54 protein-coding genes, 1 tRNA gene, 3 rRNA genes and 1 pseudogene (1 of these 59 running past the window's edge) are annotated in these 57,671 nt (G+C 46.0%); 37 read left to right on the top strand and 22 right to left on the bottom strand.

Annotated elements, in window-relative coordinates; genetic code table 11:
* The 5 genes from L5L97_RS21085 to L5L97_RS21065 form a co-directional block, all read left to right on the top strand.
* On the top strand, nucleotides 1-681 hold the 3' portion of the coding sequence (locus tag L5L97_RS21085) for an SDR family oxidoreductase (protein ID WP_263183872.1). Its footprint begins 51 nt before the window's first position; the window shows 681 of its 732 coding nt (coding positions 52-732); its start codon lies beyond the left edge, outside the window; it ends in the stop codon at nucleotides 679-681.
* A 481-nt stretch (nucleotides 682-1,162) separates the two neighbouring features.
* Nucleotides 1,163-1,492: a cytochrome c gene (locus tag L5L97_RS21080; protein WP_263142571.1), complete on the top strand. Its 330-nt coding sequence runs from the start codon at nucleotides 1,163-1,165 to the stop codon at nucleotides 1,490-1,492.
* Between the two features lie 191 nt (nucleotides 1,493-1,683).
* Nucleotides 1,684-3,408 (top strand): DUF3373 domain-containing protein, encoded by a 1,725-nt coding sequence (locus tag L5L97_RS21075; protein WP_263142573.1) that lies wholly within the window; start codon nucleotides 1,684-1,686, stop codon nucleotides 3,406-3,408.
* A 55-nt stretch (nucleotides 3,409-3,463) separates the two neighbouring features.
* On the top strand, nucleotides 3,464-4,852 hold the full coding sequence (locus L5L97_RS21070; RefSeq protein ID WP_263142575.1) for a tetrathionate reductase family octaheme c-type cytochrome: 1,389 nt from the start codon (nucleotides 3,464-3,466) through the stop codon (nucleotides 4,850-4,852).
* 314 nt (nucleotides 4,853-5,166) lie between these two features.
* A complete protein-coding gene (locus L5L97_RS21065) occupies nucleotides 5,167-6,327 on the top strand; it encodes a putative sulfate/molybdate transporter (protein WP_106649267.1) in 1,161 nt (386 codons plus the stop codon).
* A gap of 104 nt (nucleotides 6,328-6,431) precedes the next feature.
* Here L5L97_RS21065 and L5L97_RS21060 read toward each other — a convergent pair whose 3' ends face one another.
* Genes L5L97_RS21060 through L5L97_RS21050 form a run of 3 tightly spaced genes read right to left on the bottom strand, consistent with a single transcriptional unit; the run spans nucleotide 6,432 to nucleotide 9,195 of the window.
* A complete protein-coding gene (locus tag L5L97_RS21060) occupies nucleotides 6,432-7,424 on the bottom strand; it encodes a polysaccharide deacetylase family protein (protein WP_198573045.1) in 993 nt (330 codons plus the stop codon).
* Nucleotides 7,421-8,059: an ester cyclase gene (locus L5L97_RS21055; protein ID WP_263183871.1), complete on the bottom strand. Its 639-nt coding sequence runs from the start codon at nucleotides 8,057-8,059 to the stop codon at nucleotides 7,421-7,423. Before L5L97_RS21055 ends, L5L97_RS21060 begins: the two co-directional genes overlap by 4 nt.
* Nucleotides 8,059-9,195 carry an alkene reductase gene (locus L5L97_RS21050; protein WP_263183870.1) on the bottom strand — a complete coding sequence of 379 codons (1,137 nt, stop codon included), beginning with the start codon at nucleotides 9,193-9,195 and terminating at the stop codon, nucleotides 8,059-8,061. The genes L5L97_RS21055 and L5L97_RS21050 overlap by 1 nt, the downstream gene beginning before the upstream one ends.
* 111 nt (nucleotides 9,196-9,306) lie before the next feature.
* On the opposite strand from L5L97_RS21050, the gene L5L97_RS21045 reads away from it, so the two are divergent.
* The 3 genes from L5L97_RS21045 to L5L97_RS21035 all read left to right on the top strand — a co-directional run bounded on the left by L5L97_RS21045 (nucleotide 9,307) and on the right by L5L97_RS21035 (nucleotide 11,877).
* A complete protein-coding gene (locus tag L5L97_RS21045) occupies nucleotides 9,307-10,218 on the top strand; it encodes a LysR family transcriptional regulator (RefSeq protein ID WP_071938732.1) in 912 nt (303 codons plus the stop codon).
* 408 nt (nucleotides 10,219-10,626) lie between these two features.
* On the top strand, nucleotides 10,627-11,454 hold the full coding sequence (locus L5L97_RS21040) for a hypothetical protein (protein ID WP_131523469.1): 828 nt from the start codon (nucleotides 10,627-10,629) through the stop codon (nucleotides 11,452-11,454).
* A 96-nt stretch (nucleotides 11,455-11,550) separates the two neighbouring features.
* A complete protein-coding gene (locus L5L97_RS21035; protein WP_263183868.1) occupies nucleotides 11,551-11,877 on the top strand; it encodes a hypothetical protein in 327 nt (108 codons plus the stop codon).
* Nucleotides 11,878-11,941: 64 nt separating this feature from the next.
* On the opposite strand, the gene L5L97_RS21030 is transcribed toward L5L97_RS21035, so the two are convergent.
* Nucleotides 11,942-13,753 (bottom strand): PhnD/SsuA/transferrin family substrate-binding protein, encoded by a 1,812-nt coding sequence (locus L5L97_RS21030; RefSeq protein WP_173496434.1) that lies wholly within the window; start codon nucleotides 13,751-13,753, stop codon nucleotides 11,942-11,944.
* A gap of 212 nt (nucleotides 13,754-13,965) precedes the next feature.
* Here L5L97_RS21030 and L5L97_RS21025 point away from each other — a divergent pair, with 212 nt between their 5' ends.
* From L5L97_RS21025 to L5L97_RS20990, 8 genes are all read left to right on the top strand, one after another.
* Nucleotides 13,966-14,568: a response regulator transcription factor gene (locus tag L5L97_RS21025; RefSeq protein WP_131523470.1), complete on the top strand. Its 603-nt coding sequence runs from the start codon at nucleotides 13,966-13,968 to the stop codon at nucleotides 14,566-14,568.
* A 416-nt stretch (nucleotides 14,569-14,984) separates the two neighbouring features.
* Entirely contained in the window at nucleotides 14,985-15,260 is a 276-nt protein-coding gene (locus tag L5L97_RS21020) for a hypothetical protein (RefSeq protein ID WP_131523471.1), read from the top strand.
* A gap of 15 nt (nucleotides 15,261-15,275) precedes the next feature.
* Nucleotides 15,276-15,827 carry a dihydrofolate reductase family protein gene (locus L5L97_RS21015; protein ID WP_131523472.1) on the top strand — a complete coding sequence of 184 codons (552 nt, stop codon included), beginning with the start codon at nucleotides 15,276-15,278 and terminating at the stop codon, nucleotides 15,825-15,827.
* A 164-nt stretch (nucleotides 15,828-15,991) separates the two neighbouring features.
* Nucleotides 15,992-16,567 (top strand): type II secretion system protein, encoded by a 576-nt coding sequence (locus L5L97_RS21010; protein WP_131523473.1) that lies wholly within the window; start codon nucleotides 15,992-15,994, stop codon nucleotides 16,565-16,567.
* 144 nt (nucleotides 16,568-16,711) lie between these two features.
* Entirely contained in the window at nucleotides 16,712-17,236 is a 525-nt protein-coding gene (hslV, locus tag L5L97_RS21005; protein ID WP_006083300.1) for an ATP-dependent protease subunit HslV, read from the top strand.
* A 19-nt stretch (nucleotides 17,237-17,255) separates the two neighbouring features.
* Nucleotides 17,256-18,584 carry an HslU--HslV peptidase ATPase subunit gene (gene hslU / locus L5L97_RS21000; RefSeq protein ID WP_263183866.1) on the top strand — a complete coding sequence of 443 codons (1,329 nt, stop codon included), beginning with the start codon at nucleotides 17,256-17,258 and terminating at the stop codon, nucleotides 18,582-18,584.
* A 194-nt stretch (nucleotides 18,585-18,778) separates the two neighbouring features.
* Nucleotides 18,779-19,165: a gamma-butyrobetaine hydroxylase-like domain-containing protein gene (locus tag L5L97_RS20995; RefSeq protein ID WP_063883307.1), complete on the top strand. Its 387-nt coding sequence runs from the start codon at nucleotides 18,779-18,781 to the stop codon at nucleotides 19,163-19,165.
* Nucleotides 19,166-19,284: 119 nt separating this feature from the next.
* Nucleotides 19,285-19,869 (top strand): DMP19 family protein, encoded by a 585-nt coding sequence (locus tag L5L97_RS20990; protein ID WP_263176143.1) that lies wholly within the window; start codon nucleotides 19,285-19,287, stop codon nucleotides 19,867-19,869.
* Between the two features lie 34 nt (nucleotides 19,870-19,903).
* Here the strand turns inward: L5L97_RS20990 and L5L97_RS20985 are convergent, their stop codons facing one another.
* Together L5L97_RS20985 and L5L97_RS20980 are read right to left on the bottom strand one after the other, a co-directional pair.
* The gene (locus L5L97_RS20985) at nucleotides 19,904-20,380 is read right to left on the bottom strand and encodes a hypothetical protein (RefSeq protein ID WP_198573037.1); all 477 of its coding nucleotides are present in this window, start codon (nucleotides 20,378-20,380) and stop codon (nucleotides 19,904-19,906) included.
* 291 nt (nucleotides 20,381-20,671) lie between these two features.
* Nucleotides 20,672-21,176: pseudogene (locus L5L97_RS20980) on the bottom strand (transposase); the annotation flags it as partial.
* 209 nt (nucleotides 21,177-21,385) lie between these two features.
* On the opposite strand from L5L97_RS20980, the gene L5L97_RS20975 reads away from it, so the two are divergent.
* The 4 genes from L5L97_RS20975 to L5L97_RS20960 all read left to right on the top strand — a co-directional run bounded on the left by L5L97_RS20975 (nucleotide 21,386) and on the right by L5L97_RS20960 (nucleotide 27,745).
* Nucleotides 21,386-21,823 (top strand): hypothetical protein, encoded by a 438-nt coding sequence (locus tag L5L97_RS20975; protein ID WP_113940113.1) that lies wholly within the window; start codon nucleotides 21,386-21,388, stop codon nucleotides 21,821-21,823.
* A 708-nt stretch (nucleotides 21,824-22,531) separates the two neighbouring features.
* A complete protein-coding gene (locus L5L97_RS20970; RefSeq protein ID WP_263183864.1) occupies nucleotides 22,532-24,097 on the top strand; it encodes a cryptochrome/photolyase family protein in 1,566 nt (521 codons plus the stop codon).
* Nucleotides 24,098-24,182: 85 nt separating this feature from the next.
* Nucleotides 24,183-24,890, top strand: coding sequence for an SDR family oxidoreductase (locus tag L5L97_RS20965; RefSeq protein ID WP_263183863.1), 708 nt, complete (start codon nucleotides 24,183-24,185; stop codon nucleotides 24,888-24,890).
* Between the two features lie 521 nt (nucleotides 24,891-25,411).
* Entirely contained in the window at nucleotides 25,412-27,745 is a 2,334-nt protein-coding gene (locus L5L97_RS20960) for a M4 family metallopeptidase (RefSeq protein ID WP_263183861.1), read from the top strand.
* 189 nt (nucleotides 27,746-27,934) lie between these two features.
* Here L5L97_RS20960 and L5L97_RS20955 read toward each other — a convergent pair whose 3' ends face one another.
* The 3 genes from L5L97_RS20955 to L5L97_RS20945 are packed head-to-tail and all read right to left on the bottom strand — an operon-like array spanning nucleotide 27,935 to nucleotide 30,716.
* A complete protein-coding gene (locus tag L5L97_RS20955; RefSeq protein ID WP_131523481.1) occupies nucleotides 27,935-28,486 on the bottom strand; it encodes a response regulator transcription factor in 552 nt (183 codons plus the stop codon).
* Entirely contained in the window at nucleotides 28,483-29,793 is a 1,311-nt protein-coding gene (locus tag L5L97_RS20950; protein WP_263183858.1) for a sensor histidine kinase, read from the bottom strand. The genes L5L97_RS20955 and L5L97_RS20950 overlap by 4 nt, the downstream gene beginning before the upstream one ends.
* Before the next feature lie 8 nt (nucleotides 29,794-29,801).
* Complete coding sequence (locus tag L5L97_RS20945) at nucleotides 29,802-30,716, bottom strand: dTDP-4-dehydrorhamnose reductase family protein (RefSeq protein WP_263183856.1); 915 nt, start codon at nucleotides 30,714-30,716, stop codon at nucleotides 29,802-29,804.
* 178 nt (nucleotides 30,717-30,894) lie between these two features.
* Between L5L97_RS20945 and L5L97_RS20940 the strand changes: the two genes are divergently transcribed.
* Nucleotides 30,895-32,745, top strand: coding sequence for an alkaline phosphatase D family protein (locus L5L97_RS20940; protein ID WP_168825806.1), 1,851 nt, complete (start codon nucleotides 30,895-30,897; stop codon nucleotides 32,743-32,745).
* Nucleotides 32,746-32,749: 4 nt separating this feature from the next.
* On the opposite strand, the gene L5L97_RS20935 is transcribed toward L5L97_RS20940, so the two are convergent.
* The 4 genes from L5L97_RS20935 to L5L97_RS20920 all read right to left on the bottom strand — a co-directional run bounded on the left by L5L97_RS20935 (nucleotide 32,750) and on the right by L5L97_RS20920 (nucleotide 36,089).
* Nucleotides 32,750-33,142 (bottom strand): hypothetical protein, encoded by a 393-nt coding sequence (locus L5L97_RS20935; RefSeq protein WP_105251227.1) that lies wholly within the window; start codon nucleotides 33,140-33,142, stop codon nucleotides 32,750-32,752.
* Between the two features lie 147 nt (nucleotides 33,143-33,289).
* On the bottom strand, nucleotides 33,290-34,207 hold the full coding sequence (locus L5L97_RS20930; RefSeq protein WP_263183853.1) for a pseudouridine synthase: 918 nt from the start codon (nucleotides 34,205-34,207) through the stop codon (nucleotides 33,290-33,292).
* A 53-nt stretch (nucleotides 34,208-34,260) separates the two neighbouring features.
* Entirely contained in the window at nucleotides 34,261-34,836 is a 576-nt protein-coding gene (locus tag L5L97_RS20925; RefSeq protein WP_105251225.1) for an LON peptidase substrate-binding domain-containing protein, read from the bottom strand.
* Between the two features lie 197 nt (nucleotides 34,837-35,033).
* Nucleotides 35,034-36,089 (bottom strand): alpha/beta hydrolase, encoded by a 1,056-nt coding sequence (locus L5L97_RS20920; protein ID WP_219250706.1) that lies wholly within the window; start codon nucleotides 36,087-36,089, stop codon nucleotides 35,034-35,036.
* Between the two features lie 354 nt (nucleotides 36,090-36,443).
* Between L5L97_RS20920 and L5L97_RS20915 the strand changes: the two genes are divergently transcribed.
* The 4 genes from L5L97_RS20915 to L5L97_RS20900 all read left to right on the top strand — a co-directional run bounded on the left by L5L97_RS20915 (nucleotide 36,444) and on the right by L5L97_RS20900 (nucleotide 41,375).
* Nucleotides 36,444-38,837, top strand: coding sequence for a TonB-dependent receptor plug domain-containing protein (locus L5L97_RS20915; protein WP_263183849.1), 2,394 nt, complete (start codon nucleotides 36,444-36,446; stop codon nucleotides 38,835-38,837).
* A 177-nt stretch (nucleotides 38,838-39,014) separates the two neighbouring features.
* A complete protein-coding gene (locus tag L5L97_RS20910) occupies nucleotides 39,015-39,476 on the top strand; it encodes a YhcH/YjgK/YiaL family protein (RefSeq protein ID WP_263183846.1) in 462 nt (153 codons plus the stop codon).
* 143 nt (nucleotides 39,477-39,619) lie between these two features.
* Nucleotides 39,620-40,540 (top strand): manganese-dependent inorganic pyrophosphatase, encoded by a 921-nt coding sequence (locus L5L97_RS20905; RefSeq protein ID WP_263142598.1) that lies wholly within the window; start codon nucleotides 39,620-39,622, stop codon nucleotides 40,538-40,540.
* A 220-nt stretch (nucleotides 40,541-40,760) separates the two neighbouring features.
* Nucleotides 40,761-41,375 carry a DedA family protein gene (locus L5L97_RS20900; protein ID WP_173247299.1) on the top strand — a complete coding sequence of 205 codons (615 nt, stop codon included), beginning with the start codon at nucleotides 40,761-40,763 and terminating at the stop codon, nucleotides 41,373-41,375.
* Nucleotides 41,376-41,387: 12 nt separating this feature from the next.
* On the opposite strand, the gene L5L97_RS20895 is transcribed toward L5L97_RS20900, so the two are convergent.
* The 5 genes from L5L97_RS20895 to L5L97_RS20875 all read right to left on the bottom strand — a co-directional run bounded on the left by L5L97_RS20895 (nucleotide 41,388) and on the right by L5L97_RS20875 (nucleotide 45,597).
* Nucleotides 41,388-41,612, bottom strand: coding sequence for a DUF6500 family protein (locus tag L5L97_RS20895; RefSeq protein ID WP_173247302.1), 225 nt, complete (start codon nucleotides 41,610-41,612; stop codon nucleotides 41,388-41,390).
* Between the two features lie 96 nt (nucleotides 41,613-41,708).
* Complete coding sequence (locus L5L97_RS20890) at nucleotides 41,709-43,169, bottom strand: thioesterase (protein ID WP_173247305.1); 1,461 nt, start codon at nucleotides 43,167-43,169, stop codon at nucleotides 41,709-41,711.
* A gap of 141 nt (nucleotides 43,170-43,310) precedes the next feature.
* Nucleotides 43,311-44,351 (bottom strand): MJ1255/VC2487 family glycosyltransferase, encoded by a 1,041-nt coding sequence (locus tag L5L97_RS20885; protein WP_105251217.1) that lies wholly within the window; start codon nucleotides 44,349-44,351, stop codon nucleotides 43,311-43,313.
* Nucleotides 44,352-44,421: 70 nt separating this feature from the next.
* The gene (locus L5L97_RS20880; protein WP_263183843.1) at nucleotides 44,422-44,934 is read right to left on the bottom strand and encodes a phosphatase PAP2 family protein; all 513 of its coding nucleotides are present in this window, start codon (nucleotides 44,932-44,934) and stop codon (nucleotides 44,422-44,424) included.
* Between the two features lie 414 nt (nucleotides 44,935-45,348).
* The gene (locus L5L97_RS20875) at nucleotides 45,349-45,597 is read right to left on the bottom strand and encodes a YgjV family protein (protein WP_113940145.1); all 249 of its coding nucleotides are present in this window, start codon (nucleotides 45,595-45,597) and stop codon (nucleotides 45,349-45,351) included.
* Nucleotides 45,598-45,921: 324 nt separating this feature from the next.
* Here L5L97_RS20875 and rraA point away from each other — a divergent pair, with 324 nt between their 5' ends.
* The 12 genes from rraA to hemB all read left to right on the top strand — a co-directional run bounded on the left by rraA (nucleotide 45,922) and on the right by hemB (nucleotide 56,684).
* On the top strand, nucleotides 45,922-46,407 hold the full coding sequence (rraA, locus tag L5L97_RS20870; protein ID WP_105251214.1) for a ribonuclease E activity regulator RraA: 486 nt from the start codon (nucleotides 45,922-45,924) through the stop codon (nucleotides 46,405-46,407).
* Nucleotides 46,408-46,536: 129 nt separating this feature from the next.
* Nucleotides 46,537-47,607, top strand: a complete 1,071-nt coding sequence (locus L5L97_RS20865; RefSeq protein WP_263183840.1) for a formimidoylglutamase — start codon at nucleotides 46,537-46,539, stop codon at nucleotides 47,605-47,607.
* Nucleotides 47,608-47,846: 239 nt separating this feature from the next.
* A complete protein-coding gene (gene ubiE, locus L5L97_RS20860; RefSeq protein WP_006083326.1) occupies nucleotides 47,847-48,602 on the top strand; it encodes a bifunctional demethylmenaquinone methyltransferase/2-methoxy-6-polyprenyl-1,4-benzoquinol methylase UbiE in 756 nt (251 codons plus the stop codon).
* On the top strand, nucleotides 48,602-49,222 hold the full coding sequence (locus tag L5L97_RS20855) for an SCP2 domain-containing protein (RefSeq protein WP_263170154.1): 621 nt from the start codon (nucleotides 48,602-48,604) through the stop codon (nucleotides 49,220-49,222). Before ubiE ends, L5L97_RS20855 begins: the two co-directional genes overlap by 1 nt.
* Nucleotides 49,219-50,868: a ubiquinone biosynthesis regulatory protein kinase UbiB gene (ubiB, locus tag L5L97_RS20850; protein ID WP_131523492.1), complete on the top strand. Its 1,650-nt coding sequence runs from the start codon at nucleotides 49,219-49,221 to the stop codon at nucleotides 50,866-50,868. The genes L5L97_RS20855 and ubiB overlap by 4 nt, the downstream gene beginning before the upstream one ends.
* Nucleotides 50,869-50,927: 59 nt before the next feature.
* On the top strand, nucleotides 50,928-51,167 hold the full coding sequence (gene tatA / locus L5L97_RS20845) for a Sec-independent protein translocase subunit TatA (protein ID WP_006083329.1): 240 nt from the start codon (nucleotides 50,928-50,930) through the stop codon (nucleotides 51,165-51,167).
* Between the two features lie 6 nt (nucleotides 51,168-51,173).
* The gene (tatB, locus tag L5L97_RS20840; RefSeq protein ID WP_168825776.1) at nucleotides 51,174-51,662 is read left to right on the top strand and encodes a Sec-independent protein translocase protein TatB; all 489 of its coding nucleotides are present in this window, start codon (nucleotides 51,174-51,176) and stop codon (nucleotides 51,660-51,662) included.
* A 3-nt stretch (nucleotides 51,663-51,665) separates the two neighbouring features.
* Complete coding sequence (gene tatC, locus L5L97_RS20835; protein ID WP_113940134.1) at nucleotides 51,666-52,418, top strand: twin-arginine translocase subunit TatC; 753 nt, start codon at nucleotides 51,666-51,668, stop codon at nucleotides 52,416-52,418.
* Between the two features lie 45 nt (nucleotides 52,419-52,463).
* Nucleotides 52,464-52,985 carry a hypothetical protein gene (locus L5L97_RS20830; RefSeq protein ID WP_263183838.1) on the top strand — a complete coding sequence of 174 codons (522 nt, stop codon included), beginning with the start codon at nucleotides 52,464-52,466 and terminating at the stop codon, nucleotides 52,983-52,985.
* On the top strand, nucleotides 52,985-53,788 hold the full coding sequence (locus L5L97_RS20825; RefSeq protein WP_263183835.1) for a TatD family hydrolase: 804 nt from the start codon (nucleotides 52,985-52,987) through the stop codon (nucleotides 53,786-53,788). Before L5L97_RS20830 ends, L5L97_RS20825 begins: the two co-directional genes overlap by 1 nt.
* A complete protein-coding gene (locus tag L5L97_RS20820) occupies nucleotides 53,781-55,667 on the top strand; it encodes a diguanylate cyclase (RefSeq protein ID WP_263183834.1) in 1,887 nt (628 codons plus the stop codon). Before L5L97_RS20825 ends, L5L97_RS20820 begins: the two co-directional genes overlap by 8 nt.
* A 9-nt stretch (nucleotides 55,668-55,676) precedes the next feature.
* A complete protein-coding gene (hemB, locus tag L5L97_RS20815; RefSeq protein WP_105251204.1) occupies nucleotides 55,677-56,684 on the top strand; it encodes a porphobilinogen synthase in 1,008 nt (335 codons plus the stop codon).
* Nucleotides 56,685-56,925: 241 nt separating this feature from the next.
* Here the strand turns inward: hemB and rrf (L5L97_RS20810) are convergent.
* From rrf (L5L97_RS20810) to L5L97_RS20795, 4 genes are all read right to left on the bottom strand, one after another.
* A 5S ribosomal RNA gene (rrf, locus tag L5L97_RS20810) occupies nucleotides 56,926-57,041 on the bottom strand.
* A 37-nt stretch (nucleotides 57,042-57,078) separates the two neighbouring features.
* A tRNA-Thr gene (locus tag L5L97_RS20805) sits at nucleotides 57,079-57,154 on the bottom strand.
* A 38-nt stretch (nucleotides 57,155-57,192) separates the two neighbouring features.
* Nucleotides 57,193-57,308, bottom strand: a 5S ribosomal RNA gene (rrf, locus tag L5L97_RS20800).
* Nucleotides 57,309-57,498: 190 nt separating this feature from the next.
* Nucleotides 57,499-57,671: ribosomal RNA gene (locus L5L97_RS20795) — 23S ribosomal RNA — on the bottom strand; the annotation flags it as partial.

Raw genomic sequence — 57,671 nt, 5'->3', positions numbered from 1 at the left:
ATTGGCGCCGCTATGGCCAAAAGCTTTAGCGCTGCAGGCCACCCGCTGCTATTACTGGCACGCCGAGTTGAAGCAATGCAAGCGCTTGAATTACCAAACAGCCTTTCTATCAGCGTCGATGTCACCGACGGTGCAGCTATTAAAACAGCCATAACCCAAGCAGAAGCACAATTTGGCCCGGTCGGCTGTCTTATCAATAACGCGGGAATCATGCTACTAGGCCAAATCGATGTGCAAGATCCCAATGAATGGAGCCGCATGCTCAATATCAATGTGATGGGCGTGCTTAATGGTATTCATGCGGTATTAGCCGACATGAAAGCTCGCAAAACTGGCACTATCATTAATGTCAGCTCAGTGGCGGGGCGTAAAACCTTTCCAAACCACGCCGCTTACTGCGCTACTAAATTTGCCGTGCACGCCTTAACAGAAAACATTCGTGAAGAAGTCGCCATGGATGACGTACGCCTTATCACTATCGCCCCCGGCGCAGTAGAAACCGAGTTGTTGAGCCATACCACCAGCGATGACATTAAAGCGGGTTACCATGACTGGAAAGAAGAAATAGGCGGCGTTATCGCCCCTGAAAACGTCGCCGCTGCTGCACTGTTTGCATGGCAACAACCGCAAAATGTGTGCGTACGCGAAATCGTTCTAGCACCAACGCGCCAGCAACCTTAATCCGTTCTGAGTCTACTTTTATCTAAGTTATCTTGCTTCGAAAGACAACCAAACCTATCCCCAAAATCAATAATGCCAGAGTCAACTCTGGCATTATTTACTTCCCAATAAAGCCTGCCAAACAGCTGCTAAGTTTCAACATCACTACTTTAGTGAGTGCATATTTTACAAAGTGTTAGCTTAATCACAGTCCATTTTTTGTGCTTTAGGCGCAAAACCCGAAACTCAAAGTTATCAGAGCTAATTTAGCACGTAGACTAGTTGATTGTTTTTAAATAAGAAAAAAATAATCATACCGCTCTATAACATCATCAATTAGATTTTTATCAATGAACTTTTTATCAATTAGATTTTTTTAATGAAAGTGATATACCTCAAATTTACACACCGTAGGATTTGATAAATTAATTTACAAAGTGGAATCAATAAAAACACTTAACCAACAAATAAATGTAAATGATCACAAAAAGTAAGGAATGAGATGATGAAAACGTCAACTAAGATAGCAATTGCCATGGCAGTGATCGGCAGCTTAAGTATTAATGCGTATGCCGCAGAGGGAGGTAATCCAAAGAAAGGTAAACATTTGTACAAAAAAGAATGCAAAGTCTGCCATAGCCAAGGCGGTGAAGGTGGTGAACTCACGCCAATGGCCAAAACGATGAGCCAGTGGGATCGCTTCTTTGATAAAGATAAGCACAAATTCAAACCAGAGGTATTCAATAGCCTCTCGGAGCAAGACCTCAAGGATATACAGCAATTTTTGTATGACCACGCCGCCGACTCGGACCAACCCCAAACCTGCGGTTGATCTCTGCCAACGTTATGGCCTAAGACAATGGTAGAGAGCTCCCCTGCAAATGCTCACTAACACATTGAATTAAAAATTAAAAAACCAATTCGAGAAAAATGGGGAACACACCTCAGGGACTCCTATTGGGTAAATTTGGCGAAATGCACTTAGCGCAATAATGCCAACAGAACAACTCTGGGAGAAACCTTATGCGTACTCTTATCTCAATCCTCGTTGCCAATGCCTTGTTTATGTCAGGCCAATCTTTTGCTACACCTAATGATGTGCAACAGGAAAATCAAAAAATTACCGAGTTAAAACATAAACTTGCCGATATTACCGAGCAATTGGATGATCTCAATAATCGCGTCGACAAAACCGAGCGGCACACATCGTTAGACCGCCTTGAAATTACAGGTGATTTCCGCACTAAAGCTCATTCACTACATTACCGCGATGTTGTCTGGAACCCTGCCATCAAAGTCAATTTCAACGACTTTGGTGCCAAAGCCATGTCCGGCGCTTTCGGTATGCCCAACGATCTCAACTCCCCACTAGGGAAAATGATGCAAGCTAATCCAGACCTTGCTGCAGCCTTCCAAAATGGCATGTTACAAGGTGTTATGCCCTATGTGCTCGCGCCCAAAAGTGTACAGGATATAGATAACGATATTTTTTACACCACTCGCCTGCGGTTAAATCTGAAAGCTAAGGTATGGGATAACGTCAGTTTTGCTGGCCGCCTCAGTATGTATAAAAACTGGGGTGATTCTACCGGAGTTCAAGTATTTGATTCTTGGCGGTCTTTCACTATGGATGGTACCAGTAGCGGCAATACCAGTGGTGACTGGCTGCGGGTTGAACGCGCCTATTTCGATTGGAAAAACATTAATGGATCAGAGTTTTATCTTTCCATAGGTCGTCGCCCTTCCACCTATGGTCCACCCAGTCACTACCGCGAGAATGAAATGCGTGGCGGCACACCTTCAGGACATTTAGTCAACTTCAACTTCGATGGCGCCACGTTAGGCTACAACCTAGGCGAAATCACAGGTATCGAAGGCCAAGTCGTCCGTTTCTGTTACGGCCAAGGCTTTGAATCACAATGGGGAAATGGCGAAATGTTTGGTGATATTGTCACCAAGGATACTCACCTTGGTGGCTTTAATATCGATGCGATCAACGATGGCACCAACTTCCTCCAGTTCACCCTGTTTGGCGCCAAAGATGTTAATGACGGCTTTAAAGGCACCATGGCCTTCCCTACCCAGCTTGCAGGCATTTTCGCCCCCACCATGTATCAAGATATGCAAAAGTTCGACAACTTTAACTTTGTTACCCGAGTACAACCCAGCGGGGTTATCGGCGACATGTATCTAGGAGGAATTGGTTTTGCGCGCGAAGAAGCAAACGATATCAAATGGTTTGCATCATTCGGCTGGACTCGCGCCGAGCCTAACGGTAACGCAGGCATGTTTGGCGGCATGTTATCCGATGCCATATTTGAAGCCGAGCTAAACAGCACTGGTACTGAGATTATTATGGTGCCAAAAACCAGTGACGATACCGAAGCCAAAGACGGTTATGGTATTTATGTCGGCGTACAAATTCCTGCTCCCTACGGCAAATTGGGTCTGGAATATAACTATGGCTCCGAATATTGGACGCCTTTTACCCAGGCACAGGATGACCCTATTGGTAGTAAGTTAGCTACCCGAGGACATGTAGCAGAAGCCTATTACATCTTTGATATTAACCCCAAAATGTTTATCAAACTTGCTGGCCTTTATTACGACTACGAGTACACAGGCAGCGGTACACCTGTGGGTGCTCCACAAAAAATCGACGATGTGCTAGCTGGCTCTGCTTATTCCATGTTGCCAGTGGTTGATACCGCGTTTGATGTCAACGCCTCACTCACCATCAACTTCTAATCCGTCATTGATAACAACGATCAGCCCTCGGTTACATCGAGGGTGGGAGTACAAAATGAATAAGCTCATCCTCATTGCCTTAGCGGGCATGACATTAAATGCCTACGCCGCTAATCCCCATAAAGAGGCACTTAAAGGCCCGTTTACCACAGGCTCACAGGTGACCACACAATGTTTAGTCTGCCATGAAAATCAAGCGACTGACGTGATGAAAACCTCCCATTGGACTTGGGAGTTAGAACAAAAACTTCCCGATAGGACAGTCGTAAGAGGTAAGAAAAACAGCATTAATAACTTCTGCGTTGCCATTTCCAGCAATGAACCCCGCTGTACCAGTTGTCACGCGGGTTATGGTTGGAAAGACAGTAACTTTGACTTTAAAGATAAAACCAAAGTCGACTGCCTAGTTTGTCACGACACTACAGGAACTTATGTTAAAGATCCCGCTGGCGCAGGTGAACCTATGGCAAAGCTCGATCTGACTAAAATAGCTCAAAACGTTGGCGAACCTGTACGGGATAACTGCGGTAGTTGCCACTTCTATGGTGGCGGTGGTGACGCGGTAAAACATGGGGACTTAGACTCATCCATGTCTTATCCAGACAAAGCGACGGATGTGCATATGGATAGCGACGGTAATGACTTTCAATGTCAGAACTGCCACACCACTGAGAAACACATGATCTCAGGTAATGCTATGGGGGTTTCACCCGGTGGTGTCGACCATATTGGCTGTGAAAACTGCCACGAATCAGCGCCGCACGCGAACAAAAAACTCAATACTCATACAGCGGCAGTTGCCTGTCAAACCTGTCATATTCCGTATTTTGCTAAAAACGAACCGACAAAAATGCGCTGGGACTGGTCAACAGCTGGAGATGATAAAAAAGAAACACTCGACCAATACGGTAAGCATACCTACCAAAAGAAAAAAGGAGATTTTGTTTGGGAAAAAATGGTCAAACCCCAATACGCTTGGTACAACGGCACAGCCAATGCTTATATGGCAGGTGATAAAATGGATCCAAGTACAGTCACTAAATTGACCTATCCCATTGGCGATATAAATGATGTCAAAGCAAAAATCTATCCTTTCAAGGTGCACACGGGTAAACAAATTTACGATAAAAAACTCAATATTTTTATCACACCGAAAACCTATGGCAAAGGGGGATTCTGGAGCGAGTTTGATTGGAACTTAGCGGCAAAACTAGGAATGGAAGCGAACACGACTATGCTTGAGAAAGGTATCAAATACAGTGGGGAATATGACTTTGCAGCCACTGAAATGTGGTGGCGGATAAACCATATGGTGTCACCAAAGGAGCAAGCATTAAATTGTAACGACTGCCATAACAAAGGCACAAGACTCGATTGGCAAGCCCTAGGTTATCAAGGTGACCCGATGAAAAGTAAACAAGGGCCAAAACACAAACAGCCTTGATTGAATCGTTCACTGATTTGAGCATCACAGATATCTTACTTTTAGTAAGGTATCGAAGTGAACACTGCTGATTAACCAAATCGAGTTCCCAGTAATACCCTTTGAGATCTTAGTTTTTACTAAGATCTCTTTTTTTATAATCTTGTTACTCTCACTCAAAAAGACAATTAGACTCAGCCATTCTTCGGCCTTGCCCCAGTTTGTCTCATTGAGTGACTCAATACGGTAGTTTGACTCTGTTTACCCCCCAAATCATCTGATTTTTATGGCATTTATTTTGCGTAGTCATAGTGTGTTCAATTACGGCAATCAGTATGACCTCGGGCAAAATTTCCCAAACAGTATCTAATCCTTCATTCAACCGTTTACTCGGTGAAACCAGTGGCGCTTTTGCCGACTTAGGCACTTTTTTACCTTTAGTGCTAGGGCTAATTGCCCTCAATCAATTTTCGCCCCAAGGGATATTTTTGGGGTTTGGTCTATTCGCTATTCTCAGCGCGCTGTTTTACCGTCGCCCGATTCCGGTACAACCGATGAAAGTCATCGCTGCACTGGTGATCGCTCAGGGCTTAACCCCAGGCATGTTGCAGGCAAGCGCCATGTTAATGGGCATTATCCTGTTAATTCTCGCCTTTAGCGGCGCCATCACTTGGTTAGCCAAACAGTTATCCCAAGCTGTGAGTGTTGGCATTCAACTCGCCATAGGTCTGCAACTGATGTGGATGGGCACTAAGATGATGAGTGAATTTTGGCTGGTTGGCGTGGGGGCATTTGTACTGTTATTTATCAGTAAATTTTTGCCGCTGCGTTACCTTGCCATGCCCTTAGTCATAGCAGCGGGGATGATTTGGCAAGCAAGTACACAAACTAGTTTAGCCACTAACTTTGATATTCAAGCAATGACAGCGCCATTTCAATTAGCGTGGCCGACATCAGTTGAATGGACCTCTGCCGCCCTTTTGTTGGTTTTGCCACAACTGGCTCTCACCTTAACCAATGCAGTGATTGCTACATCAGTAATGGCGCAGGAGAAATTCCCTGAAGATGCCGCCAAACTCACACCCAAAAACTTCGCCATTAGCTCAGGTCTTGCCAACTTATTGCTCGCGCCCTTTGGTGCCTCGGCCATGTGCCACGGTGCGGGCGGACTTGCGGTGCAATACCATTTTGGTGCTCGCACTTATCTGGCGCCGTTAATTTTTGGCAGTACGTGCTTAATGATAGCCCTGTGCTGGGGTACTAATATCGCTTGGCTATTAAGCCTTATTCCTATGGCAATCCTCGGCAGTTTACTGACCACTGCGGGGCTGCAATTAGCATGGTCGAAACGCTTAATCGATGGTAAGCCCTTCTGTATCTTTGTGATTTTATCAACCGCTGTGACTTGCCTCGCCATCAACGCCGCTGCGGGACTTGCCGTGGGGATAATTCTGGAGCAGGGTCGCCGCACTTGGGCCATGTTGGCCATGCGTTAATCACTTTCGACTCGCAGTAATAAGGGTTCCCAAAAACAAAAAGCGCGTTAAACAACGCGCTTTTTGTTAACCATTAAAACCTCTTCCAACAAAGCTACAGCAGGCTAAAATGTTCTTGCAGGATTGGTCGGTGTGTCCTTTTGCGCCAGCGCCCACTTAGCAATAGCATCTTTACGCATAAAGCCTACATTGGTGTGATCTTTAGCGTACTGAATAAACTTATCTAAAGCGGTCACAAGTCCAGGAGCGCCACCAATACGGTCGTGCACACTGATCGACATCATCCGTCGCTGCGTCGAACCTTCTTGATAGAGCATATCGAACTCATCCTTTAGTTCCTGTAAAAAGGCCGCGGCCGTCATAGCTGTGTTGCCACCAAAACGTCCGATATCATTGTTACGTAAAGTGTAAGGCACAACAGCAAAAGGCTTATTTCCTACAGGGATAATTGAAGGTTCGTCCCGCGATAGATCATCGATATGATAAATAAAACCTAAGTCCTGCAAAATATTGAGGGTTTGAGTGCTGTGGCGCATCCAAAAGGCATTAAAACCTAAGGGGCGCTGACCTGTGATCCTTTGCAGCGTCTCAATACTCGCCACATAGGAGGCGCGTTCCTCTGCTGGCGACATGCTGTATTGTGGCGTCCACGTTTGTCCGTGACCCGAAATCTCATGCCCCTCATCTGCAACTTGTTTGGCAAGTTGAGGATGTAGCTCGGCGGCGCGCCCAACCATGTGAGAAGTCACCTTGATATTGTGCTTACGCCACAAGCGCAGCAGCCTTGGAATGCCTTCGTTCATACCGTAATCGTACCAAGTCGGGGTGATAGTATCTGGGTAGCCCTTTTCCATCGGCGGAAACGGCCCTTCGGCATTTTTATCTTGAGCACCTGCTTCAAACTGCATTGAGATTGAAATCACTAACTGCTCACCACTTGGCCAAAATATTTTGTTCATACCATTGCCACCTGAACTTTTGGAATCATTTTCTAAGGTATCTAATGATGGTAAACCAATAGCAAGCGCCGTTTGGCTTAGGCCGAACCCAGCAGCGATGGCGCCACCTGCCATTAAAAATCGTCGACGTTGATTCATGATTGAGTCCCTGCAGCTAATTGAGAAAATAGCGTTTGATAATCTTCTAGGTGCCAGTTATCTGTGATGAAACCATCCCGTACTCGATACATGTCAACAGCACGAAAATCGATTTTCTGCCCTTGGCCTTTTTGCTCACCAAAGACACCAGTAAAGCGGCCATTAAAACGCAGACGTACCACTGCACGATCGCCAACGACTAGCAAATGCTCAACTGAAACAGAGAGATCGGGGACCGCCGCCCTAAATGCCTTTGAGGCTTCGAGTGGCCCCGTGATTCCCTGTGCGCGGCCAGCGGGCAGAGTACGGTCGATAAAACCAGTCGCCAATGCGCCGTGGGCAAAACTTGCATCGCCCGTGTGCCAAAAACTGGCATATAACAAAGCGGCGCGGGCGATAGCTAGTGCCTGCGGTGATTCATCAGAAATCGTTTCCATTGCCGCCACTTTTGGCACTAATGTCGCTCGCACTTTAGCACTATCCTGTGTTGTTGCCCCTTGAGCGGCTAACGCATCCATGCTCAGACTTGCTAAGCTAAAACCCACAATAGCGATACCTATAAAGCCTGAAAACCATAGACTTAAGCTGAGCCAAGCGGGTAAGCGCTGAACATACAAAGTGTTAACCCGATCCATTATGCCACCTCATCGTCAGCGGATCGGATGACGGCTCTCAATGCTTCGTTGTGTGTAGGATAATCGGTATAACCCGCAGCACTACCGCCAAACAAGGGCCCTTTGTCGAATGCAGATAAAGGCAATTGATGCATTAAACGGTAAGGCAAATCAGGATTCGCAATAAAAGGTCGACCGAAGGCAACTAAGTCCGCATAACCGTTATCAATCACTTCATTGGCACGCGCCACATCATAGCGACCCGCAACAATAATGCTGCCCTTAAAGACTCTGCGCAGCTCGACTCTAAAGGATTCTGGCACCTGCGGCGCATCATCCCAATCCGCCTCAGAAAGATGTAAATATGCCACGCCCAATGCCGATAAATGCTTAGCCGCTAACAGAATAGTGTCTACAATTTCAGGACACGCCATATCTTTAAACGTCACGTAAGGGGCGAGGCGAACCCCGACTTTATTGGCACCAATTTTCGCACTCACGGCTTGGACAATTTCGAGTAAAAAACGAATGCGATTTTCCTGAGAACCGCCGTAGGCATCAGTTCTGTGGTTTGAATAGGTGCGTAAAAACTGGTCAATCAGATAACCATTGCCGCCGTGAATTTCGATGCCATCAAAACCCGCCACAACCGCATTCACTCCCGCCTGTGCAAAATCGGCCACAACGCGGTCGATATCCGCTTGCACCATAGCCTTAGGTTCTGAGCAATCCACCATTTGCCCTTCAGGATGCGCTTCATCCACAATCCATACTTTAGTGCCAACGGGCGCAATAGCTGATGGCGCAATCGGGGCATTACCCTGCTGAAAAATCGGGTGCGATACACGGCCAACATGCCAAATTTGATTGAAGATTTTACCACCAGCCAGATGCACCGCCGCTGTGACTTTTTTCCAGCCCTCAATTTGCTCAGCGGTATACACGCCCGGCGTAAATGAATAGCCTTGACTGTCATCGGAGATTTGTGTCGCTTCTGTGATGATTAACCCCGCCGAGGCGCGCTGGGCATAATATTGCGCCATCAGATCATTAGGAATATTACCTGGCTGCGTAGTACGCGCCCGAGTCATAGGGGCCATCACGATGCGATTGTTTAATGCCAGTGACGCTAATTTGTAAGACATGAATAGACTCATACACACTCCGAACCAGAAATTAAGATGAAACATCAGTGGTGCAATTGTGCATTAGTTAATCTATATTGATAATCAGGCTATTATTAAAATCATTTTCAAAAATAATTTGATATGTATCATTTAAACGATCTGCAATTAGCGCTGCGTATCGCAGCCTTAGAAAGTCTCTCGGCAGCCAGTAAAGAAATAGGCATGACGCCGGCAGCGGCAAGTGCCGCGCTGCAAAGATTAGAGAAAAAGCTAGGATGTCAGCTATTTGCTCGCTCGACGCGGCGCTTACAGCTCACAGAAGAAGGGCGGATCTTTCTCGATTCGGCGAAACCCGCACTGGCGATTCTCGAAACCGCCAGCGCCAATTTAGCCGAACACAGAGGTGAGCTTAAGGGCGAAGTACGCCTCGCGTTACCTTCGGATATTGGTCGCAGCCAGATCCGTGCTTGGCTCGATGAATTGATGGACAGCGCCCCAGAACTGACAGTGCAGCTGTATTTTGGCGATCATATGACAGACTTAATCGACCAAAATATCCATTTGGCTTTGCGCTATGGTCAACTTGACGACTCAAACCTTAAAAGGCGTCAGCTCGCCATGACCCCAAGGGTACTGGTCGCCTCACCCGCTTATCTGGCACAACACGGCACACCAAGCACGCTAAATGAACTTAGCCAACACGCAGTACTGATCTTAAATCGCGGCGGTGAGCCATGGCAAAAATGGAAGTTAAGTCATAACGGCGCACCCGTTGAAATCGAAGTCAGGGGCCAACGTTTCTGTAACGATGGCGCAGTGATCCGCGACTGGGCACTATCTGGTCGTGGGATTGCCTATAAGAGCTGGCTCGATGTGGCGCAAGATGTAACCGAAGGCAGACTCCACTTAGTGCTAGCCGATAAAATAGCCCCACCGATCCCACTGCAATTGGTATACCTACAAACCGATTATCCCAGCCATAAGATCCGTCGCACCATAGAGTTTTTAGTAGAAAAGCTCAGCCAGTTCTCCCAAAACTATCCACTGCCCTAAATTAAAAACGTCCAAAGTATCCTAATAGAAAACCATGATAAACAAGTGGTCATGTGAAGAAAATAACCACCATCAAGTCGTTGCTAGATGATAGAAAACTAAAAGTAAATATGCCTTATAGGTTTAATGTCGTTGAGATGATGTAGTACCTGTGTCAACCAAAATGTAAGGCCAGAATACTCGAAATCAACGTCACTAATAATGCAAAAGTAATGATAAAGCTAAAACGATATCAAGCAATTACCACCAAAGTTGTATAAAAACCACTACCCTGTCAAAGCAAATTCCTATAGCATCATTCACACCAATTAACATCGTCGTAGTAGCCAAGTCGAACAAGTGATTTATGTCTCGCAAACAACGCTACACATTAATACTCAGACGTTAAGTGAAAGCATTAATTCGAATATGGATAAGAAAGCGAAGAAAATATTATTCTCCACCTACTGGAAAAATGGATGGATAGACTCAAAAGATAGACTCTTATCTGATGGAGATTTTGAGTACGCAAAGTCACAAGGATTGATGTTTGATCCGATTTCGATTTCTCATGATGACTGCATAGATACCATTGCAAAAGTAGTAAAAACAATATCCGGAGCACAAATTGCTAAAGGTTTTTTAAGTAGCCTGACAACTCGCCGCTTAGACTTAAGATCTTCTTTATCATCCTATTCAATTGCCAAAAATATCCCGGAGCATAAATATACACCCGTTATATCCGGCACTTCATATTCCGACGGAAAACCAACTTCACACTCCTACACCTGCGGTGTATGCCGAGACAGCAAATACGGGATAAGGGGCAGTCACAACTATAACAACACAGATATAAACGTATTGAATTTCGAGCGTATCAAATGGGGTGGTGTCCGTCATGGCGATATTTTATATACATATTTTGACTTAAACCAATTTATAAATACGGATATCCCTGACCCAACTGATGAAGACTTAAATTGTTTCAAAGAAATATTAAGCACTATCGAAAGTTCGGAACCTACTGATTATCCAAGTGCCCTTGAAAAAAGATTGGCTAAGGTCGTAAAGTCCAGTAAAGCAGAAAGGCAGGTATTAATAGAGATTTTAGCCAGTATTGGAGTGTTACGACCAAGGAGCTACAATCGCCCTTCTAAAGGCAAAAATGACTGGGTGTTCGCTGAGTATTGGCGAGGTGAAGATAAATACTGCCATAAAACTGTCGATGAATATTTTGGTAAATATCTACAGTTATGAATGAAGTGGATCAGAGATCAAGCGATGGCTTTTCCCCCCAAAAACTAACCGCAAATAAGGCGCGGGAATGACTCGCTGTATCACAAAAGGTGCGTAATGCGTTTAGAATTAACTCTCAAGAACATGTTGGATAAAATTGAATCTTTAGATTGGAAGTTGGATGTATATATACCTTCTAATAAAGAAATTAATGACTCGATATTATGTCTTGTACTTGACGATGACACAGAAGAAGATCGTGGTAGTGATGATGAACCAATTTACCCAACATCTATTGGTTATAAAAGCTTCTTAAGTATGTCAGATTTGCAAAGTATTAAGAGTAATTTGCTGCAACAAAATTCTGAAGCTGGGCTAAATGAATTAATTAGTGCAGCAAAATATTATTATGAAAATGATGCTTTTATTAATATTAACCGCTAACCAATAAAGGCTGTCGGATGCTCCGCTAATGCGCACATTAAGGGTTACTCATAAGTGTATAACCCTATCCCTTGGGAAGCACGACTGTCACCACACAGCCCTGTTGCCAAGGGAGTAACGCTTGCGTGGATTGCTGACAGTTTTCGATTTGAATGCTGCCGTGATGGCGGGTGACCACATCCTTACAGATGGCTAAGCCAAGCCCTAATCCCGCATCTTTGGTTGAGGCAAAAGATGCCATCAACTCACTCGCCTGCCCCTGTAGCCCTTCGCCATTATCAATAACTAACACTTTGATTTCATTTGGATGATAATAGATATCGATCCATAATTGGCGCACACGATTATCGCCGCAGGTTTCTAACGCATCTAAGCTATTTTTTACTAAATTGACCCACATTTGGCTTAAACCAACGCTATCGCCCATCAGTTCAAAGGGCTCACCCTGCACTCGCACATTCACTTGTACATTCGCGCGGTCTAGCTCGCGCCGCAACAGAGCTAAAGCTTCTTTCACCACTGGCACTATATCTAAAGGTTCGGTCTTGGCCTGACGCCGCTTGAGTAAACCGCGAATACGATGCACAACCGCTCCAGCGCGAATCGACTGCGCATTAATTTTACCCAGTACATCATAGAGTTCAGGATTATCTTGCCCAAGCCTTTCCAGTTGCAACATGGCGCCTTCGCTGTATTGGGTAATGGCGGCTATGGGTTGATTGAGTTCATGGGCAAGTCCTGCACCTATTTCCCCAAGAATCGCCGCACTTTGCAGTCGCTCAAGCTGCAGTGCCTTGTCCTTTAATTGGCGCTCAGTGCTGACTAAAAACTCACTTTTCTGGCGAAACTTATATTCAAGCCACAGGTGATAAATGGTGGAAATAATGAAAATTAACAACAGTGCGCCACCCCATTCTTTATTTTTTGCCATCCATTTGTATACGGTTTGATAAAGTGGTGGTGATGCTCCCTGTAGTTGTAATTCTTTAAATAACTCAATCACTTTTAACTGGCTTACGGGCGCAGTCCAGCCCAAAGTATCGGCGGTAATTGCTGCAATATGATCGGCAGGTAAATCGAATAAGGCGCGGGTAATCGCCATCGTCAGCTTAGGAGAAACCGTATCCGCCGCAGCGAATGACCAGTTTGGGTATAACTGAGTGCTCACCTCGCAATCATATCCTGCAGGCGTTGCAGGATGGATAACCCGATAATCGCCCTGATTAACAAGACCCGTTGCGATCATTTCCTCTAAGGTACAAAAAGGCGCTATTGCGGCGTCGGCACTGCCATCTCTGACTTGATAGATAAGCGGTTCTAACGGGAAACCGAGGAAGCGCACTTGCCCAAAAAACTGTTCGGGTAAAAAACCCATTTTATGCAGTAACCCCATGGCCGCTTGATACCCCCCCAAAGCTTGCGGATCACTGGCAACCACATTGCGCCCGCGCAAATCCTGCAAGGTGCGGATAGGGCTGTCGGCGCGGACAATAATGGTCGCACCTATGGTAAAAGTGCTGCCTTGATGCTTACGACTCTTCATTGTCGCAAGCCAAGACAGCGGGAAGTTGTTACTTAGATGCAGATATTGCCCAGGGTTAGTGACGATAAACTGCAAATCATGCTCAAGTAACTGACTACGCATGCCATTAAAATCCACAGGCACGACTTCAAAATGACTATTAGGCACTTGCTCACTGAGGTAATCCATCATAGGTTGCCAACGCTGCTTGGCCTGTAACACACCATGATTTGCCAGCACTCCGACTCTAAAATGGTTCACTTCTGTCGCTTCGTTGGCATAGGACGGATTAAGCCCAATGATACTCAGCAAGAATCCCATCAATATCGCTTTACACCAAGAGTCAATCGTCATCGCCTCTATTACCCACTCTTATATGCCATTGTCATGGAACGACTTTAGCTCGCAGATAAAAATCAAGCTGTGAAATGCCGCCAAACTCTGGTTTATGCCCAGAGGGAATCGGCTAATTTAGTGATGTATCTCCCAAGACCTAGGCTTAAAATTGAGCCCACTCTGCACCCAGCTTAAGCTGATAGCATGCTTACCGCCCCACAAGGAACACCATGTCGATAAAATTGCCACTCTATCTAGTCGATGACGATGAAGCGATTCTGGATTCACTGGGCTTTATGCTCGGACAATTTGGCTATCAAGTGCAAACCTTCAACAGCGGCCGCGACTTCCTTGAGCACTGTGCATTATCACAGGCGGGCTGCGTGATTTTAGATAGTCGAATGCCAGAAATCACCGGCCAAGAAGTGCAGCAAAAATTACTGGAAACCCACAGCCCGCTAGGCGTGATATTTCTCACTGGCCACGGTGATTTACCTATGGCGTTAAGCGCCTTTCGTAAGGGAGCCTGCGATTTTTTTCAAAAACCAGTATCGGGTAAAGCATTAGTACAAGCGATTGAAAAGGCACTGCGTGAAAGCCAAGCGGCCTTCGAGCAGCAAAGTCTGCAGCATAAGTTTGACCAACTGACCGAGCGCGAACAGCAAGTGTTAGCCCATGTGATCCAAGGCATGACTAACAAGCAAATATCGGAGGCGATGTTTTTATCCCTGCGCACGATTGAAGTACACCGCGCAAAAATCATGAAAAAGCTCGAAGTGAACAATATGGCAGAGCTAGTGCAACACTTAGGCAATCTGAATTCTGTCTTATAAGTCAATCACCCGTGGTCACTAAACAATCGTTAAGCCTTCTCGCCACGTATAAGGATTTAACCGTTAAACCCTTTTTACCCCGACCATTCAAGATACCGTAACTACACAGTTTTCATCCAGCCTGCGACAAGCTGTCGCAGTTTGCGCATTTGGCTTTGTGAAATATCGTATCAGCCCGCACAATCACACCATAGGTTCCTTCCTTTGTGCCCCGCAGGCGCTCAAGAAATCCACTGCTTTTTGAACCTCCACCCGAGGGTAACTATACCCTCGGGGATTTTTTTGCTTCCATCCGCGAATGCCTTCATCCAAAATAACAACTAAAGTAGAAATGGAACGATCCAATTCTAGTTCCGTCTGCAAAGCAGTTATATACTTTCCAACCGCCTCAAATAATATGAATCATGGAAGAGCGAATGTTCAAACCTTTAATATTACTTAGCTTTAGCGCCTTAGCCTTGACCAGTATGAGTGGCTGCGTTGGGCCACTTAATTCAAAATGTGATACAAATTCCCCCTACAGCAAACAAGAATGCAATGCAGCCGATGCCGCTGTTTATGTTGCAGCCGCCATATTGGAAGGCCCAGATAAAGGTCAAACGTGTAACGATATGTCAGGCAAAGCAAAACAAGACTGCCTCGCTCAGCAACAGGCACTGAAAGAATCACTAGAGAAACACGCTCGAAAATAGCATTAAGGAAGATGAATGAAAGCCTCCGTTTTTATTGCCACGACCCTCGATGGTTATATCGCAACGCCCAATGGGGATATCGACTTTTTAAACCAGCATCCCAGTACTAATCCCGATGAAGATTTTGGTTACCATGCTTTTATCAACACTATCGATGCGATTGTAATGGGACGAAAAAGCTTTGAAAAAGTCCTCTCCTTCGATTGTGATTGGCCCTATGTAAATATCCCAGTGTTTGTATTAAGTCGCAGCGGCGTAACAGTATCGTCGGCGTTAAGTGAGCACGTACAAGTGCTAAATGGCGATGCGGCAAGCATTAGCGAACAACTCAAAACCCGTGGCTTTAAGCATCTCTATATCGATGGCGGCCAAACAATCCAAGGCTTTTTAGCGGCAGGGCTAATTCAGGAACTCACGCTCACTCGCATCCCCACTTTACTGGGTAAAGGTATTCCACTCTTTGGCGACTTAGCTCAAGCGATTCAATTAATGCCAATTCACACGCAGCAATATGACAATGGCTACGTACAAACCCGCTATCGTGTTATAGACAAAACGGCTTTATAAGCCGTTTACATTCGGCAGATGGCATTGAAAGATGAAGGATGGCTTGCCATTTTGCTGCATAACCATGTAACGGCAATGTTAAACATCTAAATATTATCAATGGCTTACTGATTGCAAATCAAAGTTCCGTTAGAATATTGTCCTCTAACAAATAGGTGAGCAATATGAGTCGTTTGCAGTCATCGAAAGGTTTTACATTAATTGAGCTGGTTGTGGTCATTATCATCCTTGGGATCTTGGCCGTCGTCGCAGCACCACGGTTTTTAAACCTAGGCCAAGATGCTCACGATGCCAGAGCCAAAACCGCATTTGCGGCCTTTGCCTCTGGTGTTAAGCTTTATCACAGTTGCTGGCTTGCGGGCGGTCACTCAGGTTATACCCAAGATCTCGCCTGTTATGGTGATGGAAAACTCGACTCGACCACCACTGGATTTCCACTGGGAATAGAGACTGCAACCGCTGATGCCGGTGCTAAATTGCAGGGCGATTATTGTGGTCAGTTATGGCAAGGTCTTTTGGCTAATAATGAATTTGTCATTGCCGATCAATACTCTTGGCGCACAGTTCCCAATGTCGACATTGTTTACTGGTATGGTGCCGTCGACATTACCGATCCCAATGCTTACTGCATTTTCAACTATGTCTCGGACGATCGCAGCTTCGGCAGTGAAAACTGGGATCTTAAATACTATCCCTTCGATGGCCGCACTATTGTAGGTCGATCCACCCTTTCCCAATAAGCGCTTATTTTTATTGCTAAAGGAGCGCGAAAGATCGCAAACTCCTTTGGCATTTGCCGCGATTACTTGAATTATTGTCATCCATCCCCATATATATCCCATCATCCACCGCAACTTTTGCTGCGGGCCAGAAGAGGATTCATTGTGACCACTATCGTATCAGTACGCCGTAATAATCAAGTTGTCATCGCCGGCGATGGCCAAGTCTCCCTAGGCAATACCGTCATGAAAGGTAACGCCAAAAAAGTGCGTCGCTTATATCACAACAAGGTACTGGCAGGTTTTGCAGGCGGCACCGCCGATGCTTTCACCCTATTCGAGCGTTTCGAAGCCAAACTCGAAATGCACCAAGGCCATTTATTGCGCTCGGCCGTTGAGCTCGCCAAAGATTGGCGTACCGACCGTATGCTGCGTAAACTCGAAGCCCTGTTAGTCGTGGCCGATGCGGAAACCTCGCTGATCATCACAGGTAATGGTGATGTCGTTCAGCCAGAACACGACTTAGTTGCCATTGGTTCAGGCGGCAACTATGCCCAAGCGGCGGCCCTTGCACTATTGCAAAATACTGAGCTGTCAGCCTTAGAAATCGCCGAAAAATCCCTGACTATTGCTGCGGATATCTGCGTATTCACCAATCAATTCAAAACGATTGAAGAACTCAATTACTAAACAGCCCGTGAGGAATATTATGTCTGAAATGACCCCCCGTGAGATTGTCCACGAGCTGGATGCACACATTATTGGCCAACAAAAGGCCAAACGCTCTGTTGCTGTCGCCCTGCGCAACCGCTGGCGCCGGATGCAACTTGACGCGGATTTCCGTCAAGAAGTCACCCCAAAAAATATTCTGATGATTGGCCCAACGGGCGTTGGTAAAACTGAAATTGCCCGTCGTTTAGCCAAGCTGGCGAACGCGCCTTTTATCAAGGTCGAAGCGACTAAATACACAGAAGTGGGTTATGTCGGTAAGGAAGTCGAGCAAATAATCCGCGACTTGACCGATATCGCCATCAAGCTGACCCGTGAACAACAAATGGGCAAGTGTCGCCAACGCGCTGAAGAAAATGCCGAAGAGCGTATTCTCGATGCCCTGTTGCCTAAGCCGAAAAACGACTGGGAAAACACTGAAACCGATTACAACTCAAATACCCGTCAAGTCTTCCGCAAAAAGCTACGCGAAGGCCAATTAGACGATAAAGAAATCGATATCGATGTGGCCCAACCGCAAATTGGTGTTGAAATCATGTCGCCTCCAGGCATGGAAGAAATGACCAACCAGCTGCAAAGTCTGTTTAAAAACATGGGCCAAGCACCAGCAAAACGTCGCAAGATGAAGATCAAAGAAGCCTTTAAGCTATTGATCGAAGAAGAAGCAGCCAAACTGGTCAATCAAGAAGATTTAAAAGAACAAGCCATTGAAATGGTTGAGCAACACGGCATAGTGTTCCTCGACGAAATCGACAAAATCTGTAAGCGCGGCGAAACCTCAGGCCCAGACGTTTCCCGTGAAGGCGTGCAACGTGACTTACTACCCCTGATCGAAGGCTGCACAGTCACCACAAAACACGGCATGGTAAAAACCGACCACATACTGTTTATCGCCTCTGGTGCATTCCAGATGTCTAAACCGTCGGATTTAATTCCTGAATTACAAGGTCGTTTACCGATCCGTGTCGAGTTAGATGCGCTATCAGCCAATGATTTTAAACGCATTTTAACCGAGCCACACGCCTCGCTCACCGAGCAATATATCGCGCTGATGGGCACAGAAGGTGTGAAAGTTGAATTCAGCGAATCGGGTATCGACAGCATTGCGAAAGCCGCATGGCAAGTGAACGAGCGCACCGAAAACATCGGCGCCCGTCGTTTACACACAGTGATGGAAAGGCTGATGGAAGATATCTCCTACGAGGCATCGGAAAAATCGGGCTCCGCCTTTGTTATCGACGCCGACTATGTCAGTGCCCACTTAGACAACTTAGTCCAAGACGAAGATCTCAGCCGCTTTATCCTCTAGTACTAAACCGTTCACCGCCAAGCCCAAACGACTTGGCGGTAAACGACTCAAATGCAAAAGTGTGACTTAAACGAAAAAGCCTGACCAAGGCTCTCGCTTACCCTTTGTATCCTTGGCCGCGAGTGGTTACATTAGTCAGGTGTTATTTTAATGAGTAGTTATCCTATCCTTAGCATTTTCTTGGTAGCCAACCTATGACCACAGCAACGCCCAATGTCACCGATCTTAAACTGAAACGTAAATCGCGCATTCTAGAAATCAGTTTCGATAATGGTGAGCAATATCAGCTCAGCTGCGAGATGCTCAGAGTCTACTCGCCCTCGGCCGAAGTGCATGGTCACGGTAATCCAAAGCTGGTCACCCACAAGAAAAACGTCAACATCAGCGCCATAGAACCCGTCGGTAATTACGCAGTGAAAATCGTCTTCGATGACGGCCACGACACAGGTCTATTCTCGTGGAAAGTGCTCTACGATCTCGCCACCCACCAAGTGGATCTATGGGAAAAATACCTCGCCCGCCTACGCGCAGAAAAAGCCTCACGCGAACCGCTGATTGCGATGAATATAAAGTACAATTAGTACGTTATGTAAATAGACGCTTAATTGTGGGATGTAAACTCTAAAAACAGAGAATTTAACAATGGGTAGCTTGTGAAGCTGTAACTTCTCTTACTGACTTGAGTATCAAAGGAAAGACCATGTCGGAAAAAATCCCCTGCCAAGAATGTAACACCTTAATCCTTCCGAGTACCGCCGAGAAAAATGAGGGTTTATGCATGCCCTGCAAAAATGGCATACGTGCAAACCTCGAGCGTGCGAAGGAATACTACCAACAAGAGCGTGAACTCGATAAAACCTGTCCCTTTCGAGCCTTTTGGCGAGATCTTGTTGTAAAGGTACATAACAAAGATCAAGGTTTTTATACGCTTAGACCAGAGGAACAAAACTACTATGCGGTGAACTGCTTATCTGGCGAGGTCTATAATGGTGGATTTATTCAATATTTCGACAACTCTTCAGGTGAGCATTACGCCTTCGCTGAGCGTGGACTTATCCAAATGGGAGCAAGCCACTCGTTAAACTTATTGCACCAAGCAAAACAGGCCGTGTTTGGCGAAAAGCCAGTACCAATCGACAGAGATCGTCGTTTAGCCGCAACCGATAACCAAGACCTGTACAGCGTACTCGATAAGCTCGATGACGAGTTTTATAAAGATCTAGATGATCTCGATGCCAAGCTTGAAAACTACGCCCTTGATTACGGACTGGTAAATAACACTTAACTGGCGATTGTCGGTAATCACTTAAAGATAAAGGCTATCCTTGGCAGAAATAAGCATAATTGAGTCTATCTTGCTGACCCCATACCGCAGTCCAGCCATTCACATCACTCATGTAAGCGAAATAAATGGACTGCGTTTTAAGACAAACATCTTGAAATGGCGCTTTATTTTTATTAATAAAATGCGCCGACCTAACCAACACATCGGTACAAACGTCTTCATCTTCCACTAACCAAATAAAATCATCACGCCATTCATCCAATGCTATCGCCGCCTCTGGGGAATAGAGTCTCAACTTATCTTGAGCGAGTACCATTTGCTCGGGAGTCACAGAACATGAAACCGCCAACTTATCGAATACGCCTGAGCCGCCAGCCCAAAAAGACAAATCAAATTCCAACCTATCCTCTAGCGGCGTAAAACCCAATAAATTTTCGATAATCATCAAACTTTTAGCTAAATCGGCATCAGGCCTTTGGTAACGCTTTTCAATCCCATCATATTCCCGCATACAAACTAAGCTCCTGCTGCGTTAAGTGACGCATTAAAATTGAGTAACATACTATAAAATAATAACTTTTTGATCAATGTACCCAACGATTAAGACTATTACGCCAGTGACTCGCCGACTTTGATTTAAAAATGAGTTATCCCTAAGCGCTCGATGGCGCCATTTGCAGCATAAGGAAGCGCGAACACCGCGAGCACATGGTCAAGGATAATGGAATGAAAATTATCAGGCCTACCATTTTAAATCAGCAACTTCATCAAGTAAGGCCTGTGGTTTAAACCGTCCCTGCTAAAAGCGGCCTGTACAGTTATTTTCTTGATTTTCTTGATTTGCTTGTCTTGCTATTAGCTCATTCAAACATCGCACTCTTTTGAAAACTTAGGCATGAAATATCGCATAATCGGCTGCGGTAAATTGCAATTGAATGCTTTAATCGGTTGACCTCATGCGCCTCAACTAACTCTCCTTAAACGGATTTTTGTGTTAATTCATCGCCTTTAAACAACTTATGCCACTGCTCCAGCACTTCTCAGTCAGTCCAACGATTGGCACTGTCGATATCGGCTGGCAGCACCACATGCAGATAATTCGACATCACCGCAAAGGCTGCAACATCAATAGCAAAAACGGCTTCAAGTTCAAACAGTAGTGACTCAACCCAACTACAGCGATGGTCATAATTTTTCCCAGAATAGGCATCATCGCCACATAAAAAAGCACGCCGCACAACGCGGCTATAGCAATGGTAACAGGGAGTGTCTTCAAGGCTTATCTGAGTTCTGAGAGGACGCGGCATATAAACCTCCTTGTTTAATGTTTATAGTCGGAGGTTAACTACCACGCCATTTAAGCTGGGTGTCTTGAAAACAGCTTCTTTGTAGGCAACCTGAAAGTGCATTATATTGTTGCTCTAAAATGGATGGCCAGATTTATTATTAGCCCTGCATATGTGATAAAACAGTTAAACCTTCGCTGGAAACAAATCTTAGAAATGGAGTATTGTCAGTGACAACGAGAACGGAATTACTCAATAAATTAAGCGCCTTATCGACCGCCGATCCAGAGCACTGTCCGGTAGTGACATTAAATGAGTACTTTTTAGAAAACGAAGATGAAGAGTCTATCGCACCCAATAATTGGGGTTATGGTCGACCATCCATCAAAGAAATCTATCGTTGCTTGAAAGAAATCGAACATAGGTCAGATGTGCAAGGTGTTTATGTTGGGATGCACGATGAATGGTCCGAAGCACTTGAGGATGATGAGCTATGGCCTGCAGCTGAGAACATTCATATTCTTACCTGTGCGCCTCTGGCGGAAGTGGAAGAATGGATTGAAGGAATCGCAGCAGATGGAATGGGGACAGGCTGGCCCTATGGCGAACATCAACTATCCCCTAAGCCGTATGCTGGCTATCATGTCTATACAGTATATTGGGATTAGTGGTTAGCTATCTCACTGTTTATGTGAATTTTATTGCATCAGACAACCCCAAAACATCGGTCTAGGCCGATGTTTTTATATCTAAGGATACCCAATCTCATTTTTGTAATATAAAACGTGCTCCACCAGCCTTATTATATGAATTAGCTCGTGTTATTTAGACTCCCATTGTTAAATTTTAAAAATGGAGTGTTAGTACTCTTTTTAAATACTAACAAACAACACTAAAACTTCAGAAGTTCACCTTCACCTGCGAAGTTGCTGAAGGGCGTTGAAGAAAATCGCATGAGCGAGGCATGGATGCCGAGTTAGCTTTCGGATTCTTTATTTAATTAATAGGGATGTACCACCGTAAGCGTTAGCGATTTTGAATAAGCACGAAGCCCTGCTTATAAATAAAGAGTTAATGCATGTAACTTCGCTAGGGTGAGTGCTGCGAAACAGCGGTACAAACGAGAGCCAAGGATGACGAACTGGCAGTTAGACATGGACGTTGTTCGGCAAGGGCTCTTGATTGAGAATCAAGGGGTGAAGCCCCCGACTTTGACTTCGCTTTAAAAACTATCAAACCAAGTTTAGATAAACCTCCTTGTCGAAATCACGACAAATACCCTGCTTTGTGATCCTCACTGCAACCCAATTCGTAATGTCCGGCAATATCCCATCGCGAAATGCTTAACCGCGAAAGTCATTCAACGAGTCCTCTTAATGCAATTACAGCAATTCCATACAGTTAGACTAATTTTAGGTGATCAACTCAATGCCCAGCATTCTTGGTTTAACCGTGTTGATGATCAAGTGCTGTATGTGATTGCAGAATTGCACCAAGAAAACACTTATGTAACGCATCATGTGCAAAAAATATGTGCCTTCTTTGCGGTAATGGCGCAATTTGCCCAAGAGCTGCGGGCGCAAGGGCATCAAGTGCTCTATCTCACCCTTGATGACACCTTCAATAACACTCAGGGCTATAGCGATCTACTGGGGCTCATTCAACATCAGGTAACACAGGTTGGCGCGATCAAGTTTGAATACCAAAGGCCTGATGAATACCGCCTACTTGAGCAATTAAGTCAGCTTAAACTCAACACAGCCGTGGTGAACTGTGTCGATACAGAACACTTTATCTTGCCCTTTGACGAAATCGATGCGCAGTTCCCCGTCGGCAAACACATTATGATGGAGCACTTTTATCGCCGCATGCGTAAGCGTTACAACATCTTGATGCAAGACGAAAAGCCACTCGGCGGGCAGTGGAACTTTGATGCCAGCAACCGTCAAAAGCTTAAAACTCAGGATATAAAAGTCTTGCCAGCGCCATTGATGTTTAGCTTCGATGTAACTGAAATTCTCGCTAGGCTTGAGCGTCACCAAATCCCGACCATGGGTCGCATTGATGCACCATTGCTGTGGCCGATAAACCGTGCGCAAAGCCTCGAATTATTAGCGTATTTTTGTCAGGTTTGCTTGCCTTCCTTTGGCCGTTTTCAAGATGCCATGACAGCGCAACATCCTGCCAAGTGGAGCTTGTACCATAGTCGGCTATCATTCAGCCTTAACAGTAAATTAATCAGCCCGTTAGAAGTCATCAATGCGGCCATCGACAGTTATCAAACGAATGCTGAGATTGATATCGCTCAAGTCGAAGGATTTGTGCGGCAAATATTAAGTTGGCGAGAATATGTTCGCGGCATTTACTGGGCGAATATGCCGCAGTACGCCAGCACTAATGCGCTCGATGCCCATGGGGCGCTGCCCGATTATTTTTGGCATGGCAACACTAAAATGAACTGCATGCGACAAGCCTTATCTCAATCATTAGATTTTGCCTACGCCCATCATATTCAGCGCTTAATGGTGATCGGCAATTTCTGTTTATTAACCGAAATCGAGCCAAATCAAGTCGATGAGTGGTATTTAGGCGTGTATGTTGACGCCATCGAATGGGTTGAAATGCCCAACACCCGCGGCATGGCATTGTTTGCCGACGGCGGCATTGTCGGCACTAAACCCTACGCCGCCAGCGGCTCTTACATCAATAAAATGAGTGATTATTGCAGCGGGTGTCATTACAAGATAAAAGAGCGCAGCGGCAAACTCGCCTGTCCGTTCAATAGCTTTTATTGGCGCTTTATGGACAAACACCGCGCGCGATTATCGCAAAATCCTAGGATAGGCATGCTATACCAGACTTGGGACAAAATGGACGAGTCCGTAAGAAGCGCCATATTAGCCACAGCCGAGCACAACCTCGTTCATCTAAACCGTTTGTAGCGGAGTCATACTAAGCGTAACTCATTGATATAAAGAGTTTGATATAAATAATTTGATATAGATATTTGGATAGGGAGAGTTTGCTATGAAAGTACTTATCGTCGGCGGGAGTGGGGGTATTGGCAAAGCCATGATTAAGCGAATTCAAGAGTCATATCCCGACGCCACTGTGCACACCACCTACTGGCATCATCTTCCCCAAGACAGGCAGGAGAAAATCCAATGGCATGCATTAGATGTGACCAATGAAGCTGAGATTAGACAGCTAAGTGAACAACTCACTGAATTAGATTGGATTATTAACTGTGTCGGGATTTTACACAACCAAGATAAAGGGCCAGAAAAAAGCCTACAGTCACTGGATATCGACTTTTTCCAGCACAATTTAACGCTCAATACCCTGCCCAGTGTCATGCTGGCTAAACACTTCTGCCATGCCTTAAAACAAAGTAGCTCGGCAAGATTTGCCGTGATATCGGCGAGAGTCGGCAGCATTACCGATAATAGATTGGGTGGCTGGTACAGCTATCGCGCCTCAAAAGCTGCGCTGAATATGTTTCTCAAAACACTGTCGATTGAGTGGCAACGCACCATGAAACACGGCGTGGTGTTGTCTCTGCATCCGGGCACGACAGACACGCCATTATCTCAGTCATTTCAACAGAGTGTCCCCAAAGGCAAATTGTTTACACCTGAGTATGTCGCAAACTGCTTACTGCCCATCATTGCCAATGCTACACCCGCACAAACAGGGCGTTTTTTTGCCTACGATGGCACAGAGTTACCTTGGTGAAATAAGCTGAAGAGCAAGTCAAGCAGCGGCAACTCCGATGGAGTCTTTCTAAGTTAATAAATCAAAGCCGAGGGTTTCAACCCCTTGATAGGATGATGACCCCAACGCACACCCATGCTTAATCAAGCCTTTTTAAGAACACTGAAAAAATAAACAATTGAAATAAATCATTAAATTGTTTTAAAACACTCAAGTGCATCACCCTTCCGCTTGGCTAAATCGCTATTACCCAAAAGTCCTAATTCAGATTTAAAAGCATCTAAATGAACGTTGAAGATAGTTCCTTTGTACGATTGTTAACACTTTTACATTTAAATAACATCTAGGGTCGTGCGGTTATTCACGCTTTGCACAGAATAAAATTCTGAGAATTTCCGCCTGAGCAACAGCTCATTCTATTCGGCCATGGCAGAGGGATGCCGACGACCCTGTAGAAATCACAATAAAAAAACGCTCGCCCGAGCCAGTTAAGCTGTATGGCATTCCAACGTTATTTACAAAACGGAAAAAGGATTTCAAGCATGATGCTAAACAAAAAACTGTCGCTACTCTTCATTGCTGTGTCGGCCACTTTAGGCACATCCGCATTTGCTGCCGATGTTGTCGATGTCGGCACTCTTAGAAGCGCGTCGTCAAGCAATAACTTAGTGTCCCAGTTCAGCTTAGACGCAGGTAGCCAACTCAAAGTCGAGAAAAAACTCAACCTAGGTCAAGGCAAGCAAAAACAACGTTTACAACAATATTTCCATGGCGTACCGGTTTATGGTTTCTCTGTTGCAACGTCACAATCGAGCATGGGCTTTTACAGCGACATGTCTGGCCGCGTATTAAAAAATATTGAAAAGTCGGCTGATTTTGTCAAACCTACTTTAACGGCTAACAAAGCGTTAGATATTGCGATCCGTGGCAAGTCTGACAAAGCCGTTGCAGGCCTAAAAGCTGAAAATAAACAAGCAAAATTATGGCTTTACCTCGATGATGCCGCTAAAACTCGCCTCGTTTATGTGACTTCATTTGTAGTATATGGCGATGAGCCAAGCCGCCCATTCACTATGGTTGACGCGCACTCAGGTGAAGTGATTAAGCGTTGGGAAGGGATTAACCATGCTGCAACCGGCACAGGTCCAGGCGGTAACATTAAGACTGGCCAATACGAATACGGTACTGATTTTTCTAGCTTAGACGTTGAAGTGAGCGGTGACACTTGCACCATGAACTCACCTAACGTGAAAACCGTTAACCTAAACGGTGCCACATCAGGCGCAACAGCCTTCTCTTATACTTGTCCGCGAAACACAGTCAAAGAGATCAACGGTGCTTACTCGCCATTAAACGATGCGCACTACTTCGGCAACGTGATCTACAAGATGTATAGCGAGTGGTACAACACTGCACCGTTAACCTTTCAGTTAACGATGCGAGTTCACTACAGCAACAACTACGAAAACGCTTTCTGGGACGGCAGCGCTATGACCTTCGGTGATGGCGCAACAACCTTCCACCCATTAGTGAGCTTAGATGTCTCGGCACACGAAGTGAGCCACGGGTTCACTGAACAAAACTCAGGGCTGGTTTACGCAGATCAATCTGGCGGCATGAACGAAGCCTTCTCAGATATGGCGGGTGAAGCTGCTGAATTTTACATGCACGGCACAAACGACTGGTTAGTCGGCGCCGATATCTTTAAAGGCAGTGGTGCACTGCGCTACATGGCAGATCCAACCTTAGACGGTATCTCAATCGGTCATATCGACGATTACTATGATGGCATCGACGTGCACCACAGTTCAGGTGTATTCAATAAAGCTTTCTACACTTTAGCTAACTTACCAGGTTGGGATACGCGCAAAGCATTCCAAACATTCGTAGTCGCTAACCAATTATATTGGACGGCGGACAGCTTATTCTGGCAAGGCGCTTGTGGTGTAAAATCGGCCGCAACTGACTTAGGCTTAAGTGCTGACGATGTGGTTACTGCGTTTGCCGCTGTGGGTATCACCCCTTGTGAAACGCCACCACCACCGCCACCACCAGAAGCTACTGAGCTCGCCAACGGTGTTGCTGTGACAGGTTTAGCGGGTGCATCAGGTAGCAAAAAATACTACAAACTCGATGTCGCTAGCGGTGCAACTAACCTGAGCTTCAATATGTCAGGCGGCACAGGTGATGCGGACATGTATGTTAAATTTGGTCAAGCGCCGACGTCTAGCAGCTATGATTGTCGTCCATACAAGTCAGGTAATGCCGAAAGCTGTGCTATTGATCCAGCTCAAACGGGAACTTATTGGGTGATGGTCAGCGGCTATAGCAGTTACACAGGTGTGAGCCTAGTGGGTGCTTATGATGGCGATGACACTCCAAACCAAGCTCCAACCGCAGGCTTTACTGCAAGCTTTGCTAACGGTAACGGCAGCTTCACAAGCACCAGTACTGACAGCGATGGCGACCTGACATCATGGAACTGGGATTTTGGTGATGGTACAAATGCCGCAGGTGCGAGTGTCAATCATCAGTATGCCCAGTCAGGCAGCTACACAGTCACACTGACTGTAACTGACAACGATGGCGCAACAGCAAGCACTTCGGCAGAATTTGCGGTTGAAGTCCCTGAAGTCGCATTAGAAATGGTAGTAAAAAATGCGAATAAATCTCGTCGCGGTAGCATACGTGTTGCACTCGAATGGGATGGTCACAACGCTGATGAGTACACTATCTTCCGTAACGGTGTTGCGGTGGGTACTTCAAGCAGCTCATCGTTTATTGACCGTTTCACCGACCTAGCTGGCGCAAGCTTCACCTATAAAGTATGTGAAACTAACGGCCCTTGCTCAAACGAAGAAACCGTTAATTTTTAATCGCATAACCTAATCGTGCAATGGCGCTAGCGTAAAATCCTAGCGCTAATTCATCGATTCACTTCTCGTTTTCTTGTTAATGCCACTCGACCCTTTTGAGTGGCATTTTTTATGGTCAAACGGCTCAGCCTCAGCACCTCATAAGGTTTGCCTTAAGCTGTTGCCCCTTGCCCACACGTGGATGAATCGTTACTTCACATGTCCACTTTCACCCACAGGTTTCTTCAGCAATTTACGTTGCAACGTCCGGCGATGCATTCCCAATTGGCGAGCCGTGGCGGACACATTGCCTTGGTTAGCATTGAGCACTTGCTGAATATGCTCCCACTCCAAACGCTTAGGATTCAGTGGCGAATCGTCGACTTCATCTTCTTGAAGAGTATGGGAATGCCCATCCATTTCCAGTGCGACGAGCAAGGTTTGGGTATCCACAGGTTTAGCTAAATAATTATCGGCGCCGAGACGAATCGCTTCCACCGCAGTGGCGATACTGGCATAACCTGTGAGTAACACCATAGTCACCTTGGGCAGCAGATGACGCAGCGGCACAATTAACCCTAGGCCATTGGCTTCGGCAAGCTTCATATCTAAAAGAATATGGCTAGGACGAAACTCCCGCGCCACCAGCAGCGCATCACTGGCATCATGGGTTAATCGGCATTCAAAGCCATGGCGTGTTAATCGGCGGCCTAAAATACTCGCAAGGGAAAGGTCATCCTCTACAATCAACAAACGTTTCATGAACTTACCTCGTCACTAGCCTTAGTCTTGTGCGATACAGACGGCGCCAGCTCCCTTAAAATAGTGAAACGAATTTGTGCCACAGTGCCACCTTGGGGATGATTAGCCAAAATCAACTCTGCACCCAAACGCTCTAAACTGGCATGACTGAGTAGCAAAGCAACCCCTAAACCCTTGGGACTTTCTATGAGTAAGGTGCCCAACTGTGGCAATAAATCGGGCGCGATACCAGTGCCATAATCGCGGATCTGCAAGTAGATCTGCTCTTCGTTTGGCGCTATATCTAAACTGATATCCACCTGCGGCGCACCTATGGTTTCGGCGCTAGCGCGGGCAGCATTTTCAATCAAGGCCATGATGGCTGGCGTTAAACTCATATCAGTCAGAATACTTTGCTCTGCCAGTTGTTCAGGCATACAAGTGATCAACCAATTAAGTTCAGTTTGCGGCATTAACAACAAGGTTTTTTGCTTTAAACTGTCCACCAGCTCAATGATCTTTAGTGGGCGCTGGCGGCGATCGCGGATCGACTCCGTCGCTAATCTCAGCTCGGCAAGCGTATGTTCACAGCGACCTAACGCAGTTTCCATCTCGACAATCGTTATCGAGGTATCGCTCATGTCTTCTTTTACTTCATCGAGTAATAACCTCAGACTCGAGAGCGGCGTGGCCAATTGATGCGCCATCTGCGCCGATACTGTACCTAGGGCTAAGAGTTGCTCCTGACGCAATTGCCCTTCGCGCATATAAGCTAACTGCGCATCTTGGCGGCGCATACGCTTAGTGATTAACGCTACGCTGGTTGTCATCACCAAAGCTGAAATCACAAAGTTGAACCACATGCCTAAATAGTGGGAACTCATGTCCATACCGTGGTGCTGCATGGGGGATTCGGGCACAGTAAAGATCATCAGGCTGTAGGCAAAGGTTGAAATAGCCGTCAGTGCCCAAGGCGCCCAGATTGGCAAAGTCACAGCCGCAAGTGCAATCGGCAACAGTAATAACGAGATAAACGCATTGGTCGCGCCGCCGGAAAAGTGCAACCAAGATATCCAAAATAGCGTGTCTAAGCTGAGCGCAATAAAGAGGCCGCGCTCCTTAGCAAATAAGGGTTTACGTAGCGCCAATGTGAGCGAAAGGTATAACACCTCCAGCACTAACACATGCACTAACGGCTCCATTTGCAGGCTAAGGCCAAAAGTATCGGCGGCAAACGTGGTTAAGCCTATTTGCAGCAACAAACCTAAGGTTCGCAGTAATGCGACTTGGTCGGCAGCCTGTAGACTGGTCCCTAAGATCTTAGCCATGGCGATTCCTACAGAGTGAGTCCGAGCGTGGCAAGTGCACCACTCGATTGTGTTAATGCTTGGCGCACGCCAGTGGCAAAATTGATTTCAGAACAAATCCCCAGCGCAGATAAACGCGCACAACTCAAGCTACAGTCTCTTGGCCGCTTGGCATTATCTGTCGGCGTAGACTCAGGCGTTAAGTGCGCGGTACTGAGTTGGAGAATATCCCCTAAGGTCAACAACATCTGATACTTAGTCATAGTCTCTGCGGCGCTAAAATGATAAATCCCCTGCACGGTAGAATGTTCAATATGCTGTGCAATCATCTTGTCTATGGCTTGGGCAATATCGGTGGTCGAGGTTGGACTGCGTATCGCCCAATGATCAACACCCTGGGCGCGACGCTCAATCAATTGGTTAACCAGCACTAGCACAGCAGATTCACTCAGTTTTTCTACTTGGCCATAAAGGATTGGCAAGCGTAGCACAGCAAAATCAGCGCTAGTGTCTAGCACGATTTCTTCGCCCTTTAGCTTAGATTCACCATAAAAATTAACCGGATGAGTGACTGCATCTTCAGCGTACTTAGGTTGAGTGCCATCGAACACATAGTCAGTGGAAATATAAATAAGCCAAGCATTATTGGCCTTAGCTGCCATAGCTAAGGCTTGGCTGGCGGTTAAGTTAAGCGCCAATGCCGCCTGCGGATTTTGCTCGGAAACATCGGGGCGACGCTCGGCGGCGCAGTGCACTATCACTTGCGGTTGCTCGCGGGCGATAAATGCCTCGACATCCAAAGGGGCGGTAAGATCGAGTTTATGCACTCGTTCACTTGCGCGGCTAAAACCCGTGGCGATGATCTCATGTCCTGTTAATTCAAGCTGTTTTACGACAGCTCTGCCGAGTAGCCCTGTTGCCCCCGTGACCATAATCTTAGCCATATCGCCCCATTCAGTTTCAACGCATATTTATGGCTAACAATTCTAAAAGCTTTTCATATTCAACGCACTTGTTTACTCTTCTAAACCAAACTTACTTAGGGTTAACTCATGCAAGATTAACCCAAATACCCATAGGCAGAATTTGAGTACGACACTTCCTCTGATATTAGCTGGCCCCATGCTACGCCACTGCGATGCCTCACACTTTACCCTGTGGTTTGTAAGTCGTGAGCCATTAACTGAACTTAAGCTGCGTCTTGGTGAGCAAGAGTACCTGTTGCAGGATGCCGATTTACACTATGTGCCACTCGGGCAACATGCCCATCAATATCTAATAATACTGTCGCGCCCAGAGTTGCTCGCGCCCAATATCGTCACACCTTACCAAGTGTCTGCCGCTCAGCATGGTGATATTTTTGCCACGATAAGCCAGCTAAACTACGGCGATGCGTCGACGCCAAGTGTACGTTTTACCCCTGAATTAACCCAAGTATTCCACGGTTCCTGCCGCAATCCGCATCACCACAGTGACGATGCACTGGTCGCCGCCGATACCCATTTAGCCAAGATAATCAACAGTGGTGCGGAGGATGATCGCCCTGCACTTATCATAATGAGTGGTGATCAGGTCTATATTGATGATGTTGCGGGACCTATGTTAAGCGCCATAGGGCAAGTCATCGATTTGCTTGGTCTTAAACATGAGCAATTTGAAGGCGCGAGCATCACTACTAGTGAAGACATTCATTATCAACCCGCATATTTGTATCAACGGCATAAAAACCTGTTGCCTCATACCCAATATCCGGCCAAAACCGCGCTTTGGCGTTGGTATCGCAATCACCCCATTTTTACCTCCTCCATCGCCGTAAATCATTTAGTCAGCCTAAATGAAATCATCGCCCTGTATTTACTCACTTGGTCACCTGAACTGTGGGAATTAGTGAATATCTCGAAGGATGTCGACGGCTTATCACCCGCCAATACCGCCCGCTGGCAAAATGAGTGGCAACACTTGCTTGGCTTTAAAGCTGGGCTGGGGCAAGTCAGGCGCTTTATGGCGCACATTCCCGTTTATATGATGTTTGATGACCACGACGTCACCGATGATTGGAACCTGACTGCTAAATGGGAACAAGCGGCCTACGAACACGCATTTTCGAAACGCATTATTGGCAATGCCTTAATCGGCTACACCTTATTCCAAGGACTTGGCAACGCGCCTGATAAATTTGCCGCCGATATCCGCCCGCTGCTCGATGCGTTTTTTGCGCGACAAGAAAGCGAAAGTCAGGATCTGCTCATCGATGAATTACTTAAATTTGAGCAGTGGCATTACACCTTAGAGTCCTCGCCCAAACTGGTCGTGCTCGACACGCGTACCCGCCGCTGGCGCAGTGAATCTAATCTTGCAAAACCTTCCGGCTTGATGGATTGGGAGGCGTTAATGGATTTGCAGCAAGAGTTACTCGGCCAGTCGAAGGTCATTATCGTCTCTCCTGCACCCATGTTTGGGGTTAAGTTGATTGAAGCTGTTCAGCGTACAGCCACTCTGATCGGCGGTTCCCTGTTAGTCGACGCCGAAAACTGGATGGCCCACCCGGGCGCCGCCAATGCACTGCTAAGTATTTTTATGCACCGTAAAACCCCAGAGGAGTTTGTGATCCTCTCCGGCGATGTGCATTACTCCTTTAGTTACGACATCAGTATTCGTTTTAGACGCAGTAGTCCTAACATCTACCAAATCACCTGCAGCGGTATTAAAAATCACTTCCCTGAGAAGCTGTTACCGATTTTCGATAAACTCAATGGCTGGTTTTATGGCCACTTTTCACCACTTAACTTACTGACAAAACGTAAACGTATGTTGCTGCGCGGCAGGCGACCAAATGGTGAGCCGAGTAAACGTCTAGTGAATAAAAGCGGAATAGGTATGTTGGAATTAGCAGATGATGGTGCACCAACAAAAATTGCGGTTTTACATGGCGATATGAGCGAAACCCTGTTCGAACCACCCAAACAGGAGTAACAGATTAAACGGGTTTATTATGTTTAACCGTTTCAGGCTGAGTGGCACCAGAGCCAGAATCCATCAAGGGCGTATTTTTGGATAGCGCCTCATCGGTTTTGGCAGGTTTTGGCTGAGCCTGATTAAAAATCAGTGCTTCTGGCTGCGACTTATTCGACGGTTTTTCATGCGCCATTTGATCCCAAATGATCTTAGGGCTTTGATCCCGCTCGGCATCGACTTCTGCTGTCGATGTGCCAGACGAACTCGGTTTCTTCGGTTCAATCACCGCACTCGCCTTACGGATTTCGGCGGCAATGTCATTCAGATAAGGCTGCTTAGTCCAGTCACCAAAATACATGGCCCCCACTAATACTGCAGCGCAAAGCAAGATAGAGAAGATCGCAGATTTGGTCATAATGGACTTCCTTTAAACAATCGTAATATGGCTCCCTATGGCAGAGACTCAGATACTGCAGATTGTATTCATACCATCACAGGGCCAAGCACACAATTGCACCCGATTATTTCCTTTAAACAGACTGGAAATAATGCTTTCCGCTGACTAAAACTCAAAACCTTGACATTGCACGTCGTGATGGATCCCGCTCACTGGGTCAATAAAACGTAACCGCTGCGCCATCAACTTAAGAGGCGTCGCAAAGTTATCCGGCCCTTTGGGTAATAAGCTTGGATAAAATCTGTCGTTTAACAATGGCATACCTAAGCTTTGCATATGCACACGAAGTTGGTGGGTTTTACCGGTAATCGGGCTCAGGTGGAACAAACCAAGATCGCCTTTTACCGCCACTAAACTGATTTCGGAATGGGTATTTGCCTCGCCTTCAACGATTTTCATGGTAAAGCTCGGGTCGCTCGGCTGCATGCGGTTTGTAACAGTCCTGTGCAATGGCAAAGTTAAGCAGCCCTGTTGATATTGTTCAATAATCTCAGGAGTCAACTTGGCAATCGCTTGATAGTCTTTACGAATCGCATCGTCGATAAAGAGTTGATGATAGAGCGCGCGGGTTTCAGGCGCGACAGTCATCAGGATCACTCCAGCGGTTTCACGATCAAGCCTATGAGCGGGCGCGATAGTATCAATGCCAGTACGCAATCTTAGTCTATGCACCAAACATTCGTTCACATAGTTGCCACTTGGCGTCACAGGCAAAAAGTGCGGCTTGTAGGCCAAAATGACATTGTCATCTTGGAATAGGATCTGTTCTTCGAAGGGGATTTTCGCTTCCACCGGCACTTCACGGTAGTAATACACCCGTGCCGCAGGGCGATATTCAGTGTCCAAGGCGATCAAACTGCCATCCCGCCAATGCACTTTTCCATCGAGGATCCGCTGACGCCATACATCTTCACCTATACGGGCAAAATGTTGTGCAAGAAAGGCAAACACTGTGGGTTTATCTGTGACATTCACAGGAAGCACTATGTAAGAAGGTTGGGCGGCGCGGGCAGATGCAGTCATATCACAAAAAAAGCGGCTATAGAAAGCCGCTATTCTAGCCTTTTTGTGGTTTTTCAGTCCACATGGGACTTGATGAGTTGCAGCACGAAGTCCAAGGTTTTGTGGCAATCTGGCTGATTCACTAATACTAATTTATCTTTGTTATACATAGGCAAAACCTCGAGCCAGCGTTGGCTCACCCAAGCGGCGTCTTCCAAATGCACTTGAGAATAGAGCTCAAACAGATCGGGATTCACTTCATAAAATTGCTCTAATGCGGCGCTTATCAACTCAAATTCACCTTTAATCGGCTCTTCTTGCCAGTTACGGCAAGGTAAAGTACGCGCCATCCACAGCTTATCTTTGGCCTGCGCCGCTGAGAGGATGCTGACGCGTTGACGCCCTTCGAGCACTATGCTGAGTGAATCATCTTCTAGCTGATTAAAATCGATAATGTCACATTGGGTGGCTGTGGGATAACAGGGCGGACTACCACTGGGTCTAATGGTGGCAAAGGCGAGCACATACTTTCCCTTGAATACATCGGCCACCATGCGCAGATGACCGGGGTCAACCACGCGAACCTCCACCCGTCCCTGTGGCAGTAACAAGGCATCGCGCATGAGTAACGCCATTTCTCGTGTTTGCATAGCAACCTCCTGCCCCAAATAGAAGGAAACGAACTCAATGCATTCGTATTTCCTATTATTGTAGAGTGTAGCAGGTGAAAGAATTTCCTTCCTAAAGCCGCTGAGCGCACAAAGAAATTTGCGACCCCGCTATTTTGAATCAGGGCATTTCGACCACGTCATGTCAAACCCAGTTTTCGAGACCAAATCACTTCAACCTAGAAGTGCTCTAGCCGATCCAGCACATTTCCCCTCGCAACAACCGAGGCAAACTCCTCTGCAAGACGTTCACTCAAAGCCACAGACGTACGCCAATATTGCATCCGCTGCGCCGTGTCCAGTTGCTTAAAATCTTCACGGTCGGGGATTTTGCCAAAGGGCAATGAAGCGACAAATTCGGCCGATGGCGCCAACACTAGCGCATTGTGATAATTAGCGCGACCTTGGCGCCACTTCAAGGATTTATCGAACCATCCTGGGCTGATGGTCGGATAAAAATGCGGATACAACGTCAGCCCCTTAGCACGGGATAAAGGCAAATCAAAATGATAGTCGGTAATGCCGCCATCGTAATACTGCCCATCGGCAACGCCTTCAATTTGGGACACAGGGGCCAGCAACAAAGGAATCGACCCCGTTGCTAACATCACAGCATCGACATTAGCCTCGGTTAATTCGACCTGCTGACTGGGTAAATCGTTGAGTTGCAAAAAGGGAGATGCTGCAGCTTGTTGGCTAAAGACCACACGCTCAAAATGCCAACCTAAACTCCGACGGCTCACTAAGTTGGTCGCCGCCGTCATCGCCAGCCCCGCCGCAAGCGGAAGCTTTGCCGTTAAACGATTTAAATGTTTAGCTCGGCACACGACGAAATGACTGTGAATATGAGCGTTATTAACGATTTCCCTGCCACCGTTTGCCCCTAAAATGCCCTGCACTACGCCTTTAACTTGCGCACTGACTTCCTGCGGTGTCGGCATATTGTCGTAACGCTGACCAATATAAAAATCCTCTAAGCGGCCATAGGCTATGAGGGGATCTTGCTGCGCCAAACACGCTAAACGCCAAGCCCCAGAGGAAGCGCCTAATGTATATAAAGGCGTTTGCCTGTCTTTGAAAAATTCAGCAAACAAATACTTATCTAGCCCTGCGATACCAAGCCACTTAGGTCCACCAGAGGCGGCAAGCAACTGGGTAAAATGCTCAGTTTTAAGGCCTTGTTCTACCAAGGTGTTAAATGCAGTTGGTCCTGCAAGAAATCGTAACGCTGACAATTCTATGTACCTTAAAACCAATGCCATTAGAGCAAAATAAAATAGTAAACCACGAAGGTATACGTCAATAAACAATTCATATCATCGAGTTAACTCAGTCGTATTGTGCATGCGGCAACTTGTCTTGTGCCGTATGAAGCCTCAAAAGCACGCAGACCGATAGTGAGGTTTTCATCAATATATTCAACTGCATTTTAAATATTATTTAGAACACTAGGCTCTGAGTTAGCATATTTACGTCTTAATGTAACAATTGTTACAGTGATAACCTTCTCGGCATCAGATTGTTATTTTATATTTAATCTGCACACCTAAGTTCGAGTATTGGGTCACAAACATCATTGAGAGGTTTTTATGCGTCTAGCCGTTATCGCATTGGCAGTGTCATCCACACTGGTTATTCCAGCAATCCAAGCCGAAGAGCAACAAACCGGCTTCGAAAAAATCGAGATCATAGGCTCACGCATAGCACTACGCACGGCAACTGACAGTGTTGCCCCGGTCGATATCATCACAGCCGAACAACTCGAATCAACAGGTATGACGGAAACCGCGAAAGCGCTGCAATTTGCGGCGCCAAGCTATAGCTTTCCATTCTCCTCGGTGACTGACGGTTCAGATGCGGTGCGCCCCGCGAGCTTACGCGGCCTGTCGCCAGACCACACCTTAGTACTCGTAAATGGCAAGCGTCGCCATGGTTCTGCTCTAGTACATTTAAGCGGCACTATGGGAAAAGGCTCCTCTAACGTCGATTTAAATGCGATTCCAATGACAGCGATAAAACGCATTGAAATTCTCCGAGATGGAGCCTCGGCACAATACGGTTCAGATGCGATTGCTGGCGTGATTAACGTGGTACTCAAGGACAGCGATCAAGGGGGAAGCGTCTCGGCGCAAGCCGGACAAACCTACCAAGGTGACGGTGAGCAATGGCGTGTAGGCGTTAACCATGGGATCAGTTTAAGCAATGATGGCTTTGTGAATCTCGCCCTCGAAGCGCATCACAAAGACAGCACAAACCGCGCAGGGTTAGATCCACGGCAGCAATACCCTAAGTTAGCAGATGGCTCAGCAGATCCGCGCGAAGCGACATTTAACCGTAAGAGCCACCACGTTGGTGATGCCGAATATGATAATGTCGGTTTGTTTATCAATGCGGCTCAGCCTATATCTACCGACGGAAAACTATATGCCTTTGGTGGTATTAGCCAACGTGAAACTAAATCGGGTGCTTTTTACCGTTTAGCTCTCGATGCCCGTAACTTACCCGAAGTGTATCCCGACGGTTTTTTACCACAAATTAACCCCAAAATTATCGATTCGTCTCTTACCCTAGGCTATGAATTCAACCTGAGTGACTGGGATATTGATACCTCAGTGGGATATGGTAAAAATTCATTTAACTATAATATCGTCAATACCTTAAATGCTTCCTTAGGCCCAGAAACTCCTACCGAGTTCGACGCAGGAACGTTATCGACCCGTGAAGCCAATATCAATTTGGATATTTCCCGTTATTTTGCCTTTATAAACGATTCTGAAATTCTGTTTGCGACCGGTGTTTCATGGCGCCAAAACGGCTATGAAATTGAAGCCGGAGAAGAAGATTCGTATATCAATGGTGGCTATAATGGCAAAGCAGCGGGTAGCCAAGGTTTCACCGGTTTTACCCCTGAGTCTGAGGTTGATGAAACGCGCGATAACACAGGCATTTATGCCGAACTTGAAAACCAATTAACCAACGAGTTTTACTGGGCGGCAGCGCTACGCTACGAAAACTACTCTGACTTTGGCGGCAACACGAGCTGGAAACTCGCGGGTCGTTACGATTTTACCGACAACTTAGCCCTGCGTGGCACTATCAATACAGGCTTTAGAGCGCCGAGCGTACAACAGCTGTACTTCAGCAATATCTCGACGTTATTTAATCCCGATCCAGTGACGGGGCAACTGGTTCCTATTGAATCAGGTACTTTCAACACCTTATCACCAGTAACAAAGGCACTTGGGATTAACGAGCTAGAACCTGAAATATCTCAATCATTTAGTCTCGGTCTTGTTTATACCAATAACACTGGCCTCGCGGTAACGCTCGATACTTACCAAATAGAGATTGATGACCGCATCATTTTATCTGGCGCTCTAAGACCTGCTGATAGCCCCGCGGTTGCGACCGCACTAGCAGGTACCAATGCTGATTCAGCACGCTTCTTCGTCAATGCCGTCGATAGCCGAACTCGCGGAGTCGATCTTGTTGTTAGCCAAGACTTTGATATTGGCACTTGGGGCGATTTACGGGCGAACTTAGCCTATGCCTATAATAAAACAGAGATCCAAGACATCAATCTACCCTCTATTTTAGGCGGATTAGACAAGAAACTCTTTGATAGTATAGAAAGAACCCGCATGACGTCTGCTACGCCGCATAACACGGGTAGCATTGGGCTGACCCATGAACTCGGGGATTTTAAAACCAATATCCGCTTAAACTACTTTGGTGACTACAGTGAAGGTTATTCAACGGGTGATGTGAACTATAGCGATCAGTGGGTGATGGATCTGTCGGTAAGATACGCCGCCACTGATGCGCTAAGCTTTACCGCTGGGGTGCAAAACTTGTTTGATGTGTATCCAGAAAAACGACCAGATAACAATAACTTCAATGGAATTTTTGTATACCCATTAACCAATACCCCCTTTGGCTTTAATGGTGGCTACTACTTTTTAGAAGCCAAATACACTTACTAAACTCGTTTTAGCTAAGTTTAATAATACTTGATGTAGAAACAGGTCATTCAATGGCCTGTTTTTTATGCCGACATGTTTAGACCTGCTTCCAATCGACAAAGCTTATGTCCTAACTGTGATGATCAGATTATAATCTTTACCATTCGCCCATTTCACTTCCGCCATGTCGAGTAACCGATGATCGTCGATACCTTAAAAAACCGCCATATTTATCAATCCTTAAGCCCTCGGCTTGCGACTGCATTAGAACATCTAGCGACGACCGACTTTAGTCAGCTACCCGTAGGCAATTATCCCCTCGATGGCGATAATATTTTTGTGATAGTCAACGACTACCACACTAAGCATAAATCGACAGAACCCTTTGAAGTTCATCAAAAATATATCGATGTGCAATATGTTTTCAGCGGTGAAGAAGAGTTTGGTTACTTGCCACTAGCGGAGCAAACACCCTCGAAACCCTATTTTGAAAAACACGATTACGCCGAGTTTGATTACGAGGCAACCCAAGCCAATGCCTCTTATATCAAACTCAAAGCAGGCATGTTTGCGTTATTTTTCCCCGGTGACATGCATATGCCCGGCACAGGCGATATCGCCACGGCGGTGCGTAAAGTCGTGATAAAAGTGAAGATCTAAACCTTAAGCCATCTTTGCCGAACCTGAGCGTTCGATTTTTAGAGAAATAGCAACTGAAGAGCGCAGTGATATGCGCTTTGGCTATTTCCGATTAAAGCCAAATATTGCTAAAATTGTCACAAATTTAAAGGAGAGTCCCTGAAATGCCCATTTACGTTGTCGGTCACAAGATCCCCGATTCAGATTCAATCTGCGGTGCTATCGCGTTAGCCTATTTAAAAAACCAAATCGGTGAAGAAGCCATTGCCGCACGTTTAGGTGAATTGTCACCCGAAACCGCTTTTATTCTGGAACGTTTCGGCTTCGAAGCACCGGAATACAAAACCAGCTACGCTGGCGAGCAAGTGTATATCGTTGACCATTCAGAACTGACTCAAGCACCGGATGATATCGCCCAAGCGACTATCATCGGGATTGTCGATCACCACAAGCTAGGCGATCTCACCACAGATACACCGCTAGAATGCTGGATCCGCCCAGTGGGTTGCAGCAACACAGTGATCAAGATGATGTTCGACTTTTACCAAGTCGCTATCCCTAAAAATATCGCTGGCATCATGATGTGCGCCATTCTGAGCGATACCGTGATTTTCAAATCACCGACTTGCACCACTGCAGACATTCGCTGCGTTGAAGCATTAGCTGAGATCGCCGGCGTTGAAGATTTCAAAGAACTGGGCATGGAAATGTTCAAAGTGAAATCCGCCGTACAAGGCACACCAGCACGCGACTTAGTAATGCGTGACTTTAAAGACTTCAACATGAACGGTAACTTGGTCGGTATCGGCCAGTTAGAAGTGATCGACCTGTCAGTATTTGACGATATCAAGGCCGAGCTAGAAGCCGATATCAAAGCGCTCAAAGTGGAAGGTAACCGCCACAGCGTTTTATTGCTGCTGACTGACATCATGAAAGAAGGTTCAGAGTTGTTGATTGTGTCTGACGATGCGGAGCTGACCCAACGTGCCTATGGTAAAGATACCGTTGATGGCAAAGTGTGGTTAGACGGCGTATTAAGCCGTAAGAAACAAGTTGTACCACAGCTACAAGCAGCATTCGCCTAGACATAATATCGTCGCCGAATCGCAACAGTAATAGCGTATTAAGGCCGAACTCAGTTCGGCCTTTTATATTTTTAAGACAAAATTGATATCCTCAGTGCCTTAGCCCTGCTAATCACTGCAAATGAAAACGGGCATGAAACTTTGCTCATAAATCTATCCAACCAGAGAAGTTGGCGAGTATGATGACCCTATCGTCACATTGATTTGATCACTTTCATCTATGCCAGAAGCGCTACAACATATCATCACAGAACTCACGCCTTGGCTGCAGCAATATGGTTATGTTCTGCTATTTGTCGCGATTGCTGTCGAGGGTTTTGGCATTCCGGCGCCAGGACAATCCTTATTAATTGTCGCCAGTTTATTAGCCGCTACAGGGCAAATGTCACTGCCATTGGTATTAATCGTCGCTGCTTGCGGAGCACTCTGCGGTAACTGTTTAGGATATTTTATCGGCTGGCGCTTTGGCGACGTATTACTCAAAAAAGGGTGGATAAAGCCGCCATTGGAAAATAAAATCCACAGCGTTATCGGTCAATATGGCATTGCCGCTTTAGTGCTGAGTCGTTTTGTTGAGGGATTAAAACAATTTATGTTTATCGGCTGCGGTCTCGCTAAAATGCCACTAAAACAATTTGTGATTGGCAATGCTCTCGCCACCAGCATTTGGGTGACGCTCTTTGGATTAGGCCCAGTGTTAATCCGCGATGAAATCGCTCCCATGCTGGCGTTTTACCACCAGCATAAATACCCCACATGGGCCATGGTCAGTCTGATACTCGCCGCACTAATCACTTTTACTTGGCGCAGGTGGCAAACCAAAAATCCGCAGTAACAGCTTTAGAGTCTATTCTTCCGATTCCTTTTGGATCATCTCTATCACCTTATGAGCCTTAACAAAATGGTCTAAACGATGAGTTTGAATCCACCAAGTTGCGGCTTCCATAAGTAGCTCTGGATTATCATTTTTATTCGCAAAGAAAGCGTAAAATGAGAGGCCGACATTATCGCCTTTAGTCTCAATTTTTTTATGACAAACAGTGATGATTTTTGCTCTTAACTCAGCTCTCATATTGACTCATAAAGTTTATTCATCAGCTTATTACCTATTTTCAATGACATACAACACTAGATGTATCCCCTATCACTTACTCCGTACAGCTACCGATCACTTTATGCCTTCAGTTTCAACCTTAGGTTGAGACTCTGCGCCGTCATTTGGCTTAGCCTCAGGCTTTGATTCCGGCGCTTTAATTGGCGCGGGTGACGCCTCAGTCGCAGCAGGCTTATCTTGTTCCTGTGATACGTTTGGCTCCTGCAATGGTGCATTAACCTTAGGTGTCGGTGAACTCTGCTCTTCAGGTAAAGGCTCGACAATAATCACTGGCTCTTGTGGCACAGGCGTTTCACCTTCGGTAGATGTTGCAGCTTCTGACTCTGGCGCTAAGGTGCCGAGATCTTGGTTTGCAGGGCTTTCCACCGCATGTTTAGGTAATTGATTTCGATATAAATCAATCATACGCATCACCTCAGACAAGGCTTTACCATGCTCTGGAGTGAGAATGCCATTGTGCCCAGAGACGATTTCGTCAGACACGGCCAGTACCCATACGGCTTGCATATTGGCATCGGGGCAGGTTTGCACGGTACGACGAGCCTGCAGGCGAGCACGAATTTTCCAGCCCGATTGAGGCAGCGTCATCATACAGCCAGGGATTTGATCGTGCGCCATCAAGGCCGAAGGCATCTTCATTGGTGTAGTGCAATTGCCACCAGAGCATTTGTCAATATCGTGAGTAATAGCCCAAGAGTTCCCGACAGCGCGCTCGCCGTCCTTGATGTAATTGAAGGCTTCTTTTACTGCAAAATCCCCCTTCGATTGCAACACCACCATACTCGGTTTTTGTCTATCTAAGCTCACCAACGTATCTAATGGCTGATACTCTTTAGCAGGTACGGCGGGATTTAACAGTAAGAATAAATTAGGATTATCCTGCTGATTATCAATGGCGGCTTTGATGCGATCTTTACTCGCATGCAAAACAACAGCACCGCCAAGACTATGGCCAATCACAGTGTAACGCAGCAGTTTATGCTGTGTTACTAAGCTATCAAGCTTATCCAGCAGCTGTGATAGACCTAACTGCCCGATACGTTTAGCAACCCGTTTACGCTGTAAAATAGTAGGAAAATCTAAGGGTTCTATCCAACTTTTTGCATCATCTGAGCCATCGATCCAAAAAGGATCGTATTTATCGCCCCGCCAGCCAATATACAAACCCAACAAGTTGCGCTGGGTATCGGACGCGGCCATTTGCTGATAAAACTGCTCAAAGGCAATAAAGTTTTCATCCTTAGGCTCAGCGCTATGATGCCAGCCATGGACAAAAATCAATAATTCAGGGATCTGTGCAGGCTCTGGGTGTAAAATTCGCGTCTCTAAACCTTGCCATTGCCTTTCGTCGTGGGGCTGACCTTTATCATTAAACTCAATCACATGAAAATTTTGCTTAGCGATATCAGGGCCGGGGATGTGGTAAGCCTGATCTGGAATAAAAGGAAGTAGGACACAAAGTAATAACAACATTAAAAACAGTAACTTGTACTGAGTAAACTTTTTCAGGCTCATTTATAACAACATAATTAACGGCCAGGCTAGGCCAAAATAGACGTGCTGAAAGGGACTAACAGCAAAATTGACGAAATTATACGCTAACGCAATTAAGCCAGCTAGTGCCTAAGTTGCTTTTCATCTGAACAGCAACGCTGTTTAACGCCAAGTATCGGGAAGCGTGACTTGGCTCCATAACTCTTGGCACAGCGGCTGACTATTGTGCCAGTCGCCACCGTTAATCCATTTAACCAGCGTATCCCCCACCTTTGGATATGCGATTGGATTAGGCGATGCCGTTTTAAGCCAGCGCTTAACTATGTTCACATCGAGACTCATCATGCTATCTGCAGCCGCTAAAAGTTGTAACGCCGCCACATTCGATAACTGCTCAAACTGGCCAATCAGTGGTTTGACTAAGAGTTTTTTACCTAAGGTTAATGCTTCGCTGGCAAGCTCAAAACCCGCATTGCCTATCACACCGCCGCAGCTGGCAAGATGTTGCTTAAACCCCTCACGATTAAAACCATGCCATTTAATGTGCTCAGCAACTTGGCCTTTAGGTTGTTGGCTGTGATATACCAAAAACTGATAATCACTAAAATGAGACAGAAAATGAGCAATCATATCCGCATCTTCAAAAGGCAAATAAACTAAAATCTGATGCGTGTGTTCGAATGGGCTGGCATCCACTTCGACAAAAGGCGGCAAAATAGGGAAGCCAAAATGATGCCAATGACACCCCAGCGCCACATCCACTGGTGCAAAATAATTGAGCAGCATCTCATTAAACCAAGTGCTACCGAGTTTTGGCACCGGATGAGTTAACGCCGCCTGATGGCTAATACCAATGGATGGCACGCCTTGGCGCCGCGCAGCCCAAGCCGACACAGGTTCAAAGTCGTTGAGCACTAAATCGTAGCAACTAAGATCTAATGCTTTAATATCTTTAAATAACGACAAGGACAAATTTTGCCGGACAGTTTGTGGCACATTCACGCGCCCGGAGTGCGTCGCAAACGTCATTCCCGCTTGAACGCGATAATCGCCAAAGCACTCCATATCGAAAAACTGATCAGGCTTACGCCCCGAAAATAGAAAGTCCACTTCAATATCTTGTTTCATCAATGCTTTAGCCATGACGCGTGCACGACTTAAGTGGCCATTCCCTGTGCCTTGAACTCCGTAGAGTATTCGCATTACGTATCCTTAAACTGATGAGTGAAGGAGAATTCCCACTAATGAAATGATTAACAGGCGCATATTTGAATTAAATCACTGGAGGAACCAGCAATACCGACCCAATTCCCAATGAGGCTCCCGCCAGAATATCTAAGGGATAATGCACGCCAAGTGCAATACGTGAGCCCCCTATGCTAAAAGCCCATAAATACGCCACAGGAGCCGCCGCAGGATAAATTTGTGCCACGCTCGTTGCCATCACAAAGGCCGCAGCTGTATGACCAGACGGTAAGCTGAAACGATCCGATGGTTCAAAACCACTCTCAAATCCCACTAATGCATGGCATGGCCGTGTCCGACGAATACTATTTTTCAATAGTAAATACAGAGGTAACTCAACCAAAAAACTCGCTAACATCAAATTAAATAGAGCCTGTCCTTGAGCGTGCGTTAGCATCAAACCCACGGACAAATATAAATACACATGCCCATCGCCACTCGCTGACACCCGCTTTGCATGGGCATATAAACCATGGTGCTGGGTGAAGCTCACGATATGGCAAAACATTCGCTTATCTAAGTCTGCAACGTAACTCAACATAAAACAGGCTCCTTGCTGGCATACCAGCGAGTTTTACTGTGATGTTAATCTGTGCATTCTCTCGACGACGCTTAGAGTGCTTAGTCTGAAACCAACCGACTCACCAAGGCTCTATTCACGATTGAATTCGTTATTGACTGCTCACGGCTAATTTACTGTTTGCTAATAGTTAAACCTAAATCACATTAGCTAAAGCACTATTAGATAGCTTGAGACTAAGAAAGACCTGTGACGGCTAAGTGACATCTGCTCGAAGGTTTTATGACAAGAAGCATGGCTGAGGTTTTGATCTAGAAGGATTCTAGAGACGTTATGCTGGGGCTAAGGGATTTATTTAGAAATAGCGATAGGACTGAGACAGGATATTGTGTTGCTCTAAACGTTAATCTCAAGAGCAACACAATCCAATAAAACTTAGGCTGCGGCGGGAGTATTTGCCTTAGCACGGTAAATTTTTGTCAAATGGTAAATATTAATACAAGCAACAAACGCATTCATGCCGGCCACAGGCCAAGCAGAAATAAACACCCCATAAACCACAAACAGGGTGCATCCTACAAAATTCAACCATCGCAACCAAATGATATTCTTCATCATTAGAGAGATCGCCACCATTATAGAGGCAAAATAACCAATAATTTCAATCGTATTTACAGCTTCCATAGGCACCTCTCGAAGGCCCTCTACCGTCCATAAGCGTAACGGGGGGTCCATGCCCCTAAAGCAAATTAAGTTAAGTAAGTTAATTTAAACTTGGGATATAATACCAAAGTGCGCAACAGAGTTGTAATAAAAAACCGTTATTTAATGACCAATATCAAGTTTTACCGAATAAATTCTATAGTGTGACGAAAATTTACTACAGATGTGTTAACAGCCAAGTGGCAACAATACCGTGATTGATAACACTTTTCTTTTCAATAATCCCTTTTATACTGGCGTAAACTCGCTAAACTGTACGCAACGCGGATCAATAGGAGTGTAAATATGGAATACAACACCTCAGAACTATGTGACATGTACTTAGATGTCGTAGATGTAGTCGAGCCCATGTTCAGTAACTACGGTGGTTGTAGCTCTTTTGGCGGTTCTATTAGCACCATCAAGTGCTTTGAAGACAACGGCCTAATTACCGAAGTCCTACAAGAGGATGGCCAAGGTAAAGTCTTACTCATTGATGGCGGTGGCTCATTACGCCGTGCGCTGATCGATGGCGCTATCGCAGAACTTGCGGTTAGCAACAACTGGGAAGGCATTATCGTTTACGGTTCTGTGCGCGATGTGGATGCATTGGAAGAATTAGACATTGGTATTCAAGCCCTTGCCTCTATTCCAGTGGGTGCTGATGGCAATTCAGTGGGTGAAGTGGAAATTCCAGTCAATTTTGGCGGTGTGACTTTCTTACCCGGCGATCACATTTATGCTGATAACACAGGTGTAATTTTATCACCTGAACCACTCGACATTGAGTAATCTCACTGTTCAGTCAAGAAAGCCAGCTAAGCTGGCTTTTTTATTCACTATTTTCAGCGTTTCCCCATTGAATCCTCGCCCTACTCTGGCCACAATAGCTCGACTCTGGCCGAATAAGAATATCAATCTATGCCTGAATTTATCCCCTTTACCCATACCGATATCGCCTCACTCGTCAGCCCAAGAACTGGCGAAATTAAGCTAGGCCAATGCGTCCATCTGGCCAATCACGAACACACGTTAGAGACCATACTCGCGACTGCAAAAGCCCACGGGGCAAGCTTTGCCATTATCGGCGTTGGCGAAGATATCGGCCCACGTGCCAATTTAGGCCGCGGCGGTGCAACCGATGCGTTCACAACCAGTATGCGCCAATGGCTCAATTTACAATCGAATCGTTTTCTTTCTGGCGCCGAATGCCTAGTGTTAGGCCAAGTGAACACCGCCGATCTGCAGCAACAAACTACGAGAAATACAACAGCTAACAGTGACGTCACCTTAGATGAATTACGCGATGCAGTGGAACAACTAGATGAGCGCGTGATCCGTATCGTCAGTGCTATTTTAAAAGCGGGTTTAGAACCCATACTCATCGGCGGCGGCCACAACAATGCCTATGGTTTGTTGATGGCAACCTACGGCCACTACCAACGCCAAGTCGCCGCGGTGAATCTCGACCCTCATTCGGATTTTCGTTTGCTTGAAGGCCGTCACAGCGGCAATGGTTTTAGTTATGCAGCCGATCGCGGCGCCTTAGGTTGCTACCATGTACTGGGTTTACACGAGTTAAAAAACAGCGAAGCAAACCTAAGCCAACTCAGCGAATTTGGGGGAACTTGGTATAGCTTGCAACAAATTTGGGTTCGCCGTGAAATCAGCCTTAGCCAAGCTTTACTTGAAATCGCCGCCAAACTAAATGACACAGGTTTACCCGTAGGATTAGAACTTGACGTCGATGCTATCGCTAAAATGCCCAGTAGCGCTTCAACCGCTGCAGGTGTGCCATTGCTCGATGCGGCGCATTATGTCAGCTATATCGCCCGCCACTGCCCATGCGCTTATTTGCATTTAGCCGAGGCTGCACCAAGTTGCCACGAAGCGGGAATTGAAGCCGGATTCAGGGATGTAGGCCAAAGCCTAAGCGAGCTTATCTACGCTTATGTGCAGGCTCGCATGCAATTTTTGGCACAATTAATATAACCAGTTGCACCCAACTGGGCGCTAAGCTATTCACCAAATCCTGATATTGTGGTCTAATGCCTGTCCATTTTACGTGGTCGCTAAGCACTTAATCCTACGACTGTTCAGGAGTGCCTCAAGCTAAGGCATTGCAGTTAGTTTACTAGCTCGATCACAGAGTGATAGATCAAAGATTCAGCAAATGCAGGCGATGGCTTACACTCGCAACTAATACATTGCAAAACAATAGGAACACATTGATGTCTGAGGGCGAATCTAAAAGTACCCACTTTGGTTACAAAACCGTAGAGGCCGATAAAAAGGCTGAACTCGTTGCCGGCGTGTTTCATTCTGTTGCCGCTAAGTACGACATAATGAACGATGTGATGTCCTTCGGCATTCACCGTTTTTGGAAACGTTACACCATTGAAGTCTCTGGCGCCCGCCCTGGCATGAAAGTGCTCGATTTGGCCGGCGGCACAGGCGACTTAACTGCAAAATTCTCTCACTTAGTGGGCGATAAAGGTGAAGTGGTTTTAGCTGACATTAACGATTCCATGTTAAAAGTCGGGCGCACTAAGTTGCGCGACAAGGGCATAGTCAACAATGTCAGTTATGTGCAAGCCAACGCCGAAGCACTGCCGTTTCCCGATAACCACTTCGACATCATTACCATCGCCTTTGGTCTGCGTAACGTGACCGATAAAGATGCGGCACTGCGTTCAATGAACCGCGTGCTTAAGCCCGGTGGCAAGTTATTAGTGCTAGAGTTCTCTAAGCCTCAGCATGAAATTATGCGTAAAGTGTATGATTTATATAGCTTCAAAGTCTTACCTAAGATGGGTGAGCTCATCACTAAAGATGCCGACAGCTACGAGTATCTGGCTGAATCGATCCGCATGCACCCAGATCAAGACACATTAAAACAAATGATGGTTGATGCAGGCTTTGAACAAGTCGACTACACCAACATGACCGACGGCATTGTCGCATTGCACCGTGGTTATAAATTCTAATGATGCCGCAAGAAGTTGTGCTGCTTGCCTGCGCCGCAATTGAAACGGGTCTGAAAAAACTTCAGGCCCAAGCGGGCGACGATTATTCGCGCCAGCGCCAGTTGCATGGCAAAGTGTTTCGTATCCAATTATCGCAGCTCAGCTGGCCATTCTATTTAGTGTTTGCCAAAGAGATCCAAGTACTGAGCCGCTATGAAGGCGATGTCGATGTCAGTCTACATGCCGATGCGACGACGCTTTACCGCGTGTCCGAAGGCGCCAACCTAACTGAACTAATCAAGCAAGATAAACTCAAGCTTGAGGGCGATCTCAATTTATTACAAAGCTTTAGCCAATATCTACGCGGTATCGAGTTTGACTTTGCCGAGCCAGTTTCCCGTTATTTAGGTGATGGTCCCACTCACAAACTCATCTGTTCTAGCCATCTGGCAAAAGACTTTGCACTCGAAGTGTTGCGTAAAACCCGCTCCCACTTAGGGCAACTCGCAGTTGAAGAGTATCGCCTCGCACCGCACCCAATTGAGTTAATGCACTTTCGCGATCAAATGGATGATTTAGTTGCCGACACTCGCGCGATTGAACAACGGATTGCCCAATTAAGAGACCAAATTAAGCCATGACCTTTGCCAGTATCCGCCGCGGTTACCACGTCATCAAGACCTTACTACAGTACGGGTTAGATGACGTATTGCCGCCAAAGATGACACCTTGGTACTTTAAGCTCGCCCGTAACAGCCTATTCTGGATCCGCAATAAGCATAAAAATAAGCCCGGTGGCGAACGCTTAAAACTGGCGATGCAGGAACTCGGCCCCGTTTATATCAAGCTTGGGCAAATGCTCTCAACCCGCCGCGATTTACTCAGCGATGAATGGGCCAGTGAATTGGCCATGCTACAGGACAAGGTGCCGCCCTTTGATGGTGCACTTGCCCGCCAAGCGATTGAAGCTGAGCTAAAAGCGCCGATTGAATCGCTATTCGATGACTTTAATGAAACGCCACTGGCCTCAGCCTCTATTTCTCAGGTGCATACCGCGACCCTCAAATCTAACGGCAAAGACGTCGTACTTAAGGTGCTACGCCCGAATGTAGAAGCCAAGATTCAAGCCGATCTGCAGTTGATGTCGCAAACGGCCAAACTGATTGAATACCTCCTCGGTGAAGGTAACCGACTGCGCCCTGCTGAAGTGATCGAAGATTACCGCGTGACCATTTTAGGCGAGTTAAACCTTAAGCTCGAAGCCTTAAACGCAGTCAAGCTACGCAACAACTTCCTCAACTCAGATGCGCTCTATGTGCCTTATGTGTATGAAGAGTTTTGCTATCCACGCCTGATGGTGATGGAACGTATTTACGGTATTTCTGTCTCGGATATTGCCGCCCTTAAAGCGCAAGGTACCAACTTTAAGTTATTGGCCGAGCGAGGTGTTGAACTATTTTTTACCCAAGTATTCCGCGATAACTTTTTCCACGCCGACATGCATCCGGGCAATATCTTTATTTCCCGCGATCATCCTGAGAACCCATACTACATTGGGCTCGACTGCGGCATCATGGGTACACTCAGCGAAGTCGATAAGCGCTATCTCGCAGAGAATTTCCTCGCCTTCTTTAATCGCGATTATCACAGAATTGCCCAGCTCTATATTGAGTCTGGCTGGGTATCGGAAAAAACCGATCTACAAGCTTTCGAACAGGCCATCAAAGTGGTGTGTGAACCTATGTTCAACAAGCCGCTCGACGAGATCTCCTTTGGTCATGTGTTGCTGGAATTATTCCGCACTGCGCGCCACTTCGATATCGTGGTGCAACCGCAATTGGTATTGTTGGAAAAAACCTTACTCTACATCGAAGGCTTAGGCCGTCAGCTTTATCCGCAGTTGGATTTATGGCAAACCGCCAAACCCTTTTTAGAGCAGTGGATGGCCGACCAAGTCGGTCCTAAAGCTATGTTTAAAAAGGTATCCACAAAACTGCCATATTGGGCTGATAAACTACCTGAATTCCCTGAACTAATTTACGATAATCTTAAGTTAGGCAGGAAATTGCTGAGTTCTCAGCAACAAATGCTAGATAAGTATTTGAAATATCAGCAGCAGGCACACAAGAGTAACTACTTGCTTATCACTTCTGCCGTTTTATTGATCTGTGGCACGTTATTGATTAATAGAGACGCTACACTATGGACCCCTTATGTTTGTCTAATTTCAGGCATGATATTGTGGTTTGTAGGATGGCGATCTAGGCCAAAGAATCGCAAATTTTAGCTAGCACTAATTAATCAGAGGTTCATAATAGAACCGATATCAATTAAGAGGATACCTTCATGGGTGGTATTAGTATTTGGCAACTGCTTATCGTTGCGTTAATCGTTGTCTTGTTGTTTGGAACTAAGAAATTACGCTCTTTGGGTGGTGATTTAGGTGGTGCGGTTAAAGGCTTCAAAAACGCCATGTCTTCAGAAGAAGACAAGAAGGCATTAGAAGACACCGAAGCGGCTAAAACAGCGCAAACAACTCAACAGGCGACTGAAAAGAAACCTGAGTCTAACAAAGAACAGGCGTAACTCTTTATGTTTGACGGTATCGGCTTTATGGAGCTGCTGCTGATCGGTGTTTTGGGGCTAGTGGTTCTTGGCCCCGAACGTCTACCGGTTGCGGTGCGTTCGGTAACGAGTTGGATCCGTGCGATGAAACGCATGGCGAACTCGGTAAAAGAAGAACTTGAGCAGGAGCTGAAGATCGAGCAGTTGCATGCCGATCTTAAAAAAGCCGAGAGCAAAGGTTTATCTAACCTCTCACCTGAACTCAAAGAGTCTATTGAGCAACTAAAGCAAGCGGCACAGTCAGTGAACCGCCCTTATCAAGTTCAGGATCCGTCAAAAGACACCCCTGAGCCTGAGAATCAAATTCACACTCCTGCTCAAGTGAATCCAGTTCAAGCTAGCCAAACTAATCCAACAGCCACTGTAGAGGCGAGTCAAACATCGGCTTCTCCCGCTACTTCAAGTGAGCCATCTCAGGGCGTGGATACCAGTTCTAACCCGAAAGCCAACGGATAATTCATGTCGCAACAGCAGCCACTTATCAGCCATTTGCTTGAACTTAGGTCCAAGCTGCTAAAATCCATTGCCAGTGTGTTATTAGTGTTCATTTGTAGTGTGTACTGGGCAAATGATATCTACCACTACATGGCAATACCTTTAATGCAGTCTTTACCTCTTGGTGGCAGCATGATTGCGACGGATGTCGCTGCACCATTTTTTGCACCTTTCAAACTAACCCTCGTTTTATCATTTTTTGTGGCAGTGCCCTACGTGTTATTTCAAATTTGGTCCTTTGTGGCACCGGGTTTATATAAACATGAAAAACGCTTAGTGATGCCACTGCTATTCAGCAGTACCTTATTGTTTTATCTCGGTATTGCATTTGCTTATTATCTTGTATTCCCTGTTGTTTTTGGTTTTTTTGCTAACAATGCGCCAGAGGGAGTTCAAGTTGCGACAGACATTACCAGTTACCTTAACTTTATTCTGAAGCTGTTCTTTGCCTTCGGTCTATCCTTTGAAATCCCCATTGCCGTTGTTTTACTCTGCTGGTCAGGTGTCACGACACCTGAAGATCTCAAGCAAAAACGTCCTTATATCATAGTAGGCGCCTTTGTCGTCGGCATGCTATTAACCCCACCGGATGTGATTTCCCAGACTATGCTTGCTGTACCAATGCTGTTATTGTTCGAAGGCGGTTTATTAGCGGCTCGTTTCTACAGCAAACCAGATGACGAGTCAGACGAAGATACTGAACAAACAAACGACTAACGTCCTCGAAGGCGTTAGGGGAATAATATAATAAGGAACATTCTCATGCGCTTAACTCTTATCACGGCAGCGATAATGCTTGTATCTGTCCAAGCAAATGCCAGCATTGAACAACAGTTAACCCAATGTGCAACAACCGCCGATAAACTCGACCGCTTGATTTGCTATGACAAGCTAGCAGAAAGCGTAAAAGCTGACACCATTAGCACTCAAACGATACCGACTACAGTAGCAACAGTTGCAGCCCCTACGACTGCAGCAGCGATAGTGGCAACCGCACCCCAAGCGCCAACGGCAAAAATTGCCGATGACTTTGGGATGGAAGCCAAGCGTGTTCAAGAAAATACTGTCGATAAGATTTATTTAGAGATTCAATCTATAGCTGAAGATGCCTACGGAGACATTAAAGTGACTTTCACTAACGGTCAGGTATGGAAACAAACTGATGGCCGTAAGTACAATGTTAAGCAAGGTGAAACTGTCTATATTGAAAAAGCCGCTTTAGGTTCTTTTTTAATGGGTACCGATGATCGCAATGCCAAGGTTCGGGTAAAACGCCTAAAATAATGCCCTCATACATAGATATCGCTGTCAATTTACTTGGCAGCGCACTCGAACAAGATACTGTATCGATAATACAAGCAGCGGCGGACCAAGGGGTTTCGCCGTTAATTGTTATTGGCAGCGATTTAACTGAAAGTGCGGCAGCCATTGCTGTCTGCGAACAATATCCTAATCAACTTTACTGCACTGCTGGTGTGCATCCCCACCATGCCAGTGGTTGGCATGATGGCTCAAACGCTCGACAAGCTGAACTCTGCCACGCACCGCAAGTGGTTGCCGTTGGCGAATGTGGTTTAGACTACAATCGTGATTTCTCCCCGAGACCTATCCAGCGCCAAGCTTTTATTGCCCAACTCGCCTTAGCCGTTGAACTGCAAATGCCGGTGCTAATGCACGAACGCGATGCCCACGAAGACTTTATTGCTATCCTGCGGGAATATCGCCCACAGCTTAGTGGCGCGCTTTTGCATTGTTTCACAGGCACTCACGCACAGATGGAAGCCTATATTGACCTCGATTTACACTTAGGCATAACAGGTTGGGTCTGCGATGAAAGACGCGGCCAAGAACTAGCGCAACTCGTTCCCTTTATTCCGCAGAATCGCATTTTAATCGAGACAGATAGCCCTTACCTACTCCCCCGTAGTATGCAGCCCAAGCCTAAATCGAGCAAAAACAAGCCCGAATACCTTCCTTATATCGCAAATTATATTGCAAACCTACGCGGAGAAAATGCGGATGAGTTTGCAAAACGTTGCTACCAAAATAGCTTAGCGTTTTTTAATTTGGATCGAATCCATGCTTAACAAAAACATGCCACTCATATTCTTGATGTGGCTATGGATATGCCCAACACAGGCCTTGGCAACCTTATTGAGCATTGACGAGTCAACCACGACGCCTTTAAACCTTACGCCTTGGTTAATGGTCAGCCACCCTACACCAGCAAAAGAACTGGCCGAAATACAAGCTTTGCCAAAAACTGATTGGCATAACTTTACCAATAAAGACATTCAAAAACTCAGCGGCCATGATTTTTGGCTCAGTTTCAGCTTAACCAGCCCTGACGAAACACTTTCGCGCATTTTAGCGCTAGATAACCCTTTGTTAGACAAGGTAACAATCTACCATTTAGTCAATAATAAACTCATGAATACTGTGCTGATGGGTGATATATTCCCCTATGAGGATCGACCATTCTTGAGTAATATTTTCCTATATCCTTTCAAGATCAACACAGATGACTCCCATACTTTCTATCTGCATATTCAAACTGAAGGTAGTGCTGCAGTACCATTAAACCTATGGTCTTCTAATGACTTAGCTCAAATTGCCGAATCTACCGCCGTTGAGCATGGATTCCAACTCGGTGTACTTGCCGCAATTGGCATTTTTAGTCTTTTTATCGCCATAGCATCGGGCTCATTCAGCTACAGCTATTACTCTGGCTATGTCCTTAGTATGACCTTACTCGTTGCCACGATTAACGGTTTTGCCTTCCGATTCCTCTGGCCAGACTGGCCGCTATTACAGCAAGTGATGGTGCCGTTTTTACTGCCAATCGTTATGGCATTTGCGTTAATGTTTACTGAAAAAATATTACAGCTCAAATATTTAAACCGCCGTATGTTACTCACTTGTCGCTATAGTGCTGTGTATATCCTCTGTGTTGGACTCGCCACACCATTTATCCAATATGGAACGGCGCTCTATATCGAGATCATTTCCGTTGCTGTACTCAGCTTGGTCCTCATGGTCTTTGCCATTACTCAGGCCATCAATGGCCATAAACTGGCACGTATGTACACTATTGGCTGGGTGAGTATGCTGACGGGAGCTTGCATCAGTAGCTTGCTATATCTCAGCGTGATTGACCTCAATTTAAAACCGCAAACGCCTGTGATGCTTGGGCTGACTTTTGAAATTATCTTCATGTCTCTGGTGCTCGCCATCCGCTATAACGATGAGCGCAAAGCTAAACTACGTATCCAGCAAGAAGCCTTGAAACAAGCACAGAAAATTCGTAGTGCGCGGGAAGAAGCCCTAAAAGCGGAAGCCGAGAGCAATGAGAAACTCGAACAAATGGTGCAAGAGCGGACTTTAGAACTGGAAATCACCCTCAGAGAATTGCATGAGGTGAATCAAAAACTCACAGAACAAAGCACTATCGACAGTTTAACAGGGGTCAAAAACCGCAGTGCCTTTGATAAACGTTTGATCGCTGAAAGCCGGATCAGTCGCAGACAAGAAACACCCATAGCACTGTTAATGCTTGATATTGATCGCTTCAAGCTGATCAACGACAGATTCGGTCATCTTGCAGGCGATCAAGCATTACGTACAATAGCTCAAACATTACAGCACCATTTAAAACGGCCAACGGATCTAGTGTCACGTTTTGGGGGGGAGGAATTTGCTATCATCCTTCCTAATACAACTGCAGAAGGTGCTCTCCAAGTTGCTGAAACAATAAGAGACGCTGTTGCCTCTATTCATTTTGAATGGGAAGGTGAAGCGATACCTTTGACTATCAGTATCGGAGTCAGTGCCGATATAGTGACCCACGATCAACACAGTACTAAATTACTAGAACAAGCAGATAAAGCCCTCTACCAAGCAAAAAACGGTGGGCGTAATCAAGTCAGCTTGTATTTGTCGGATCAAGTAAGACCAGTACCTAATTAGGAGTCAAATGTGAATATCATTACCAGTGCCTTCCCTCAGCGTAGAATGCGCCGCATGCGTAAACATGATTTTAGCCGTCGCCTCATGGCCGAAAATCATCTAACGGTCAATGACTTGATTTACCCAATGTTTATTCTAGAAGGCACTAATCGCAGTGAAAAAATAGCCTCTATGCCCGGTGTTGAACGCTACTCGATAGACTTGCTACTGAAAGAAGCTGAAGAACTGGTTGAGTTAGGTATCCCATTGATCGCACTTTTCCCTGTGACACCTGCAGAGAAAAAAACATTAATGGCAGAAGAAGCCTATAACGCAGATGCCCTAGTGCAACGTGCAGTGCGCGAGCTAAAAAAAGCCTTTCCACAGCTCGGCATCATGACTGACGTGGCACTAGATCCTTTCACCACTCACGGTCAAGACGGCATCATAGACGAAACGGGTTATATCCTTAACGATATCACCACCGAGATTTTAGTGAAGCAAGCACTGTCACACGCCGATGCTGGAGCTGACATCATTGCACCATCGGACATGATGGATGGCCGTATTGGCGCGATTCGCCAAGCATTAGAAGCAGCAGGCCACGTCAACACCCAAATCATGGCTTACTCGGCAAAATACTCTTCAAACTACTACGGTCCATTCCGTGATGCCGTAGGCTCAGCGGGTAACCTCAAAGGTGGCAATAAGCATAGCTATCAAATGGATCCGGCGAACAGTGACGAAGCTTTGCATGAAGTCGCACTCGATATCCAAGAAGGAGCCGATATGGTGATGGTTAAGCCAGGTATGCCGTATTTAGATATAGTGCATCGCGTTAAAACTGAACTTGCAGTGCCAACATTCGCCTATCAAGTCAGTGGTGAATACGCCATGCATATGGCAGCAATCCAGAATGGATGGTTAGCCGAAAAGGCCATCGTCATGGAGTCCCTACTCTGCTTTAAACGCGCAGGCGCAGACGGTATTTTAACTTACTTTGCTAAACGTGCTGCCCAGTGGCTTAAAGAAGCTTAAGCAACCTAATGCGAAAGTACCACCTCAAAGCAGCCTTCTGGCTGCTTTTTTATCGATGAATAGTGAAAAATCTGGAAGCAAAGCTTGTGTATTGAGGGGAAGAAAAGACTCGTCAACAAAGCTAATAGCAATACTTACAGTCGGCAGCATTGCTATTAGTGCAAATAATGTTACAGATTACAAAAGCAAAAAAGCCAGCTTATTCAGCTGGCTTGGTTACATCTCAATGAGATAATTAGGCGCTTGGCGATGACCTACTCTCACATGGGGAGACCCCACACTACCATCGGCGCGTTTGCGTTTCACTTCTGAGTTCGGGATGGGATCAGGTGGTTCCACAATGCTATTGTCACCAAGCAAATTCTTTATTCTAGGATTAAACACTAGATTGTAATGGTGCTGATACCCAGAATCGAACTGGGGACCTCATCCTTACCAAGGATGCGCTCTACCGACTGAGCCATATCAGCAATTCTATACTAATCAATTAAGATTCTTTAAATTAGGCGCTTGGCGATGACCTACTCTCACATGGGGAGACCCCACACTACCATCGGCGCGTTTGCGTTTCACTTCTGAGTTCGGGATGGGATCAGGTGGTTCCACAAGGCTATTGTCACCAAGCAAATTCTGTTTATTACCGTGTCCATCTCTGGACCACGTTAATAATAATTCGGAAAGCTGATTTGCTTTRTTTGAGTCTTTAACTTTATCAAGTRTCKRTATTCTGTCTAAGGCTTTCGTACGACCTCCATGGAAGGAGGAAGTGCTAGAAAATGTCTGCAACATTTTCAGTAAAACCCATCTGGGTTGTATGGTTAAGCCTCTCGAGTCATTAGTACATGTTAGCTCAACGCCTCACAACGCTTACACACCATGCCTATCAACGTCCTAGTCTCGAACGGCTCTTTAGAGGAATTAAATTCCTAGGGATGACTCATCTTAGGGCTCGCTTCCCGCTTAGATGCTTTCAGCGGTTATCGATTC

This window comes from Shewanella sp. SM71 (assembly GCF_025653905.1).
Classification (GTDB): Bacteria; Pseudomonadota; Gammaproteobacteria; order Enterobacterales; family Shewanellaceae; genus Shewanella; species Shewanella oncorhynchi.
This window is presented reverse-complemented; position numbering and strand designations above follow the sequence as displayed.

Coding starts and splice junctions, on each gene's coding strand:
- L5L97_RS21050 (WP_263183870.1), bottom strand. CDS start 9,195: ATGAGTCTATTCATGTCTTACAAATTAGCGTCACTGGCATTAAACAAT.
- ubiE (WP_006083326.1), top strand. CDS start 47,847: ATGTCTGAGGGCGAATCTAAAAGTACCCACTTTGGTTACAAAACCGTA.
- L5L97_RS20995 (WP_063883307.1), top strand. CDS start 18,779: ATGACCACAGCAACGCCCAATGTCACCGATCTTAAACTGAAACGTAAA.
- tatB (WP_168825776.1), top strand. CDS start 51,174: ATGTTTGACGGTATCGGCTTTATGGAGCTGCTGCTGATCGGTGTTTTG.
- L5L97_RS20910 (WP_263183846.1), top strand. CDS start 39,015: ATGATCGTCGATACCTTAAAAAACCGCCATATTTATCAATCCTTAAGC.
- L5L97_RS21065 (WP_106649267.1), top strand. CDS start 5,167: ATGACCTCGGGCAAAATTTCCCAAACAGTATCTAATCCTTCATTCAAC.
- L5L97_RS21080 (WP_263142571.1), top strand. CDS start 1,163: ATGATGAAAACGTCAACTAAGATAGCAATTGCCATGGCAGTGATCGGC.
- tatA (WP_006083329.1), top strand. CDS start 50,928: ATGGGTGGTATTAGTATTTGGCAACTGCTTATCGTTGCGTTAATCGTT.
- tatC (WP_113940134.1), top strand. CDS start 51,666: ATGTCGCAACAGCAGCCACTTATCAGCCATTTGCTTGAACTTAGGTCC.
- L5L97_RS20945 (WP_263183856.1), bottom strand. CDS start 30,716: ATGGCTAAGATTATGGTCACGGGGGCAACAGGGCTACTCGGCAGAGCT.
- L5L97_RS21035 (WP_263183868.1), top strand. CDS start 11,551: ATGCGTTTAGAATTAACTCTCAAGAACATGTTGGATAAAATTGAATCT.
- L5L97_RS20900 (WP_173247299.1), top strand. CDS start 40,761: ATGCCAGAAGCGCTACAACATATCATCACAGAACTCACGCCTTGGCTG.
- ubiB (WP_131523492.1), top strand. CDS start 49,219: ATGACCTTTGCCAGTATCCGCCGCGGTTACCACGTCATCAAGACCTTA.
- L5L97_RS21010 (WP_131523473.1), top strand. CDS start 15,992: ATGAGTCGTTTGCAGTCATCGAAAGGTTTTACATTAATTGAGCTGGTT.
- L5L97_RS21020 (WP_131523471.1), top strand. CDS start 14,985: ATGTTCAAACCTTTAATATTACTTAGCTTTAGCGCCTTAGCCTTGACC.
- L5L97_RS20925 (WP_105251225.1), bottom strand. CDS start 34,836: ATGCAAACACGAGAAATGGCGTTACTCATGCGCGATGCCTTGTTACTG.
- L5L97_RS20865 (WP_263183840.1), top strand. CDS start 46,537: ATGCCTGAATTTATCCCCTTTACCCATACCGATATCGCCTCACTCGTC.
- L5L97_RS20915 (WP_263183849.1), top strand. CDS start 36,444: ATGCGTCTAGCCGTTATCGCATTGGCAGTGTCATCCACACTGGTTATT.
- L5L97_RS20830 (WP_263183838.1), top strand. CDS start 52,464: ATGCGCTTAACTCTTATCACGGCAGCGATAATGCTTGTATCTGTCCAA.
- L5L97_RS20950 (WP_263183858.1), bottom strand. CDS start 29,793: ATGGCTAAGATCTTAGGGACCAGTCTACAGGCTGCCGACCAAGTCGCA.
- L5L97_RS21070 (WP_263142575.1), top strand. CDS start 3,464: ATGAATAAGCTCATCCTCATTGCCTTAGCGGGCATGACATTAAATGCC.
- L5L97_RS20820 (WP_263183834.1), top strand. CDS start 53,781: ATGCTTAACAAAAACATGCCACTCATATTCTTGATGTGGCTATGGATA.
- L5L97_RS20905 (WP_263142598.1), top strand. CDS start 39,620: ATGCCCATTTACGTTGTCGGTCACAAGATCCCCGATTCAGATTCAATC.
- L5L97_RS20970 (WP_263183864.1), top strand. CDS start 22,532: ATGCAATTACAGCAATTCCATACAGTTAGACTAATTTTAGGTGATCAA.
- L5L97_RS20855 (WP_263170154.1), top strand. CDS start 48,602: ATGATGCCGCAAGAAGTTGTGCTGCTTGCCTGCGCCGCAATTGAAACG.
- L5L97_RS20930 (WP_263183853.1), bottom strand. CDS start 34,207: ATGACTGCATCTGCCCGCGCCGCCCAACCTTCTTACATAGTGCTTCCT.
- L5L97_RS20875 (WP_113940145.1), bottom strand. CDS start 45,597: ATGGAAGCTGTAAATACGATTGAAATTATTGGTTATTTTGCCTCTATA.
- L5L97_RS21045 (WP_071938732.1), top strand. CDS start 9,307: ATGTATCATTTAAACGATCTGCAATTAGCGCTGCGTATCGCAGCCTTA.
- L5L97_RS21075 (WP_263142573.1), top strand. CDS start 1,684: ATGCGTACTCTTATCTCAATCCTCGTTGCCAATGCCTTGTTTATGTCA.
- L5L97_RS20935 (WP_105251227.1), bottom strand. CDS start 33,142: ATGACCAAATCTGCGATCTTCTCTATCTTGCTTTGCGCTGCAGTATTA.
- hslU (WP_263183866.1), top strand. CDS start 17,256: ATGTCTGAAATGACCCCCCGTGAGATTGTCCACGAGCTGGATGCACAC.
- L5L97_RS20880 (WP_263183843.1), bottom strand. CDS start 44,934: ATGTTGAGTTACGTTGCAGACTTAGATAAGCGAATGTTTTGCCATATC.
- L5L97_RS21055 (WP_263183871.1), bottom strand. CDS start 8,059: ATGGATCGGGTTAACACTTTGTATGTTCAGCGCTTACCCGCTTGGCTC.
- rraA (WP_105251214.1), top strand. CDS start 45,922: ATGGAATACAACACCTCAGAACTATGTGACATGTACTTAGATGTCGTA.
- L5L97_RS20825 (WP_263183835.1), top strand. CDS start 52,985: ATGCCCTCATACATAGATATCGCTGTCAATTTACTTGGCAGCGCACTC.
- L5L97_RS20895 (WP_173247302.1), bottom strand. CDS start 41,612: ATGAGAGCTGAGTTAAGAGCAAAAATCATCACTGTTTGTCATAAAAAA.
- L5L97_RS20940 (WP_168825806.1), top strand. CDS start 30,895: ATGCTACGCCACTGCGATGCCTCACACTTTACCCTGTGGTTTGTAAGT.
- L5L97_RS21025 (WP_131523470.1), top strand. CDS start 13,966: ATGTCGATAAAATTGCCACTCTATCTAGTCGATGACGATGAAGCGATT.
- L5L97_RS21040 (WP_131523469.1), top strand. CDS start 10,627: ATGGATAAGAAAGCGAAGAAAATATTATTCTCCACCTACTGGAAAAAT.
- L5L97_RS21030 (WP_173496434.1), bottom strand. CDS start 13,753: ATGACGATTGACTCTTGGTGTAAAGCGATATTGATGGGATTCTTGCTG.
- L5L97_RS21015 (WP_131523472.1), top strand. CDS start 15,276: ATGAAAGCCTCCGTTTTTATTGCCACGACCCTCGATGGTTATATCGCA.
- L5L97_RS20885 (WP_105251217.1), bottom strand. CDS start 44,351: ATGCGAATACTCTACGGAGTTCAAGGCACAGGGAATGGCCACTTAAGT.
- L5L97_RS20990 (WP_263176143.1), top strand. CDS start 19,285: ATGTCGGAAAAAATCCCCTGCCAAGAATGTAACACCTTAATCCTTCCG.
- L5L97_RS20955 (WP_131523481.1), bottom strand. CDS start 28,486: ATGAAACGTTTGTTGATTGTAGAGGATGACCTTTCCCTTGCGAGTATT.
- L5L97_RS20965 (WP_263183863.1), top strand. CDS start 24,183: ATGAAAGTACTTATCGTCGGCGGGAGTGGGGGTATTGGCAAAGCCATG.
- L5L97_RS20960 (WP_263183861.1), top strand. CDS start 25,412: ATGATGCTAAACAAAAAACTGTCGCTACTCTTCATTGCTGTGTCGGCC.
- L5L97_RS20890 (WP_173247305.1), bottom strand. CDS start 43,169: ATGAGCCTGAAAAAGTTTACTCAGTACAAGTTACTGTTTTTAATGTTG.
- L5L97_RS20985 (WP_198573037.1), bottom strand. CDS start 20,380: ATGCGGGAATATGATGGGATTGAAAAGCGTTACCAAAGGCCTGATGCC.
- L5L97_RS21060 (WP_198573045.1), bottom strand. CDS start 7,424: ATGAATCAACGTCGACGATTTTTAATGGCAGGTGGCGCCATCGCTGCT.